The organism is Phenylobacterium ferrooxidans, from assembly GCF_042714595.1.
In the GTDB taxonomy this organism is placed as follows: domain Bacteria; phylum Pseudomonadota; class Alphaproteobacteria; order Caulobacterales; family Caulobacteraceae; genus Phenylobacterium; species Phenylobacterium ferrooxidans.
This window is the reverse complement of the sequence record NZ_JAOTJD010000043.1, coordinates 1-44,748: the sequence shown is the minus strand read 5'-3', so window position 1 is coordinate 44,748 and position 44,748 is coordinate 1. Positions and strand designations below refer to the sequence as shown.

Genomic DNA, 44,748 nt, shown 5'->3' with positions numbered 1-44,748 from the left:
GTCGAGTAGGCTCCAGCCTCTCAGCCAAGATCAGGGCCGTCCGGGGAAACCCGGGCGGCCCTTTTCTCTGCGCGGTTGTGGAATACACGTTCTTTACCGGTCACGCTTAACGTCTGCGCCGAATGGTGAGGATGAGTAGGGCGATGGTGCCGGACCTGAGCGTGCAGACCTGCCGGCCGGAGGACTTGAGCGTCCCTGCGCGCGACCTGTGGTCGCGGTTCCGCGCGGCCGATCCCGCCTTCCGCAGTCCCTATTTCGATTTCCGCTACGTCCTGGCGGCCGGTGAGGCCGCACCGGAATCCCAGGTGGCGGTGATCCGACGCCGTGGCGAGATCGTGGGCTTTCTTCCCTTTCAGCGCCGTGGCCGGCTGATCCAGCCGATCGCCGCGCCCCTCACCGACTATCACGGCCTGCTGTCGGCTCCGGGCGCCGCGGTGGACCTGGCCGCTGTCGTCGGGCTGCTGGGAGCCCGCAGATTCCGGTTCAGCGGCCTGGTGGGCGACGGCGGCGGCTCGCGACTCTCGTCACGCCCCGCCATGGTCGCCGATCTCTCTGACGGCTTTGAGGCCTATACCGCGCGCCGCCCGGCCGAGTTCTTCAAGGACAAGCGACGCCGGGGGCGGCGTCTGGCCGAGACCCTGGGCCCGCTCGACTTCACCTTCGACGCCGATGGGGAAGGGGTCCTGGACCTGATCTTCCGCCTCAAGCGCGCCCAGATGCGGCGCACGGGCCAGCACGACATCTTCGCCAGTCCCTGGACCATGCCCTTCCTGCGCCGGCTGTCGACCCTGGCCAGCGACGACTTCGGCCTGCGCTTCGCCACGCTGCGGGCCGGCTCCCGGATCGTGGCGGCCGAGGTGGGTTTGAGGTCAGGCAGCGCCTACCACCTCTGGTTCCCAGTCTATGATGCGGAATTCGCCCGCTATTCCCCCGGAGCCCTGATGACCCTGGAGACCCTGAGGGCGGCTCCGGACCAGGGTATCGCCACCGTCGATTTCGGACCCGCCGGAGAGGACTACAAGCGCGACTTCGCCGAACCTGGACAGCCGGTCTTCGAGGGGGACGCCACAGCCGGCGGATGGGTGGAAGCTGCGCGTGCGGCCGCCAATCTGGCCCTGGCGCATGCACCAGACCTCCGCGCGAGCATGAGCCGCGCCGGCCGACGGCTGGACAGGCGCTGGGACAGGATCACCGCCTGCGAGCCGCGGCTGGACGGACGCGCCCTCGCCGCGTCCCAGACGCTCGGCGATCTGGGCCGGCGTCACCCTAGGACCTCGATTGGCCTCGGGTTGGGACTGGGTCTCGGCCTGATGGGGCTGGTGGCGGACTAGGACGCCATGAGGGGTGGCCGACCGTCCCGCTTGGCGCCCTAGGTGGGGCTCGGCGCGCCAGGCTCGGGCTCTCCGGTGGACGGGTTGGTCAGGGTTTTGTCGTTGCGACTCGAATCCTTGCCGCCCGCGGGTTCGGTCGCGGGCCGGGGCGGGGAGGCGGGCTTCATGTCCTCGTCGCGGTTCCTGGCGGCGTTGGGGTCTACGTCTGGCATGGGATTTCCTGAGGTGGCGGCTTTCGTGGAAACGCGGGCCTGCCCCGCTTCGATCCGCGCCTGCGACTATTGCTTGGGAAGACGGCCACTGCTAAACGACCCGGCTCTAGCGATGAGCACGCGCCGGGAGCCTTTCCGGCGCGCTGTTCATTGTCCGGAGGCTGCCCTTGCCAGGGGGTGGTTCGTAGGAGTGTAGCTCAGCTGGTAGAGCATCGGTCTCCAAAACCGAGGGTCGTGGGTTCGAGTCCCTCCGCTCCTGCCAACCTATATGTGACGTCCAAGGGCGCGGAGGTCCGCCGCCCGTATGTAGAGAGTGTCGAGCGCCTAGATGGCCAGGAAACCGGGTTCCACGCCGCAAGCGATGAAGAACCGCGCCGCCAAGACGGCGGCGGCGATCGCGCCTGCCTCGGCCCTGGCGCAGGCCGCGCCGAAGAAGAAGACCAGCCCCGGCCAGTTCTTCCGGGAAGTCCGCGCCGAGGGGCGCAAGATCACCTGGACCACCCGCAAGGAGACCTGGATCACCTCGGTGATGGTCGGGATCATGGTGGTGCTCGCCGCGATCTTCTTCTCCCTGGTGGATGGGGCCCTGACCCTCGCCATGGCCTTCCTCCTCAAGCTCGCGAACGCGGGATAGTCGAAATGAACGCTGAAACCCCCGAAGTCGCCGTCGCCGCCAATCCCCACCACAAGTGGTATATTGTGCACGCCTATTCGAATTTCGAAGGCAAGGTGAAGGACTCGATCCTAGAGCAGGCCAAGTCCCAGGGACTGGCGGAGAACTTCTCCGAGGTCCTGGTCCCGACCGAAGCCGCCACCGAAATCCGCCGCGGCCGCAAGATCGACGTCCAGCGCAAGTTCTTCCCTGGCTACGTCCTGGTGAAGATGGAGCTGACCGACGAAGCCTACCACCTCATCAAGAACACTCCGAAGGTCACCGGTTTCCTGGGCAGCCAGAACAAGCCGATGCCCGTCTCGGAAAAGGAAGTCGCCCGGATCATCGGCGCCATTGAAGAAGGCGTCGAGCGGCCCAAGCCCACGATCCAGTTCGAGATCGGGGAACAGGTCCGCGTCACCGACGGTCCGTTCGCCAGCTTCAACGGCTCGGTCGAACAGGTGGACGAGGAACGCTCTCGCCTGCGCGTGACGGTGTCCATCTTCGGACGCGCCACGCCGGTCGAGCTCGAATACAGCCAGGTCGAAAAGACGACCTGACTGGCGCCGCCGCTTCCCGCATTCGCGGGGAGGGGCTTTTAAAACCGTGGGAGGCCCAGCCAGGGTCGGACCACGGCTCAACAGACCGGACGTCCGGTCAAAGAGGAGAACATGGCCAAGAAAATTCTGGGCTATATCAAGCTGCAGGTGCCCGCGGGCTCCGCAACGCCTTCGCCGCCCATCGGGCCGGCTCTGGGTCAGCGCGGCGTCAACATCATGGGCTTCTGCAAGGAGTTCAACGCCCGCACCGAGAAGGAAGTCAAAGGCACGCCCCTGCCGACGGTGATCACCGTCTATCAGGACAAGTCCTTCACCTTCATCACCAAGACCCCGCCCGCGACCCACTTCATCAAGGAAGCGCTCGGCCTGAAGTCCGGCTCCAAGGCGCCTGGCCGTGACACGGCCGGCTCGATCAGCCGCGCCCAGCTGCGCGACATCGCCGAGAAGAAGATGAAGGACCTCAACGCCAATGACGTTGAGTCCGCCGCCAAGATCATCGAGGGCTCCGCCCGCTCGATGGGTCTTTCGATCGTGGAGGCCTAAGACATGGCTAAGCAAGCCAAGCGCATCCAGGCCTGGACCGGCGACCGTCTCGCCAACCACGCTGTCACCGACGCCGTCAAACTGGTGAAGGCCAACGCCACCGCCAAGTTCGACGAAAGCATCGAGATCGCCGTCAACCTGGGCGTCGACCCGCGCCACGCCGACCAACAGGTCCGCGGCGTGGTCAACCTGCCCTCCGGCACCGGCCGCGACGTCCGCGTCGCCGTCATCGCCAAGGACGCCAAGGCTGCTGAAGCCACCGCGGCCGGCGCCGACATCGTCGGCGGCGAAGAGCTGGTGGAACGCATCCAGGGCGGCTTCATGGAGTTCGACCGCGTGATCGCCACGCCGGACATGATGGCCCTCGTCGGCCGTCTGGGTAAGGTGCTGGGCCCGCGCGGCCTGATGCCGAACCCGCGCGTCGGCACGGTGACCCCCAACGTCGGTCAAGCCGTGAAGGACGCCAAGGGCGGCGCCATCGAGTTCCGCACCGAGAAGACCGGGATCATCCACGCCGGCATCGGCAAGGCGAGCTTCACCGAAGACGCCCTGCTGGCCAACGTGCGCGCCCTGGTCGACGCCCTGAACAAGGCCAAGCCCTCGGGCGCCAAGGGCATCTACATCAAGCGCATCAGCCTCTCGTCCACCATGGGCCCGGGCTTCAAGGTCGACACCACCTCCGTCGGCGCCTGAGCCGGCCTGGCTGACTAAACGACGGCGGGCGGGTCCTCCACGGGGCCCGCCCGTTTTCGTTGGCGTTGGCATTCTGTCGTGATCGCCGCCTAGTCTCTCCCCCGAGTCACCGGGGAGGGCTGTGCATGAGCCTCTACATTCCATCCATCGCGCGCCGTCAGCTGCTGCGCGGGGCCGCCAGCCTGGCCGGTCTGGCCCTGGCGCCGGCCGCCATCGGCGGGGGGATGTTTGCCTCGCCGTCCCTGGCCGACAATCCCTTCAGCCTCGGTGTGGCTTCCGGGGAGCCCGAGGCTGACGGCGTCGTGCTCTGGACCCGGCTTGCGCCCAAGCCCTTCGAACCCGACGGCGGAATGCCGCCCGAGCCGGTGGCGGTGGCCTGGGAAGTGGCCGAGGACCAGTCCATGCGTAAGGTGGTGCGCTCCGGAAAGGCGCTGGCCAGGCCCAACGCCGGCCATTCGGTCCATGTCGAGGTTGGGGGTCTGAAGCCCGGGCGGGAGTACTGGTACCGTTTCACGGCCGTCGGCGCTCAGAGCCCGGTGGGCCGTACCCGCACGGCCCCGGCCAGGGGTGCGGTGGTCGATCGCCTGCGCCTCTGCTTCGCGTCCTGCCAGAAGTATGAGGCGGGGTTCTACTCCGCCTACGCTCACATGGTGGAGGAGGCGCCGGACCTGATCCTGTTCCTCGGCGACTACATCTACGAGGGCAATCCCGGCAGCAAGGGCGCGGTGCGGCTGCACGCCAACCCCGAGCCCAAGGACGTGGCCGGATATCGCGTCCGCTACGCCACCTATAAATCCGACCCCCTGCTGCAGGCCGCTCACGCCATCGCCCCCTGGATGGTGACCTGGGACGATCACGAGGTCGCCAACGACTACGGGGCCGATCGCGACCAGGACAGTTTTGACCCCGCCGGTTTCCTGCGCCGCCGGGCCGCGGCCTATCAGGTCTATTACGAGCACATGCCCCTGCGGCGCCGCGCGGCGCCCGTCGGTCCCGACATGCTGCTTTACCGCGCCCTGGACTGGGGAAGCCTCGCCCAGATCCAGATGGTGGACGACCGCCAGTATCGCGACGGCAAGCCCTGTCAGCCGGCCGGACCGCCCAAGCGCGGAAAGCTGATCGGCGACTGCGAGGAACGCCGCGACCCCACACGCTCGATCCTGGGCAAGCCGCAGGAAGCCTGGCTGCTCGACGCCCTGGCCAGCTCCAAGGCCCAGTGGAACCTGCTGGCCCAGCAGACCTTGATGGCCGAGCTGCAACTGGGCGACCCGGCCCAGCAGACGACGCGCTTCTATTCCAGCGACGGCTGGGACGGCTACCCTGCCAATCGCGCGCGTATCGTGGAGCGCTGGCGCGAGGCCAAGGTTTCCAACCCCATCGCACTTGGCGGCGACATCCACGCCTTCGCCGCCGCGAATCTCACCGAGACCCTGGATGGTCCGCCGGTCGCAGCCACCTTCGTCGGCGGCTCCATTTCCTCCCTCGGCGGAGAGAGCGACGTCTTCGCGGCGAAGAACCCGCATATCAAGCAATTCGACGGCAAGGTTCGCGGCTATGGCCGACTGGACCTGACCCCCAAGGACTCGCGGATGACCTTCCGGACGGTGGAGAACGCCCTTGTGGCCACTTCGCCGATCCGCGACCTGGCGAGCTTCGCCCTGGAGAATGGGCGGCCCGGCGTCCATCGGGCCTGACCCCAGGGTTTGACCTTCGGGCGCGGCTCGTGTAGAGCCCGCCCCTCTAAAGTTTCGCCTCTCCGCAAGGGGAGGTGGGCTCGAGGCCTTCGGGCCTCGATCCTGTCCATGAACTGCGGGGTCGCCGGGGTCACCGGTGACCGTAACGCGAGGAAGAGCCCTTCCTCAGCCGCGGGGAGACGGGAAGATGACGCCTCATCGACCATTCGTTTCGAATGGGCGCGCAGGCTGCGGCTTCTCTCGGACAGGCTGATCGGCCGCGTGGGTTTCCCTCGCAACGATCATCTATGCGGTCGCCGGAATCGTCTGGCGGCTGGACCTGAGTATGGAGACCGCAATGGACCGCGCTCAAAAGCAGGTGACGATCGAGACGCTCAAGGGCGTCTTCGCCGACGCCGGCGCCGTGGTCGTGACCCACAATCTGGGTCTGACCGTTGCGGAAATGACCGATCTGCGTGGCCGCCTCCGCAAGGAAGGCGCTCACCTGAGGGTGGTGAAGAACACCCTGGCTCAGAAGGCCCTGGACGGTTCGGTTGGCGAGGCGGGCGACGCCCTCTTCACCGGCCCTGTCGCCATCGCCTATGCGCCGGACCCTGTCTCCGCCGCCAAGGTCGCGACCCAGTACGCCAAGGAGAACGACAAGTTCACCATCATTGGCGGTTTCATGGGTCAAGAGGTGCTGGACAAGTCGGCGGTGGGCAATCTCGCCACCCTGCCGTCCCTCGACCAGCTCCGCGGCAAGATCATCGGCCTTCTGCAAGCCCCCGCGACCAAGGTCGCCGGCGTTCTGCAGGCCCCGGCCGCTCAGCTTGCCCGCGTCATGTCGGCCTACGCCGCCAAAGACGCCGCCTGATCGTCATTTTCCCCGACAAAACCCACTCTCTAAGGATCTGCCCAAATGTCGAAGCTTGAAAAACTGGTCGATGACCTGTCCGCCCTGACCGTCCTGGAAGCCTCCGAGCTGTCCAAGCTGCTGGAAGAAAAGTGGGGCGTCTCCGCCGCCGCTCCGGTGGCCATGGTCGCCGCCGGTGGCGCCGCCGCCGCTCCGGTTGAAGCCGCTGAAGAGCAAACCGAATTCACCGTTGTCCTGACCGCCGGTGGCGACAAGAAGATCAACGTGATCAAGGAAGTCCGCGGCGTCCGTCCGGACCTCGGCCTGAAGGAAGCCAAGGACCTGGTCGAAGGCGCTCCGCAGAACGTCGTCGAGAACGTGTCCAAGCAAGTCGCCGACGAAGTCGCCAAGAAGCTGACCGAAGCCGGCGCGACCGTCTCGGTGAAGTAAGACTGACGCGCGGTTCGCCGCGTATCTGCGACGGGCCCCGGAGAGCGATCTCCGGGGCCCGTTTGCGTTTGCAGTCCTGCCGGCGGGCAGGGGGCTCCGGAACTAATTTAGTCTGGGGGCTTCACATCCTTTGCGAGAAGGCCTATCTCGGCTCCTTCGCAAAATACGATTCGTGTCTCACGCGATTCCTTTACGCGCGCCTATGTTCCGAGGCATGGCCCTACGCCCTCCGGCCATGCGAGGGAACGCCCCTGGCGATACAGGGGCTCCAGCGTCCGGCGTCCGAAAGGACGTTCGAGGGTGGACGCGGGATTAAGACCTGACGCGGGGAAACCGTTCCGCGCGTCGCTCAAGGGAATAAAATGGCGCAATCCTTCACCGGTAAAAAGCGGATCCGACACTCTTTCGGACGCATCCCTGAAGCCGTGCAGATGCCGAACCTGATCGAGGTTCAGCGCTCCTCCTACGAACAGTTCCTGCAGCGCGAGACCCGCGCCGGTGAGCGTCGTGATGAGGGCGTGGAGGCGGTCTTCAAGTCCGTCTTCCCGATCAAGGACTTCAACGAACGCGCGGTGCTCGAATACGTCACCTACGAGTTCGAAGAGCCGAAGTACGACGTCGAAGAGTGCGTTCAGCGCGACATGACCTATGCGGCGCCGCTGAAGGTCAAGCTTCGCCTGATCGTCTTCGAAACCGACGAAGAGACCGGCGCTCGCTCCGTGAAGGACATCAAGGAGCAGGACGTCTACATGGGCGATATCCCGCTCATGACAGAGAAGGGCACCTTCATCGTCAACGGCACGCAGCGGGTCATCGTCTCGCAGATGCACCGTTCGCCGGGCGTGTTCTTCGACCACGACAAGGGCAAGACGCACTCCTCGGGCAAGCTGCTGTTCGCGGCCCGCGTGATCCCCTATCGCGGCTCGTGGCTCGACTTCGAGTTCGACGCCAAGGACGTGGTGTTCGTTCGCATCGACCGCCGCCGCAAGCTGCCGGCCACCACCTTCCTGATGGCGCTGGGCATGGATGGTGAGGAGATCCTCTCCACTTTCTACGACACCGTGCCCTACGAAAAGCGCCTGCAGTCCAAGAAGGGCGCCGCCGGCTGGGCCACCCCCTACAAGCCCGAGCGCTGGCGCGGGACCAAGCCGGAATATCCTCTGGTGGACGGCGAGACTGGCGAAGAGATCGCCCCCGCCGGCCAGAAGATCTCGGCCCGCAACGCCAAGAAGTTCGCTGATGCGGGTCTCACGACCCTGCTGCTGCCGCCCGAAGCACTGGTGGGCCGCTATCTGGCGCGCGACCTGGTCAACCACGAGACCGGTGAAATCTACGCCGAAGCCGGCGACGAGCTCGACCAACCGCTGATCACGGCGCTGGAAGAGCAGGGCTTCACCACCCTGGACACCCTCGACATCGACGAGGTGACCATGGGCGCTTACATGCGCAACACCCTGCGGGTGGACAAGAACTCGGCCCGTGAGGACGCCCTGTTCGACATCTACCGCGTGATGCGCCCCGGTGAGCCGCCGACGGTGGAAGCTGCCGAGGCCATGTTCAAGTCGCTGTTCTTCGACGGCGAGCGCTACGACCTTTCGTCGGTCGGCCGCGTGAAGATGAACATCCGCCTGGAACTGGACTGCCCCGACGACGTGCGCATCCTGCGCAAGGAAGACGTGCTGGCGGTCCTCAAGACCTTGGTGGGCCTGCGCGACGGCCGCGGCGAAATCGACGACATCGACAACCTGGGCAACCGCCGGGTGCGTTCGGTCGGCGAACTGCTGGAAAACCAGTACCGCGTCGGCCTGCTGCGCATGGAACGCGCGATCAAGGAGCGCATGTCCTCGGTCGATATCGACACGGTCATGCCCCACGACCTGATCAATGCGAAGCCCGCGGCCGCGGCCGTGCGCGAGTTCTTCGGTTCCTCGCAGCTCTCGCAGTTCATGGACCAGACCAACCCGCTGTCGGAAATCACCCACAAGCGCCGTCTGTCGGCGCTTGGCCCTGGTGGTCTGACCCGTGAGCGCGCCGGCTTCGAAGTGCGCGACGTGCACCCGACCCACTACGGCCGGATCTGCCCCATTGAGACGCCGGAAGGCCCGAACATCGGCCTGATCAACTCGCTCGCCACCCACGCGGTGGTGAACAAGTACGGCTTCATCGAGAGCCCCTACCGTCGCATCAAGGACGGCAAGACGACCGACGAGGTCGTCTACATGTCGGCGATGGAAGAGGCCAAGCACGTCATCGCCCAGGCCAACATCACCCTGAAGGACGGCGTGATCGTCGAGGAGCTGGTGGCCGGCCGGGTCAATGGCGAGCCGGGCCTGCTGCCCCGCGACACCGTCGACCTGATGGACGTGTCTCCCAAGCAGGTGGTCTCCGTGGCCGCCTCGCTGATCCCGTTCCTGGAAAACGATGACGCCAACCGCGCCCTGATGGGCTCGAACATGCAGAAGCAGGCCGTGCCGCTCATCCAGTCGGATGCGCCCCTGGTCGGCACCGGCATGGAAGCCATCGTGGCTGTCGACTCAGGCGCCGTCCTGGTCGCGCGCCGCGCCGGCGTGATCGAGCAGATGGACGGCACCCGGATCGTCATCCGCGCCACCGAAGAGAACGACCCGACCAAGGCCGGCGTCGACATCTACCGCCTGCAGAAGTTCCAGCGTTCCAACACCTCGACCTGCATCAACCAGCGTCCGCTGGTGCGCGTGGGCGACCGGGTCAACACCGGCGACGTCATCGCCGACGGCCCGTCGACGGACCTCGGCGAACTGGCCCTGGGCCGGAACACCCTCGTCGCCTTCATGCCCTGGAACGGCTACAACTTCGAAGACTCCATCCTGATCTCCGAGCGCATCGTGCGCGATGACGTCTTCACCTCGATCCACATCGAGGAATTCGAGGTCATGGCCCGCGACACCAAGCTGGGCCCGGAAGAGATCACCCGCGACATCCCCAACGTCGGCGAGGAAGCCCTGCGCAACCTCGACGAGGCGGGCATCGTGGCGATCGGCGCCGAGGTCCTGCCCGGCGACATCCTGGTGGGCAAGGTCACGCCGAAGGGCGAAAGTCCGATGACGCCGGAAGAAAAGCTCCTGCGCGCCATCTTCGGTGAAAAGGCCTCCGACGTCCGCGACACCTCCCTGCGCCTGCCCCCGGGCGTCGCCGGGACCATCGTGGAAGTCCGCGTGTTCAACCGACACGGCGTCGACAAGGACGAGCGCGCCATGGCCATCGAACGCGCCGAGATCGACCGCCTGGGCAAGGACCGCGACGATGAGTTCGCGATCCTGAACCGCAATATGACCTCGCGCCTCCGCGACCTGATCACCGGCAAGGTCGCCGTCTCGGGTCCCAAGGGCCTGGGCCGCGGTGAAGTCACCGCCGAGAAGCTGGGCGAGATCGCGCCGGGCCTCTGGTGGCAGATCGCTCTGGACGACGAGAAGGCCATGGGCGAGCTGGAGGCCATGCGCCGCCAGTTCGACGAGGCCCGCAAGCGTCTGGACCGTCGCTTCGAGGACAAGGTCGACAAGCTGCAGCGGGGCGACGAACTGCCCCCGGGCGTGATGAAGATGGTCAAGGTCTTCGTGGCCGTGAAGCGCAAGCTTCAACCCGGCGACAAGATGGCCGGCCGTCACGGCAACAAGGGGGTTATCTCCAAGATCCTGCCGATCGAGGACATGCCCCACCTGGCCAACGGCCAGAACGTCGACATCGTGCTGAACCCGCTGGGCGTGCCCTCGCGCATGAACGTCGGCCAGATCTTCGAGACCCACCTAGGGTGGGCGGCCGCCGGTCTCGGCCGTCAGATCTCCGAACTGTTGGAAGCTTGGCAGAACGGCGGCCAGAAGAAGGCCCTCGTCGACCACCTGGTGAGCATCTACGGCAAGGACCAGGAACTCCCCGACACCGAGGAGGAACTGATCGAGCTCTGTAAGAACCTGTCCAAGGGCGTTCCCTTCGCGACCCCGGTCTTCGACGGCGCCCACATCGACGACATCGAGAACCTTCTCGAAAAGGCGGGTCTGGCCCGTTCCGGTCAGTCCATCCTGTACGATGGTCAGACTGGCGAGCAGTTCAAGCGCCCGGTCACGGTCGGCTACATCTACATGCTGAAGCTGCACCACCTGGTGGACGACAAGATCCACGCCCGTTCCATCGGCCCGTACAGCCTGGTCACCCAGCAACCGCTGGGCGGCAAGGCCCAGTTCGGCGGCCAGCGGTTCGGGGAGATGGAGGTCTGGGCTCTGGAAGCCTACGGCGCGGCCTACACCCTGCAGGAAATGCTGACGGTGAAGTCCGACGACGTGGCCGGCCGGACCAAGGTCTACGAGTCCATCGTCCGCGGCGACGACACCTTCGAGGCCGGGATCCCGGAAAGCTTCAACGTGCTGGTCAAGGAAATGCGTTCCCTGGGCCTGAACGTCGAGCTCGAGAACGGCTAAGGCGCGCTTCCGCCGCCATCGTCTATGCGAGGGGAGGGGCCCGTCAGCTCCTCCCGCTTCGCCACTGAAACTGCTGACGAACTGGAATTCAAATGAACCAGGAAGTCCTGAATATCTTCAACCCGGTCCAGGCCGTTCCGACCTTCGACCGTATCCGCATCGCCCTGGCTTCGCCTGAGAAGATCCGCTCGTGGTCGTTCGGCGAGATCAAGAAGCCCGAGACCATCAACTACCGCACGTTCAAGCCGGAACGTGACGGCCTGTTCTGCGCGCGGATCTTCGGTCCCACCAAGGACTACGAGTGCCTGTGCGGCAAGTACAAGCGCATGAAGTACAAGGGCATCATCTGCGAGAAGTGCGGCGTGGAGGTCACCCTGGCCCGCGTCCGCCGCGAGCGGATGGGCCACATTGAACTGGCCAGCCCGGTCGCCCACATCTGGTTCCTGAAGTCCCTGCCCAGCCGCATCTCGATGATGCTGGACATGGCCCTGAAGGACATCGAGCGCGTCCTCTACTTCGAGCACTACATCGTCACCGAGCCGGGCCTGACCCCGCTCAAGCAGCACCAGCTGCTCTCGGAAGACGAGTACATGCGCTACCAGGAAGAGTTCGGGGACGACAGCTTCACCGCCGAGATCGGCGCCGAAGCCGTCCAGGGCCTGCTGCGCGCCATCGACCTGCCCAAGGAAGCCGACCGGCTGCGTGAGGACCTCCTCACCACCACCTCGGAAATGAAGCTGAAGAAGACGTCCAAGCGTCTGAAGCTGATCGAGAGCTTCATCGAAAGCGGCAACAAGCCGGAATGGATGATCCTGTCGGTGGTCCCCGTGATCCCGCCGGAACTGCGTCCACTGGTGCCGCTGGACGGCGGCCGCTTCGCTACCTCCGACCTGAACGACCTCTATCGCCGGGTCATCAACCGTAACAACCGCCTGAAGCGCCTGATCGAGCTGCGCGCGCCCGACATCATCATCCGCAACGAAAAGCGGATGCTGCAGGAAGCCGTCGACGCCCTGTTCGACAACGGCCGTCGTGGCCGGGTCATCACCGGCGCCAACAAGCGTCCGTTGAAGTCGCTCGCCGACATGCTGAAGGGCAAGCAGGGCCGGTTCCGTCAGAACCTGCTCGGCAAGCGCGTCGACTATTCCGGCCGTTCGGTCATCGTCGTGGGCCCGGAGCTGAAGCTGCACGAGTGCGGCCTGCCCAAGAAGATGGCGCTCGAACTCTTCAAGCCGTTCATCTACGCGCGTCTCGACGCCAAGGGCCTGTCGGGCACCGTCAAGCAGTCCAAGCGCATGGTGGAACGCGAACAACCCGCCGTCTGGGATATCCTTGATGAGGTGATCCGCGAGCACCCGGTTCTGCTGAACCGCGCGCCCACCCTGCACCGTCTGGGCATCCAGGCTTTCGAGCCCAAGCTGATCGAGGGCAAGGCCATCCAGCTTCACCCGCTGGTCTGCGCGGCCTTCAACGCTGACTTCGATGGCGACCAGATGGCCGTCCACGTCCCGCTCTCGCTGGAAGCCCAGCTGGAAGCGCGCGTGCTGATGATGAGCACGAACAACATCCTGTCGCCGGCCAACGGCCGTCCGATCATCGTGCCGTCGCAGGACATCGTCCTGGGGCTCTACTACCTGTCCCTGGCCCGTGAAGGCGAACCGGGCGAAGGCAAGATCTTCTCCGACCTGGGCGAGATCGAAGCCGCGCTCGACCACGGCGTCGTGTCGCTGCACTCCAAGATCAAGGCCCGCCACAGCGAGATGAACGCTGACGGTGTGCTGGAGCGTAAGCTGATCGATACGACGCCCGGCCGGATGAAGATCTCGGCTCTGTTCCCGCACCACCCGGCGGTCGGCCACCGGCTTCTTGAGAAGAACCTCACCAAGAAGGAAATCGGCAATCTGATCGACATCGTCTACCGCCACTGCGGTCAGAAGGCGACGGTGATCTTCGCCGACCAGATCATGGGGCTGGGCTTCAAGGAAGCGGCCAAGGCCGGCATCTCCTTCGGCAAGGATGACATCATCATCCCTGAGCGGAAGAAGCCGATCGTCTCCCAGACGCGCAAGCTGGTGGAAGAGTACGAGCAGCAGTACGCCGACGGCCTGATCACCAAGGGCGAGAAGTACAACAAGGTCGTCGACGCCTGGGCGAAAGCCACCGACCGCGTCGCCGATGAGATGATGGCCGAGATCTCGACCCAGCCGAAGGACGAGAACGGCCGCGAGCTGGAGATCAACTCGATCTTCATGATGGCCAACTCCGGCGCCCGCGGTTCGCAGGCCCAGATGAAGCAACTCGGCGGGATGCGCGGCCTGATGGCCAAGCCGTCCGGGGAGATCATCGAGACGCCGATCATCTCGAACTTCAAGGAAGGCCTGACCGTCCAGGAGTACTTCAACTCCACCCACGGCGCCCGTAAGGGCCTGGCCGACACCGCCCTGAAGACCGCCAACTCCGGCTACCTGACCCGCCGTCTGGTGGACGTGGCGCAGGACTGCATCATCAACGAGGAAGACTGCGGCACCACGCGGGGCATCACCCTGCGCGCCGTGATCGAGGGCGGTGACGTCCTGGTCTCGCTGGGTCTGCGCATCCTGGGCCGTTCCACCGCCGAGGACATCAAGGATCCGGCCACCGGTGAGGTCATCGTTCCGGCCGACACCTACATGGACGAGAACATCTGCGATCTGATCGACGCCGCCGGCGTTCCGTCGGTGAAGGTGCGCTCGGTCCTGACCTGTGAGGCCGGCAACGGCGTCTGCGCGACCTGCTACGGCCGCGACCTGGCCCGCGGCACCCCGGTGAACATCGGTGAAGCGGTCGGCGTCATCGCCGCCCAGTCCATCGGCGAGCCCGGCACCCAGCTGACGATGCGGACCTTCCACATCGGCGGCACCGCCCAGGTGGCTGAGCAGTCCTTCTACGAGAGCACCAACACCGGCACCGTGAAGCTGGCCGGGGGCAACACCGTCATCGCCCCCGACGGCGAGCTGATCTGTCTGTCGCGGAACTTGCAGATGAGCGTGCAGGTCGACGGCAAGGATCGTGAAACCTACAAGCCGCCTTACGGCGCGCGTCTGAAGGTCCGCGACGGCGAAAAGGTGAAGCGCGGCCAGCGCCTGGCCGAATGGGACCCCTATTCGGTTCCGATCATCACCGAGGTCGGCGGCAAGATCCGCTTCGAAGACCTGGTGGAGAACTTCTCCGTTCGCGAAGAAGCCGACGAAGCCACCGGCATTTCCAACCGCGTGGTCATCGACTGGCGCACCTCGACCAAGGGCTCGGACCTGCGTCCGGCCATGGCGGTCCTGGACGCCGACGGCGCCTACATGCGCATCTCCAACGGCGGCGAGGCCCGTTACCTCCTGCCCGTCGGCGCGATTCTCTCCGTCGGCGACGGCGACGAGATCAAGCCGGGTGAAGTGATCGCGCGTATGTCGACAGAAGGCGCCAAGACCCGGGACATCACCGGTGGTCTGCCGCGCGTCGCCGAACTCTTCGAGGCTCGCCGTCCCAAGGACTGCGCGGTGATCGCCGAGATGGACGGCCGCGTCGAATTCGGCCGCGACTACAAGAACAAGCGCCGCATCAAGATCACCCCGGAAGACGGTGGCGAGGCGGTCGAGTTCCTGATCCCGAAGGGCAAGCACATCGCCGTCCACGACGGTGACGTGATCCGCCGCGGTGAATATCTGATCGACGGCAACCCTGATCCGCACGACATCCTGCGCATCCTGGGCATCGAGGCCCTGGCCGAGTTCCTCGTGGACGAAATCCAGGAAGTCTACCGTCTGCAGGGCGTGCCGATTAACGACAAGCACATCGAGACCATCGTCCGTCAGATGCTGCAAAAGGGCGAGATCCTCGAGCCCGGAGACACCGGCCTGCTCAAGGGCGATCACCTCGATATGACGGACGTGAATGAGGAGAACGCCAAGGCGCAAGCCCGCGGCGGCCGTCCTGCAATCACCCAGCCGGTCCTGCTGGGCATCACCAAGGCGTCGCTGCAGACCCGCAGCTTCATCTCCGCCGCGTCTTTCCAGGAAACGACCCGGGTGCTGACCGAAGCCTCGGTGCAGGGCAAGACCGACACGCTCGAAGGTCTGAAGGAAAACGTGATCGTGGGCCGCCTGATCCCGGCGGGCACGGGCTCGTACCTGCGCAACCTGCAGCGCATCGCCACCAAGCGCGACGAGGCCCTCTCGGCCAGCCGCGAAGAGGCGATGGAGCCGCTGCCGGAAATCATCGCGGTGGACGCCGAGGCCGAGAAGGTCGAGGGCTAACCCGAAAACAGTCCAGTCTGTGTGCGTAAGCGCGGCCCGGGAGCGATCCCGGGCCGTTTGCTTTGGGGTCCATGTTGATCTGAATCAAAGATGACGCCGGCGTCATCTTTAGGCTGCCTCCTAGAGCTCGACGCAAGGCCGGGCGAAAAGGGAGTCAGTCATGCTGCATGTGACCGTCGTCGACGGACCGCCCACCGAGGTCCAGACCTTCGATTCCGAGGACCTCGCCGCCCGCCTGTCGGACCGAGACGTCGAGGTGATCCGCGAGATCTTCAACACCCCGCTAACCGGCTCCTACAACTGGGACTACGAGACGGCCAATTCCAAGATCCGCCGGCTCTACGAACTGGGCAAGCGGTTCAACTGGAACACCGAGTTGGACATCGACTGGACCCAGGCGCCGCCGCCGCGCCGCGAGGTCGTGGCCGGGGAGGGCCCCGAGGGCTTTGCTGGCCATCCCAAGTGGGAGGCCCTGACCCCTGAGCAGAAGCGCGAGTTCTCCCACCGCTCCAACGCCCAGACCCTGTCGCAATTCTTGCATGGTGAGCAGGGGGCCCTGATGGTGGCCTCCCAGTTGGTGAGCTGCGCGCCCACCCATGACGCCAAGCTCTACGCCGCGTCGCAGACCTTCGACGAGGCGCGGCACGTTGAGGTGTTCCACAAGTACCTGATGGAACGCTGCCGGATGATCTACCCCATCAACCCCAGCCTGAAATTCCTGCTGGACAAGGTGCTGACCGATCCGCGCTGGGACCTGAAGTTCATTGGCATGCAGATCCTCATCGAGGGCCTCGCGCTTGCGGCCTTCCAGACGATCCATCAGACGACCGATGACCCGCTGTTGCGCGATGTCGTTGGGCTGGTGATGCGTGACGAAGGCCGGCACGTGGCATTCGGCGTGAACTATCTGGAGGACTGGATTCGGGCCCTGCCTGAGGATCAGATCGAGGAGCGGGCTCAGTTCGCCTATGAGGCCTGCCTCGTCATGCGCGATCGCCTGGTGTCCACCAACGTGGCCCAGGAGTTCGGCTTCACCGAGGCCGAGGCCATCGAGATCAACAACGCCACCCAGGGCGGCCGGGCGTTCCGAACCTTCCTGTTCGAACGCATGATCCCGAACCTGAAGCGGATCGGCCTACTGACCGACAAGATTCGTCCCAAGTTCGAAGCGCTCGGCGTCCTGCAGTTCGAGAACCTAAAGCACGACGGCCAGATCGACTGGGCCACCCTGGAGGCCCCCCTGATGCGCGGTGACGAGGTGATCGCCGCCTAGGTTTCCATCCACATCACGCGCGGCCCGGGGCGATCCCGGGCCGTTGCGCGTCTAGCTAGAACGGAACGGTGGTCTTGTGGCCGGTTCCGCCTAGGCCGGTGAGGCCGCCGGCCGCGTCGGACCTCGAGAGGCCCGGCGGGATCGGCCCCTCGCGATAGTCGCGATAGGTCTTGCGCCGGGCGTCGGCGGCGTCCTGCAGCGCCTGCTTGCCCGCGCTGAGACCGGAGCGGAAAGGGGGGGCGTCCTTCGCGCCCTGGCCCAGACGCTCCAGGCAGGCATCCCGCTCAGCCTGGCTGAGGCCGGCGCTGGCGATGTTGGCGCAGCCCAGCCCGCGGCGCAGGGCGGCGCTGAGCTGGGGTGTGAGGCTGGGTGGCGTCGTCGCCGGCAGGGCGGGGGGCAGGGCCTGTGGAACCACCAGAGGCGCCACCGACAGGTCCTCGGGCCGTGAGCGGGACGGGCGGGGCCGGAGCTGCTGGCGGGGGCGCGTGACCTCCTGCGGCGTGGTGGTGATGCGTGGGGCCATGGTCATGTCGAAGACGGCGGGTCCCTCATAGAGACGCGGCTGGGGACGATTGGCCGTCAGGATGGCCAGGACGCCGGCGTGGGCCAGCACCGACCCGGCCACAAGGGCCCCTAACCGCCAACGCCTTGTCTCCGACATGCCGTGCCCCGCCCTCGCAACCTTGGCCATAGGGCGCGGGCGCGCGCGGCGGATTCATGGCCGAAAGCGGGCACGAGGCGGCGCGACGGCCCGCGCGCTCGCAAACGTTGACGGCGGGGGGCATGGCGAGTATGAACCGCGCTCCTTTCGAGGCCGGGGATTCGTCCCTCGCCCCGTTGAACGGCAAGTCCCGAAACGGACAGCCTAGCCCGCCGGAACGCGAACCACTGCGCGCCGGCGAGTTTTTGCGTTCAACGAGCCGGTTTCGAAACCTTGAACACGGACCCCAACTGAGGCGCCACGGCCCAACGGCACACGCCTCCAGAGCAGAGAATAGATGCCAACAGTCAATCAGCTCATCCGCAAGCCTCGGCAGAATAAGCCGGTGCGCAACAAGGTGCCGGCCCTCAAAGGCTGCCCTCAGCGCCGCGGCGTTTGCACCCGCGTCTATACGACGACCCCGAAGAAGCCGAACTCCGCGCTTCGTAAGGTCGCCAAGGTGCGTCTGACCACCGGCATCGAAGCGGTGTGCTATATCCCGGGCGAAGGCCACAATCTGCAGGAGCACTCGGTTGTGCTCATCCGCGGCGGCCGGGTTAAGGACCTTCCGGGCGTCCGCTACCACATCCTGCGCGGCGTGCTCGACACCCAAGGGGTCAAGGACCGCAAGCAGCGTCGTTCGCTCTACGGCGCCAAGCGTCCTAAGTAAGGAATAAGAAGAATGTCCCGCCGCCGTCGCGCCGAGAAACGTCAAGTTCTGCCGGACCCGAAGTTCGGAGACCTGACGGTCACCAAATTCATGAACTACGTCATGTACGAAGGCAAAAAAGCCGTCGCCGAGAATATCCTCTACGGCGCCTTCGACATCCTCGAAGCCAAGCGCAAGGACCAGGGTCCCCTGGAAACCTTCCACGCCGCATTGGAAAATGTGGCGCCTGGCATCGAAGTCCGCTCCCGCCGGGTCGGCGGCGCCACCTATCAGGTGCCTGTCGAAGTGCGTCCCGACCGTCGGAAGGCCCTGGCCATCCGTTGGCTGGTGACCGCCGCCCGCAAGCGCGGCGAGAACACCATGACCGAGAAGCTGGCCGGCGAACTGCTGGACGCCTCCTCGAACCGGGGTTCGGCCGTGAAGAAGCGCGAAGACACCCACAAGATGGCCGAAGCCAACCGGGCCTTCTCGCACTACCGCTGGTAAGACAGCACGAACCATCCCTTTTCGGCGCGGGCGGTTTGAGTTAAACCGCCCGCGCCGTTCGTTCAGCCTATCCCGAACGCTTATTCCAGCAGAGCTTCCGCTATGGCCCGCGCGCACAAAATCCAAGACTACCGTAATTTCGGCATCATGGCCCACATCGATGCGGGCAAGACGACGACCACGGAGCGGATTCTCTACTACACCGGCAAGAGCCATAAGATCGGTGAAGTCCACGATGGCGCCGCCACCATGGACTGGATGGAGCAGGAGCAAGAGCGCGGCATTACGATCACGTCGGCCGCGACGACCGCCATCTGGAATGATCACCGGCTGAACATCATCGACACCCCCGGCCACGTGGACTTCACCATCGAAGTCGAACGCTCGCTGCGCGTGCTCGACGGCGCCGTCGCGGTGCTGGACGGCAACCAGGGCGTGGAGCCCCAGACCGAGACCGTCTGGCGTCAGGCCGACCGCTACAACGTTCCGCGCATCGTGTTCGTCAACAAGATGGACAAGATCGGCGCCGACTTCGACATGTGCCTGAAGACCATCCGCGAGCGGCTGGGCGTCAAGGCGGTGCCGATCCAACTGCCGATCGGCTCGGAAGCCTCGCTCCGGGGCATTGTCGACCTGGTCCGCATGAAGGCCGTGGTCTGGGACAACGACGGCCTGGGCGCGACCTATCGCGACGAGGAAATCCCGGCCGACATGCAGGCCAAGGCTGAAGAAGCCCGCCACTACCTCATCGAAAACGCCGTCGAACTCGATGACGAGGCGATGGAGGCCTATCTGGGCGGCGAAGAGCCCTCGATCGAGGTCATCAAGAAGTGCCTGCGCAAGGCGGTTCTGACCGGCGCCTTCTATCCGATCCTTGCCGGCTCGGCCTTCAAGAACAAGGGCGTCCAGCCCCTGCTCGACGCCGTGGTCGACTACCTGCCGTCGCCGGTGGATATTCCCCCGACCCCGGGCATCGACTTCAAGACCGAAGAGCCGGTGGTCCGCAAGGCCTCGGATGAAGAGCCGCTGTCGGTCCTGGCCTTCAAGATCATGGACGACCCCTTCGTGGGTTCGCTGACCTTCTGCCGCATCTATTCGGGCAAGCTCGAGACCGGCATGGGTCTGCTGAACTCCTCGCGCGACAAGAAGGAGCGCGTCGGCCGCATGCTGCTGATGCACTCCAACAACCGCGAGGACATCAAGGAAGCCTTCGCCGGCGACATCGTCGCCCTGGCCGGCCTGAAGGACACCCGCACCGGGGACACCCTGTGCGATCCCCTGAAGTCGCCTGTCATTCTTGAGAAGATGGACTTCCCGGCGCCGGTCATCGAGATCGCCATCGAGCCGAAGTCCAAGGCCGACCAGGAAAAGCTGGGCGTCGCCCTGGCCAAGATGGTCGCCGAAGATCCGTCCTTCACCGTCTTCACCGACCAGGAGTCGGGCCAGACGGTCATGAAGGGCATGGGCGAGCTTCACCTCGACATCAAGGTCGATATCCTGAAGCGCACCTACAAGGTGGAAGCCAACATCGGCGCGCCGCAGGTGGCCTATCGCGAGAGCCTCGGCCGCAAGGCTGACATCGACTACACCCACAAGAAGCAGACCGGCGGTACGGGCCAGTTCGCCCGCGTGAAGATCGTGTTCGAGCCGGGCGAGCCGGGTTCGGGCTTCGTCTTCGAGAACACCATCGTCGGCGGCTCGATCCCCAAGGAATTCATCCCGGGCGTTCAGAAGGGTCTCGAGACCTCGAAGGAAAACGGCCTGCTGGCCGGCTTCCCGCTGATCGACTTCAAGGCCACCTTGTATGACGGCAACTACCATGACGTCGACAGTTCGGTCCTGGCTTTCGAAATCGCCGCCCGCGCCGCCTTCCGCGAACTTCGCGAGAAGGGTTCGCCCAAGCTGCTCGAGCCGGTGATGAAGGTCGAGGTGGTGACGCCTGATGAGTACATGGGCGACGTGATCGGCGACCTAAACAGCCGCCGTGGCCAGATCCAGGGCACGGAAACCCGCGGCAACGCCCAGGTGGTCACCGCCTTCGTGCCGCTGGCCAACATGTTCGGCTACATCAATACGCTGCGCTCGTTCTCACAAGGACGCGCGAACTTCTCCATGACTTACGACCACTACGAAACGGTGCCGCAAGCCGTCGCCGACGAAGTGATCAAGAAGTACGCCTAACCCCAACCCTAGTTTAGAGGACGAGCCCGGACAGGGCTGGAGCTTGAAATGGCTAAAGAAAAGTTCGAACGCAATAAGCCGCACTGCAACATCGGCACGATTGGTCACGTTGACCATGGCAAGACGACGCTGACGGCTGCGATCACGATGACGCTGGCGAAGGCCGGCGGTGCGAAGGCGATGGCCTATGCGGACATCGACGCGGCTCCTGAAGAGAAGGCGCGTGGGATCACGATCAACACGGCGCACGTGGAATATGAGACGGCTAACCGTCACTATGCCCACGTCGACTGCCCTGGCCACGCCGACTATGTGAAGAACATGATCACCGGCGCGGCGCAGATGGACGGCGCGATCCTGGTGGTGTCGGCCGCCGATGGTCCGATGCCGCAGACCCGCGAGCACATCCTGCTGGCCCGCCAGGTGGGCGTGCCTGCCCTGGTGGTCTACATGAACAAGGTCGACCTGGTGGACGACGCCGAGCTGCTGGAGCTGGTGGAGATGGAGGTGCGCGAGCTCCTTTCGTCGTACCAGTTCCCGGGCGACGACATCCCGATCACCATGGGTTCGGCCAAGGTGGCCATCGACGGCGGCGATCCGAAGATCGGTGAGCAGTCGATCCTGGCGCTGATGGAGACCGTCGACGCCTACATCCCGCAGCCGGAGCGTCCGGTGGACCTGCCGTTCCTGATGCCGGTGGAAGACGTCTTCTCGATCTCGGGCCGCGGCACGGTTGTGACCGGCCGGATCGAAAAGGGCATCGTGAAGGTTGGCGAGGAAGTCGAGATCGTCGGCATCCGCCCCGTCCAGAAGACCATCTGCACGGGCGTGGAAATGTTCCGCAAGCTGCTGGACCAGGGTCAAGCTGGCGACAACGTGGGCGTGCTGCTGCGCGGCACCAAGCGTGAAGACGTCGAGCGCGGCCAGGTTCTCTGCAAGCCGGGCTCGATCACCCCGCACACCAAGTTTGTGGCCGAGGCCTACATCCTGACCAAGGAAGAGGGCGGCCGTCACACTCCGTTCTTCACCAACTACCGTCCTCAGTTCTACTTCCGGACCACCGACGTGACCGGGATCATCAAGCTGAAGGAAGGCGTGGAAATGATCATGCCGGGCGACAACGCCGAACTGGACGTGGAACTGATCACCCCGATCGCCATGGACCAGGGCCTGCGTTTCGCCATCCGCGAAGGCGGCCGCACCGTCGGCGCCGGCGTCGTGGCCAAGATCGTCGAGTAGGCTCCAGCCTCTCAGCCAAGATCAGGGCCGTCCGGGGAAACCCGGGCGGCCCTTTTCTCTGCGCGGTTATCGAACCTGCCGCATGGAGGTGATGGCGTAGGCCATGCCCACTTGGTTCAGGTCCGACACGTCCCTGCGGAAGGTCTGGCAGCGACCGCCGAAGTCCTTGTCGGTGCAGACTTCCCACTCGCCGCGCTCGATCTTCAGGCTGAGGCCGCGGTCGTTGTACTGCTTGGGCAGGTTGGTGACCTCGCTGGTGGCGCGGTAGCCGGCGCCGGCGAAACCGATCCCGTCAAAGAGGGTGATGACGCCGCCCGTGGGCCTAGGGCGCTCATAGCCGCCGCCGTAGCCGCCGCCGTTGTTTCCGTAGCCGCCACCGTAGCCGCCGCCCGGGGGTCGGCCATCACCATAGCCACCACCTTGGTATCCGCCTTGGTAGCCTCCGCCTTGATACCCGCCGCCCTGATAGCCGCCGTTGCCGTAGCCGCCGCCCTGCCAGCCGCCGGGGCCGCGGCCGCCCCGCATGCAGGTGAGGGCGCCGTCCTGGTTGGTGATCTCGCTGCGGCACGCCTCGAACTGGAGTGAGGTGCTGCGATAACGGCCGTTGCGGTCACGGCACTCGGCGACCAGCAGCGGGTCGACCGTGCCCACCACCCGCACCCTCTGGCAGCTCTGCCAGTAGCTTCCGGGCGGCGGAGCGTTGTAGCCCTGGGCCTGGGCCCCGCCGAGCGCCGCAATTCCCAAGGCCGCCGCGCCAACACCGGCGGCTGAGCCCGCAATCCATGCCCCGATTTTCATCTCTACGCTCTCGATTGTGAAACGTCCCTGCCGCCACCCTAGGGCGGGGCACACGTTCGGAAAAGTGCAAGGTGGAGGTTGGATCGAGAGCGCCCTTGACTTGGGCCCGGGCCTCGGGCCGCTTGCGGCAAAGGGGAGGGGTGAATGATCGCGAGATACTGGGCTGCGGCGAGCCTCGCGTTCGCCCTTGTAGGCCAAGGCGCGCAGGCCGCGCCGGCCGTGGCCAGGATGACCGGTGGGGAACTGACCGCCTTCACTCGTGCGATGCCCAAGGGCGGCGAACTGCACAATCACATCTCCGGCGCGATTTTCGCCGAGACCCTGCTGGCCTGGGCCGTCGAGGATGGACTTTGCATCAATGCGAAGACCCTCGCGGTCACGCCCGCCTGCCAGCCGGGGGAGGACCTCAAGCCCGCCAGCACCATCAAGACCGACGAAGTCCTGAGGGCGGCGATGATCGACAGCTTCTCGGTGCGCAACCCGGGCTTCCTAGATCGCTCGGGGCACGACCAGTTCTTCGGATCGTTTGGGCGGTTCGGGGCGGCGGGCGCTAGGCGCGAGGGGGACATGCTGGCCCATGTGATGGACAATCTGGCGCGGCAGAATACCTACTATCTGGAGGCCATGGTGACGCCGCAGGGGGTAGCCAGCCGCGTCAGGGGCGCCCAGGTGGGCTGGAAAGGGGGCGACCTAGCCCTCCAGAAGACCGCCAACAGCGCCGCGGGCCTGGAGTCCCTGGTTGCAGCGGCCATCGCCGACACCGACGCGATGGAGGCCCGCGCCCGCAGCCTGATGAAGTGCGGCACACCGGTGGCCCAGCCGGGCTGCCAGGTGACCGTCCGCTACCTGGTGCAGACCAGCCGAGTCGCGCCGCCGGAGCAGACCTTCGCGCAGCTGCAGCTGGGGGTGGCGCTGGTGACCGCCGACAAGCGATGGGTGGGTCTGCAGATGGTGGCGCCCGAGGACCATCCCCTGTCGATCACCCACTACAGCCTGCACATGAGGATGGTGGACTTTCTGACCGACCACGGCCGGACCGCCAAGGCGGCCCTGCACGCCGGCGAGCTCTCCATGGACTACGCGACGCCGGAAGAGCTGCGCTATCACGTCGCCGAGGCTGTGCGTGTCGCGGGGGCGCGGCGCATCGGCCACGGGGTCGACCTGCCGCTGGAGACCGGAGCCGAGGCCCTGGCCGCCGAGATGGCCGCGAAGGGGGTCCTTGTGGAGGTCAACCTGTCCTCCAACGCGGCGATCCTCGGCGTGTCGGGCAAGGCCCACCCCTATGCGTGGCTGCGCCAGCGCGGGGTGCCGGTGAGCCTCTCAACCGACGACGCCGGCATCCTGCGGATCGACCTCTCCCACGAATATGCCCGCGCCGCGGACGACGGGGCGAGCTACGGAGACCTCAAGGCCTCGGCACGCAACGCCATCGCCTTCTCCTTCCTGACGGGGGAAGGGCTGTGGTCAGATCCCGGCGTCTATCGCCGCCCGGCCAAGGCCTGCGCGCGGCAGATCGGCAGGGCCGAGCCGAAGCCCGGCGCCTGCGCCGACCTCATCGCGGCGAGCGACAAAGCCCGCGAACAATGGCGCCATGAGCGGCTGCTTGCGGCCTTCGAAGCGGCCGCCAGATGACCCCCGTGTCATGACCTCGAATTAAGCTGATCAGGCCCGCGAGGCGCTCTAGGTTCCCCTCAAGACTGCTCAACAAGAGGAGGAGATCGCCATGCGTCTTCTGACCGTTCTGACCGCCGCATCCGCCCTGGGCCTGACCGCCGGCGTCGCCAACGCCGCCACCGTCGAGGTGAAGGACGCGGTGGCCCGCGTGGTGGTGATCCCTGAGGCCCGCCAGGATATCAAGGTCGAGTTCCTGACCACGAATCCGAGCCTGCCGCTGCAGGTGCGCAGCGCTGGCGGCAAGACCATCGTCGACGGCGATCTCGATCGGAAGATCAAGAGCTGCCGCAGCGAGGGCGGCAAGGCCCGGGTCTATGTCGCCGGCGTCGGCGACATCGCCTATGAGGACATGCCCCAGATCGTGGTCCGCATGCCCAAGGACGCCCGGATCGAGGCCGGCGGGGCGGTGTTCGGCTCGGTGGGCAAGACCAACAGCCTGGAGCTGTCCAACGCCGGCTGCGGCGACTGGACGGTTGGCAACGTGGCCGGAAAGCTGAGCATCAACATCGCGGGCTCCGGCGACACCCACGCCGGGTCCTCGGGCCAGGCGTTGCTGCGGGTGGCGGGGTCGGGGGATGTCCGCACCCAGGCGATCAATGGCGCGCTGGAGATCTCCGTGGCCGGCTCCGGCGATGTGAACGTGACCTCGATCGCCGGCCCACTGAGCGTGAAGATCGCCGGCTCCGGCGACGTCAACATCCGCGCCGGCAAGGCCAGCGAGATGGAGGCGTCCATCGCCGGCTCGGGGAGTGTCGACTTCGGCGGGGTGGCCGGGAGCCTCAACGCCAAGATCGCGGGCTCTGGCGATGTGCACGTGGAGTCCGTCACCGGCGAGGTCTCCAAGGCCATCGTCGGCTCGGGCAATGTCAGCGTCGGCTAGTTCTGGCGCCGCATGAAGTGGTTCTCCGAGGCGCGGGATTTACAGATGTAAACTTCTGTGGCCTGATCTGGCCATGAAGCTAATTTCCTGTCTCGCGCTCGCCCTGGCCGTCCCCAGCCTCGCTGCGGCGCGGCCGGTCCTGACCCTCGACGCTCCGGCGGCGAGGGTCATTGTGATTCCGGAGGCGCGGCAGGACTTCGCCGTCGTCGCCGACAGGAGCTTGGCCATTCACCCCATGGCCGGCGGCGGCGCCCGGATCAGCGGGGCGAGCTCCTGGCTGGAGCAGACCATCCCCTGGCTGTTCGGCTATTCCTGCAAGGCCACCGGTGTCAGCCGCTGGGGCCAGACGCGGCTGATCAGCGACCTTCCCACCGTGACGGTGCGGGTCCCCCTGGACGTCGAGATCGTCTCGAAGGGGGCGATCCATGGCCAGGTCGGCGGGGGCAGGGCGCTCAGGCTCTCGGCCGATGGCTGCGGGACCTGGCGCCTGGGCGCCTTCTCCAGCGGCGTGACCCTCAGCCAGTCGGGAGCCGGCCAGGTGATCGCCAGCCGTGTGGACGGCAAGCTGACCGCCACGGTGGACGACGCCGGATCCATCATCGTGAGGGATGGGGTGGTCTCCACCGCCAACCTGGTGATGAATGGGTCCGGCCGGATCGATCACCGGGGAACCGCCGGAATCCTGTACGCCAAGATGAACAGCTCGGGGCTCATCACCGTGCGGCTGCTGGCCGGCCAGGCCAACGTTTCATACGATGGGAACGGAAATGTCCGCTGGGGCCGGCCCAAGGGCAGGAAGTTCTGCAGCGGCCTGTCCTGCTACTGAACGGCTCCCTCAAAACTTCCTGAACCGGGGCGGTTGCTGGCCTTGACGAGGCCGAGTCGCACACGTATAGACGCGCCTCCTGTTGGATCGGCTGTGCGCTTCGAAGTGATTTGAAGCGCAGACGCGGTTCGCGGAACGACCCGAGGCCTCGAGAAATCAGGGCGTCGGGCGGGGCCCTCGCGGAAATCTTTCGCGCGGGCCTATGTCGTTTTTAGCGGACTTACGCGTACGAGCGTCTCTCTTGAGAGGCGTTTGGGTTGGTCTTTGAAATGGTCAAAGTCACGCGGACGGACGTCGTCTGTAGGGGAAATTGAAGAGCGATATGGATCGTCAGAACATCCGCATCCGGCTCAAGGCCTTCGATCACCGCGTGCTGGATCATTCCACGCGCGAGATCGTAAATACGGCTAAGCGCACCGGCGCGACCGTGCGGGGGCCTATCCCCCTGCCGACGCACATCGAAAAATTCACCGTCAACCGTTCGCCGCACATCGACAAGAAGTCGCGCGAGCAGTTCGAAATCCGCACGCATAAGCGCGTGCTCGATATCGTCGACCCCACTCCGCAGACCGTGGACGCGCTGATGAAGCTCGACCTGTCCGCCGGCGTGGACGTCGAGATCAAGCTCTAGAGGGGATCGGTCGATGCGTACCGGCGTGATCGCCAAGAAACTGGGCATGGCGCGCTTCTTCGATGAAGCGGGAACCCATGTGCCGGTGACCGTCCTCAGCCTCGAAGGCTGTCAGGTCACCGCTCATCGGACCCAGGATAAAGACGGCTATGTCGCCCTCCAACTCGGAGCCGGCGCCAAGAAGGCCAAGAACACCTCCAAGGCCATGCGTGGTCACTTCGCCAAGAGCGAAGTCGAGCCCAAGCATGAGCTGGCCGAGTTCCGCGTCACCGAGGACAACCTCATCGACGTGGGCGCGGAGTTCACCGCCGACCACTTCGTCCCCGGCCAGAAGGTCGATGTGACGGCCAAGACGGTCGGCAAGGGTTTCCAGGGCGCCATGAAGCGCTGGAACTTCGGCGGCATGCGCGCCACCCACGGGGTGTCGGTCTCTCACCGTGCGCACGGCTCCACCGGTCAACGTCAAGACCCGGGCAAGACCTTCAAGGGCAAGAAGATGGCTGGCCACCTTGGTCAGGAAACCGTCACCACCCTGAACGTCTCGGTCTGGCGCATCGACGTCGAGCGCGGCCTGATCCTGATCAAGGGCGCGGTCCCCGGCACCGAGGGCACCTACGTAAAGATCCGCGACGCCATCAAGTCGGCCCGTCCGGCTGAAGCCCCGGTCCCCGGCGGCTTCCGCAAGGCTGGCCAGGTCGCTCCCGCCGCTGACGCGGCGCCGGTGGAAGAGGCTTCGGCCGAAGCCCCCGCAGCCGAGGGCGCAGAATAATGAAACTCGACGTCATCAAACTTGACGGCGCCAAGGGCGGTTCGATCGAACTGTCCGACGCCGTGTTCGGCATCGACGAGATCCGTGGCGATATCCTCCAGCGCATGGTCACCTGGCAACTCGCCAAGCGCCGCGCCGGCACCCACAAGATCCAGGTCCGCAACGAGGTCTCTCGTACGGGCAAAAAGATGTACAAGCAGAAGGGCTCCGGCGGCGCTCGTCACGGTTCGCGCCGTGCGGCCCAGTTCGTCGGCGGCGCCAAGGCCCACGGTCCCGTGGTCCGCAGCCACGCCTTCGACCTGCCCAAGAAGTTCCGCGCCCTGGCCCTGCGCCATGCGCTGTCGTCCAAGGTGAAGACCGGCTCGCTGGTTGTCCTGGACGCCGCGGTGCTGACCGATCCGAAGACCGCCGCGCTTCGCGCCCAGTTCGACACCATGGGCCTGAAGAACGCGCTGATCATCGCCGGCGCCGAAGTGGACAACAACTTCGCCCTGGCCGCCCGCAACATTCCCAACGTGGATGTGCTGCCGAACGCCGGTCTGAATGTCTACGACGTGCTGCGTCGCCATACGCTGGTCCTGACCAAGGACGCGGTGGATGCGATCAACGCCCGCTTCGCCGAGAAGGAGGCCGCGTGATGGCTAATCCCGTCGCCCGCCACTACGACGCGATCCTGTCGCCCGTGATCACCGAGAAGGCCACCCTGCTCTCCGAGCAGAACAAGGTCGTCTTCCGCGTGGCCAAGGATACGACGAAGGACGAAATCGCCGCCGCTGTCGAAGCGCTGTTCAAAGTCACGGTCACCAAGGTCAACACCCTGGTGGTCAAGGGCAAGACCAAGCGCTTCCGTGGCCGTCCGGGCCGTCGCTCGGACGTCAAGAAAGCCATCGTGACCCTGGCCGAAGGCCAGTCGATCGACATCACCACGGGGCTCTAAGCAGATGGCTCTGAAACATTACAATCCGACTTCGCCGGGCCGTCGTAGCCTGGTGCTGGTCGACAAGTCCGAGCTCCACAAGGGCGGCCCGGTCAAGTCCCTGGTTCAGGGCCTGACCAAGTCCGGCGGTCGTGGCGGCGGTGGCCGTATCGCTGTCCGCTTCCGCGGCGGCGGCGCCAAGCGCCTGTATCGGACCATCGATTTCAAGCGCCGCAAGTGGGACATGCCCGCGACCGTCGAGCGCCTGGAGTACGACCCCAACCGCACCGCCTGGATCGCGCTGATCAAGTATGAGGACGGCGAGCTGTCCTACATCCTGGCTCCGCAGCGCCTGAAGGTGGGCGACCAGGTGATCGCCTCCGAAAAGGCCGACGTGAAGCCGGGCAACGCCATGCCGCTTCGTGGCATGCCCATCGGCACGATCATCCACAACATCGAGCTGAAGCCCCTCAAGGGCGGCCAGGTCGCCCGGTCCGCCGGCGCCTACGCCCAGCTGGTCGGCCGCGACGCCGGCTACGCCCAGGTCCGCCTGGGTTCGGGCGAGCTTCGGATGGTCCAGGACACCTGCATGGCCACGGTCGGCGCGGTGTCCAACCAGGATCACATGAACCAGGTGTTGGGTAAGGCCGGTCGCACGCGTCACATGGGCTTCCGCCCGCACGTCCGCGGCGTCGTCATGAACCCCGTCGATCACCCCCACGGCGGCGGCGAAGGCCGCACCTCGGGCGGTCGTCACCCGGTTACCCCGTGGGGCAAGCCGACCAAGGGCTCCAAGACCCGCACCAACAAGACGACGGATAAGTACATCATCCGTTCGCGCCACGCTCGGAAGGCTCGTTAATCCATGACCCGTTCCGTCTGGAAAGGTCCGTTCGTCGACGGATACCTGATCAAGAAGGCCGAAACCGCTCAGGGTTCGGGCCGCAAGGACGTGATCAAGACCTGGTCGCGCCGCTCCACCATCATGCCGCAGTTCGTTGGTCTGACGTTCGGCGTGCACAACGGCCAGAAGCACGTCCCCGTGCTGATCAGCGAAGACATGGTTGGCATGAAGCTCGGTGAGTTCGCGCCTACCCGGTACTTCCCCGGCCACGCCGCCGACAAGAAGGCGAAGAGGAAGTAGCATGTCCAAGCAAGCGAAACCCCGCCGCCTCCAAGGCATCGAGGCGATGGCCAAGGTCCGCACCCTGCGCACCTCGGCCCAGAAGCTGAACCTGGTCGCTCAGTCGATCCGCGGCCTCAAGGTGCAGCGGGCCCTGAACGAACTCGAGTTCAGCCCCAAGCGCATCGCCCAAGATGTCCGCAAGGCGCTCGCCTCGGCCATCTCGAACGCCGAGAACAACCACAACCTCGACATCGACTCCCTGGTCGTCGCCGAGGCCTTCGTGGGCAAGAACCTGGTCATGAAGCGTTTCGCCGCCCGCGCCCGCGGTCGTGCGTCGCGCATTGAGAAGCCGTTCAGCGAGATCACCATCGTGGTCCGCGAACTGGGTGAGGCTGCCTGATGGGTCAGAAAGTAAATCCGGTCGGGCTTCGCCTCGGCATCAACCGTACCTGGGACAGCCGCTGGTTCGCCGACGGCCCGGAATACGGCAAGCTGCTGCACGAAGACATCAAGGTCCGTAAGATGCTGAAGAAGCGTCTCTATCAGGCCGGCGTCTCGCGCATCATCATCGAGCGTCCCCACAAGAAGTGCCGCATCACCATCTATGCCGCGCGCCCTGGCGTGATCATCGGCAAGAAGGGTGCGGACATCGACAAGCTCCGCAAGGACGTCAACACGATCACCGACGGCGAGGTTCACCTGAACATCGTCGAGATCCGCAAGCCCGAGACCGACGCGCAACTGGTGGCCGAGAACATCGCCCAGCAGCTGGAACGCCGGATCGCCTTCCGCCGCGCCATGAAGCGTTCGCTGCAAAGCGCGCTGCGTCTGGGCGCCAAGGGGATGCGGGTTGAAGTGGCCGGCCGCCTCGGCGGCGCGGAAATCGCGCGGACCGAGAGCTATCACGAAGGCCGCGTGCCGCGTCACACCCTGCGTGCGGACATCGACTACGGCGTCACCGAAGCCAAGACCACCTACGGCATTATCGGCGTGAAGGTCTGGGTCTTCAAAGGTGAAGTCCTCGATCATGACCCGATGGCCCTGGACAAGCGCCTGGCCACTGAATCCGGCCCGGCCGGCGAAGGTGGCGGACGTGACCGTTCGGGCGACCGTCCTGACCGTGGCCCGCGCCGTGACCGTCGCGACCAGGCCGGAGCGTAGGATCCAGAGCTATGCTGTCACCCAAGAAAACCAAGTACCGCAAGCAGTTCAAGGGCAAGATCCACGGGAACTCGAAGGGCGGCTTCACGCTGAACTTCGGCTCCTACGGCCTCAAGACCATTGAGCCCGAGCGGATCACCGCGCGTCAGATCGAGGCGGCCCGCCGCGCGATCACCCGTCAGATGAAGCGTCAGGGCCGGGTCTGGATCCGGATCTTCCCGGACGTTCCCGTCACCGACAAGCCCGCCGAAGTCCGGATGGGTAAGGGCAAGGGCGCCGTTGAGTACTGGGCCGCGCGCGTTGCGCCGGGCCGGATCATGTTCGAAATCGACGGCGTGCCGGACGATGTGGCCCGTGAAGCCCTGCGCCTCGGCGCGGCCAAGCTTCCCGTGAAGACCCGCATCGTGACGCGGATCGACGCCCCTGTGGCGGAGGCCGCGTGATGAAGATTGATGACGTCCGGGGCATGACGCCCGACCAACTGGCCGAGTCCCTGCTGAACCTGAAGAAAGAGCAGTTCAACCTGCGCTTCCAGGCCGCCACGGGCCAGGTCGAGAAGACCCACCGCTCGAACGAAGTCCGCAAGGACATCGCGCGGATCAAGACCATCCTGCGCGCCAAGCAGGCTGCGGCTTAAGGAGAACGACACATGCCCAAGCGAATTCTCGAAGGCGTCGTCGTCTCCGACAAGGGTGACAAGACGCTCGTGGTGAAGGTCGAACGGACCTTCCTGCATCCGGTGCTGAAGAAGACCGTCCGTCGGTCCAAGAAGTACCACGCCCATGACGAGGCCAACGTCTACAAGGCCGGCGAAATCGTCCGCATCATCGAATGCGCGCCGAAATCGAAAACCAAGACCTGGGAAGCGCTGCCTAAGGCCGCCGCTGTCCAGGGCTCGTAAGGAAAGTCTGATCCCATGATCCAGATGCAGACTAACCTCGAAGTCGCCGACAACTCCGGCGCGCGTCGTGTGATGTGCATCAAGGTGCTCGGCGGCGCTGGCCGTCGTTACGCCGGCGTGGGCGACAAGATCGTCGTCTCCGTCAAGGAAGCCATTCCGCGCGGCCGGGTGAAGAAGGGCGATGTGCTGCAAGCCATCGTCGTGCGCACGTCCTCGGCCATCAAGCGCAAGGACGGCTCGGTGATCCGGTTCGACAAGAACGCGGCCGTGATCGTGAACAAGCAAAGCGAGCCGATCGGCACGCGGATCTTCGGCCCGGTTCCCCGTGAACTGCGCGCCAAGAACCACATGAAGATCATCTCCCTCGCGCCTGAGGTGCTGTAATGGCCGCGAAGATCAAGAAGGGGGATCGCGTCGTGATCCTCGCCGGGAAGGACAAGGGCCGCCAAGGCGCCGTCCTGAAGGTGATGCCCAAGGAAGAGCGTGTCGTCGTGGAAGGCCTGAACCTGGTTCAGCGTCACACCCGTGCGACCCAGGCGGATCCCCAGGGCGGTATCAAGAGCAAGGAAGCCGCGCTGCACGTCTCGAACGTCGCCATCGTGGACTCCAAGGGCAAGCCGACCCGCGTCGGTTTCCGTGTCGATGGCGACAAGAAGGTCCGCGTCGCCAAGACGACCGGTGAGGTGATCAATGGCTGAGCAAGCTTACGAGCCGCGGCTGAAAACCGAATATCGCCAGCGCATCCGCGCGGCGATGAAGGAACAGTTCGCCTATACCAATGAGATGCAGATCCCCAAGCTGGACAAGATCGTCCTGAACATGGGTATCGGCGAGGCCGTGGCCGACTCCAAGAAGGTCAACTCGGCCATCGCGGACCTGGCGGCGATCGCCGGCCAGAAGCCGCTGCCGACCAAGGCCCGCAACTCCATCGCCGGCTTCAAGCTGCGCGAAGGCATGGTGGTCGGTGCGAAGGTCACCCTTCGCGCGGATCGCATGTACGAGTTCCTGGACCGTCTGATCACCATCGCTTTGCCGCGGGTGAAGGACTTCCGGGGCCTGAAGCCGACGTCGTTCGATGGTCGTGGCAACTACGCCATGGGTCTGAAGGAGCACATCGTGTTCCCGGAGATCAACTACGACCAGATCGACCAGATGTGGGGCATGGACATCATCGTCGCCACGACAGCGAAGACCGACGACGAAGCGCGCGCGCTTCTCAAGGAATTCCAATTCCCGTTCGTTCAAGCGTAACCGGCGGGAAGGAAAGAACAGATGGCTAAGAAAAGCGCCGTAAACCGCAACGAGATGGTCAAGAAGCTGGTGAAGCAATTCGCCGGCAAGCGCGAGGCGCTGAAGGCGATCGCGAACAATGAGAGCCTGCCCCTCGAAGAACGCTTCGAAGCTCGCCTCAAGCTTGCCGAACTGCCGCGCAACTCGTCCAAGACCCGCATCCGTAACCGGTGCGAGATCACGGGGCGTCCGCGGGCCTATTACCGCAAGCTGCGTATGAGCCGGATCGCCCTGCGCGATCTGGGATCGAATGGCCAGATTCCTGGCCTCGTGAAGTCGAGCTGGTGAGGAGGGTCTCATGGTGAACGACCCCGTTGGCGATATGATCGCCCGCATCAAGAACGCCGCGACCCGCGGCCGTTCGAAAGTCCTGTGCCCGGCCTCGAAGATGCGCGCGCGCGTCCTCGATGTGCTGGCCGACGAAGGCTACATCCGCGGCTACCACCTGGTTCAGGTGCCCGGCGCCTTCCCGGAATTCGAAATCGAGCTGAAGTACTTCGACGGCCAGCCGGTCATCGTGGAAATCCGCCGCGTTTCGAAGCCTGGCCGTCGCGTCTATTCGTCGATCTCGGATCTGAAGCCCGTGAAGAACGGTCTTGGGATCTCGATCCTGTCGACGCCGAAGGGCGTCATGTCCGACACGGCCGCGCGTGACGCGAACGTGGGCGGCGAAGTCCTCTGCAGGGTCTACTAGAATGTCCCGTATCGGAAAGAAGGCGGTCGCCGTCCCCTCAGGGGTGACGGTCACCATCTCCGGTCAGACCATCGAGGTGAAGGGGCCCAAGGGCCAACTCTCCTGGACGCTGCCGGAAGAAATCATCGTGAAGCAGGAGGGCGCTGAGCTGCTCCTGAGCAAGAGCGTCGAGAACACCCGGGCGCAAGCCATGTGGGGTCTCTCGCGCACCCTGGTGAGCAACATGGTCGAGGGGACGACCGCCGGTTTCGAGAAGACCCTCGAACTGGTGGGCGTCGGTTACCGCGCCGCGATGAAGGGCGACGCGCTCTCCATGCAGCTCGGCTTCAGCCATGACGTGGATGTGCCCCCGCCCAGCGGGATCACCTTCGCGGTGCCCAAGCAAACCGAAATCAAGATCAGCGGCATCGACAAGCAGGTCGTTGGCGAGATCGCCTCGAAGATCCGCGGGCTCCGGCCCCCCGAGCCCTACAAGGGCAAGGGCGTCCGCTATGCGGGCGAAGTGGTCCGTCGCAAGGAAGGCAAGAAGAAGTAGGTCATGGCTCTTTCTCCTCGTGACACCGCCAAGCGCCGCGCCGAGCGCACGCGTATCCGCCTGCGGTCGCTGGCCAATGGTCGCCCGCGTCTGTCGGTCTTCCGCTCGTCCAAGCAGATCTACGCCCAGATCATCGATGATGCTCGTGGCGTGACCCTGGCCGCCGCGTCCTCGCTGGAAGGCGACGACAAGAAGGTCAAGGGCTCGGACAAGGACGCCGCCGCCCGCGTCGGCGCCCTGGTCGCCCAGCGCGCCATCGAAAAGGGCGTCAAGGACGTCGTCTTCGATCGCGGCGGCTACATTTACCACGGCCGGGTCAAGGCCCTCGCCGACGCCGCGCGCGAAGCCGGCCTGAACTTCTAGGGGTACGCAGATGGCTCGTGGAAACTCACAAGGCGGCGGCGACGGTAACCGTCGCGATCGCAACCGCGGCAACCCCGCTGAAGAACGCGCCGATTCCGACATCGTCGAGAAGCTGGTGCACATCAACCGCGTCGCCGCGACCGTTAAGGGGGGGCGTCGTTTCTCGTTCGCCGCCCTGATGATCGTCGGCGACCAGAAGGGCCGCGTCGGCTTCGGTCACGGTAAGGCCCGTGAAGTGCCGGAAGCGATCCGCAAGGCGACGGAAGAAGCCAAGAAGACGATGATCCGTGTGCCGCTCCGCGAGAGCCGCACCCTGCACCACGACGGCAACGGCCGTTGGGGCGCCGGCAAGGTGATGGTCCGCTCGGCGCCTCCCGGCACCGGCGTCATCGCCGGCGGTCCGATGCGCGCCGTGCTCGAAACCCTGGGCGTCCAGGACGTGGTCGGCAAGTCGGTCGGTTCGTCCAACCCCTACAACATGGTGCGCGCGACCTTCGAGGCGCTGAAGGCTCAGTCTTCGCCCCGCCAGGTCGCCGCCAAGCGCGGCAAGAAGGTCGCTGACGTGATCGGCCGCCGCGCCGACGGCGCCAGCGCCGCCGGCGACGGAGAATAAGAACCATGGCTACTGTCACTGTTCGTCAGACCGGCAGCCCGCTCCGCCGCACCAAGGACCAGCGCGCCACCCTGGTGGGCCTGGGCCTCAACAAGATGGGCCGTGTCTCCACCCTGGAAGACACCCCTTCGGTGCGCGGGATGATCGCCAAGGTCGCCCACATGCTTGAAGTGGTCGAGACCAAGGCCTAAAGGCTTCGGTAGCAAGACTTCGAAGGGCGGCGCTTGCGCCGCCCTTCTGACATTTCCATCAGCCGAGTCGGGCGTGAGCCCGGCGATTGATCTCCAAGGAGAGGCGTCACATGACCAAACTCAATGAACTGAAGCCGCGCGAAGGCTCCACCAAGAACCGCATGCGCGTTGGCCGCGGTGAAGGTTCCGGCAAGGGCAAGACCGGCGGCCGCGGCGTCAAGGGCCAGAAGGCGCGCTCCGGCGTCGCCATCGCCGGCTTCGAAGGCGGCCAGATGCCGCTGCACATGCGCATGCCCAAGCGCGGGTTCAACAATCCCAACGCCTTGAAGTTCGCCGAGGTGAACTTCTGGCGTCTCGAGCAGGCGATCGCCGCCGGCAAGCTCGACGCCGGCAAGCCCATCGACGCGGCCGTGCTGATCGCCTCGGGCGTCGTGCGCCGTGAACTGGATGGCGTCCGCCTGCTGGGCAAGGGCGCCCTGACCTCCAAGCTCGACATCACCGTCCACTCGGCGTCCGCCGCGGCCAAGGCCGCGGTCGAAAAGGCCGGCGGCAAGATCACGACGACGGCCCCGGCCGCCGCCGAATCGGCCGAAGCCTAAGTCCGCGAGCCCTTTCCCCCAGAGCGATCTGGGGGGATGAAAAGGGCTCGTTTCTGTGTGAGAGCGTGACGGGCGCCTGAACCGGCATCCACTTCAGGCTGTCACGCTCTGGGTCCGTCCCTCCCCGATGAGGGGAGGGGACGGCCACGCCAGATGACACCGCCGGTCGGACGCCCTATGTACGACCGGTCTTAAAGCTTCGGGGTACCCTATGGCTTCGGCCGCCGAACAGCTCGCCGCCAATATGAACTTCGGCGCCTTCGCCAAGGCGACGGAGCTCCACAAGCGTATCGGCTTCACCATCATGGCGATGGTGGTCTACCGGCTCGGGACCTACATCCCGATCCCTGGCATCGACATCAACGCCTTCTCCAACGCCTTCCAGGGCCAGTCCCAGGGCATCCTGGGCATGTTCAACATGTTCTCCGGCGGCGCCGTGGAGCGGATGGCGATCTTCGCCCTGAACGTCGGCCCCTACATCTCGGCCTCGATCATCGTGCAGCTGCTGGGGACGGTTTATCCGCCCTGGGAAAAGCTGCGCAAGGAAGGCGGGGAGGCGGGCCGCAAGACCCTGAACCAGTACACCCGCTACCTGACCGTGCTGCTGGCGCTGCTGCAGTCCTTCGGGATCGCGGTGGGGCTGCAGAACAGCCCCGGCCTGGTGAACAATCCCGGCGTCTTCTTCCTGGTCTCCACGGTCGTGACCCTGACGGGCGGCACGCTGTTCCTGATGTGGCTGGGCGAGCAGATCACCAGCCGCGGGGTCGGCAACGGCGTCTCGCTGATCATCTTCGCCGGCATCGTGGCCGTGCTGCCGCGTGGCATCTTCCAGATGTTCTCCATGACCCAGACCGGCGCCCTGCCAGGCGTTGCGCTCTTCCTGATCGCGGCGCTCGCCATCGCCGTGGTGCTGGTCATCGTCTTCATGGAACGCTCGCAGCGCCGGCTGCTGGTCCAGTATCCAAAGCGCCAGCAGGGCAATCGCATGTTCGGCGGCGACACGTCGTTCCTGCCGCTGAAGATCAATACCGCGGGCGTGATCCCGCCGATCTTCGCCTCGTCCCTGCTGCTGCTGCCGGCGACGGCCATGAGCTTCCTGGCCAGCGCCGACCTGCCGGCCTACCTGCAGTGGATGCCGGGCGTGGTGGGCGAACTCCAGCACGGCCGCCCGGCCTTCATGGTGCTGTACGGCGCCTTGATCGTGTTCTTCTGCTTCTTCTACACCTCGGTCGTGTTCAATCCGGAAGACACCGCGGAGAATCTGCGCAAGTACGGCGGCTTCCTGCCCGGCATCCGGCCCGGCAAGCGAACGGCGGAGTATCTGGACTTTGTCCTGACCCGCCTGACCGTGATCGGCGCGGCCTATATCACCGTCGTCTGCCTGCTGCCGGAGGCGTTGATCGCCTTCTACAACGCGCCCTTCTATCTGGGCGGCACCTCGCTCCTCATCGTGGTGAGCGTGACGATGGACACCGTGACCCAGATTCAGTCGCATCTTCTGGCCCACCAGTATGAAGGCCTGATCAAGAAGTCGAAGCTGCGCGGCGGACGCGGGCGCTAAAGCCCGCGCCGTCAATTGCGCCGGCCATGGGGATGGCCGGCGGGAGGGGACATTTAAGCTATGAATTTGATCCTGTTCGGACCGCCGGCCGCCGGCAAGGGCACCCAGGCCAAGCGCCTGGTTGATGGCCGCAATATGGTCCAGCTATCCACCGGCGACATGCTGCGCGCCGCAATCGCCTCGGGCACCGAGCTCGGCAAGAAGGTGGCGGGCGTGATGGAGCGCGGGGAACTGGTGACCGACGAGATCGTCATCGCCCTCATCGAGGAACGCCTGCCCGAGACCGAGGCGGCCGGCGGGGCGATCTTCGACGGCTTCCCGCGAACCATCCCCCAGGCCAAGGCCCTGGACGACATGCTGGCCAAGCGCGGCAAGAAGATCGACCTGGTGATCCGCCTGAAGGTGGATGACGCGGCCCTGACGCAACGGATCGCCGGCCGCTTCGCCGAGTCCGGCCGTCCCGACGACAATCCGGAAAGCTTCAAGGTCCGCCTGGCGGCCTACAACGCCAACACTGCGCCGCTGCTGCCCTACTACGAGGAGCAGAAGAATCTCGTGGAAGTGGACGGCATGGGGGCCATCGAGACGGTCGCCAAGGCCATCGACAAGGCCCTCGACGCCCCCCGGTAGGGCGTTCGCGTCCCAAGGCGCTCTTCGCCACTCTCGGGCCTGTCCCGAGCAACCAGACGCCGCCTCGCCAGCCATGGCGGGCGGCGTTTTGCGTTCTGCTCCTCCGCATGCGGAGATCTTCGGGTGAGCCCCCGTTGAGGGAAGGGCAGGCGATTCTCGGTGATTTCGCCGGGGAATCGATTCGAAATCCCGCTTTCCCCGCCCAAGCCAGCCCGCGCCGACTTGTTTTCGCCGCGAAAAGCGGGTGATCCTGGGGGCATTCTTCCATTGCGGCCTTGGGGGAGGGGTGCGGCGGCGCGCAACACCCGAAAGAAGGGCATTTTCCCGCGCTTCCGGCATTGACGGAAACGCAACTGTCCCTATAACGGGCCGCTTCCGCGAAACGCGCGAGGGACGTGCCGTATCCCATCTTGGGTCGGGGCGTTGTTCGCGCTTCTCTGCGTGACCAGGAGAATACCCCAAGTGGCCCGCATCGCCGGCGTAAACATCCCGACTAACAAGCGCGTCATCATCGCGCTTCAGTACATCCATGGCATCGGCCAGGCGAAAGCCGCCGAGATCGTCCAGAAGGTTGGCATCGAAGACGCTCGTCGCGTCAACCAGCTGACGGACGCCGAGGTGCTGCAGATCCGTGAAGCCATCGACCGTGACTACACGGTGGAGGGCGACCTGCGTCGCGAGACGGCGGTCAACATCAAGCGTCTGATGGACCTGGCCTGCTATCGCGGCCTGCGTCACCGCAAGGGCCTGCCGGTCCGCGGCCAGCGCACCCACACGAACGCTCGGACCCGCAAGGGCCCGGCCAAGCCGATCGCCGGCAAGAAGAAGTAAGAAAGCTAGTCGATGGCCAAGGAACCGGCGCGCGTTAAACGTCGCGAACGCAAGAACATCACCTCGGGCGTGGCGCACGTGAACGCCTCGTTCAACAACACCATGATCACCATCACCGACGCCCAGGGGAACACCATCTCGTGGTCCTCCGCCGGCACGATGGGGTTCAAGGGCTCCCGGAAGTCCACCCCCTATGCGGCCCAGATGGCTGCCGAGGACGCGGGCAAGAAGGCCGCCGAACACGGCGTGAAGACACTTGAAGTGAACGTTTCCGGTCCGGGTTCCGGCCGTGAATCGGCGCTTCGCGCGCTGCAGTCGGTGGGTATGACCATCACGACCATCCGCGACGTGACCCCGATTCCGCACAACGGTTGCCGCCCGCCCAAGCGTCGGCGCGTCTGAGTACCGAAGTACTGCTATCCCCCTTCGCCGGACCGCGTAAGCCGCGTCCGGCGATCCTGCGTTCGAGGGACACCTATCCGTGATCGAAAGAAACTGGAACGAGCTCATCCGTCCCGAGAAGCCGCTGATCGAGACCGGCGCCGACGCGAACCGCAAGGCGCGTCTGGTGGCCGAACCTCTCGAGCGCGGCTTTGGCGTGACCCTGGGCAACAGCCTGCGCCGCGTTCTTCTATCCTCGCTGCAAGGCGCCGCTGTGACGGCCGTGCAGATCGACGGCGTCGTGCATGAATTCTCCTCGCTGGAAGGCGTGCGGGAAGACGTGGTCGACATCGTGCTGAACATCAAGCAACTGGCCCTGCGCATGCACGCCGAGGGCCCCAAGCGCATGACCCTGCGCGCCACCGGCCCGGGCGTCGTGACCGCCGGCCAGATCGAGGCCGGGTCCGACATCGAGATCCTGAACCCCGACCACGTCCTGTGCACCCTGGACGACGGCGCCCAGGTGCGCATGGAGTTCACCGTGCATAACGGCAAGGGTTACGTCCCGGCCGACCAGAACCGTCCGGAAGACGCCCCCATCGGCCTGATCGCCGTGGACAGCCTCTATTCCCCGGTCAAGCGCGTCGCCTATCGCGTCGAGCCGACCCGTCAGGGCCAGAGCCTCGACTACGACAAGCTGATCATGGAAGTCGAAACCAACGGCGCCATCTCGCCGGTGGACGCGGTGGCCTACGCCGCCCGCATCCTGCAAGACCAGCTGCAGATCTTCATCACCTTCGAAGAGCCGAAGAAGAAGGTCGAAGGCGAGGCCAAGCCGGAACTGCCGTTCAACCCGGCGCTGCTGAAGAAGGTCGACGAGCTGGAGCTCTCGGTCCGTTCGGCCAACTGCCTGAAGAACGACAACATCGTCTATATCGGCGACCTGATCCAGAAGACCGAGGCGGAGATGCTCCGCACGCCGAACTTCGGGCGCAAGTCGCTGAACGAGATCAAGGAAGTGCTCGCGGGCATGAACCTGCATCTCGGCATGGACGTGCCGAACTGGCCGCCGGAAAACATCGAAGAGCTGGCCAAGAAGTTCGAAGACCAGATGTAGGAAGACGTGCGGTCGGGCCCTTCGCCCGCCGCACATCGCGCTGACTTCAGGCCGCTTTAAGCGGTACGGGCCTGATGAAACCGCAACCGCGGTGGAAGGCTCCGGCGCTTCGTGTTGACCCAGGCGGGAGTAGGCTGGGATTTGATCAGACAAGGGCGACCTTCCGGAACCCGGGGGCGTCCAGCGGGCCAGACGGTCCAGGAGATACGAGATGCGCCACGGTAACGCCCACCGCAAACTGGGTCGGACTTCCGCCCACCGCACCGCGATGTTCGCCAACATGGCGGCGAGCCTGATCAAACACGAGCAGATCGTGACCACCCTGCCGAAGGCCAAGGAGCTCCGCCCCGTGGTCGAGAAGCTGGTGACGCTCGCCAAGCGCGGCGACCTGCACGCGCGCCGTCAGGCGATCAGCAAGGTCCGCGACGTCGAACAGGTCGGCAAGCTCTTCGCCGTCATCGGCCCGCGCTACAAGGCCCGTAACGGCGGCTATATCCGCGTCCTGAAGGCCGGCTTCCGCTACGGCGACAACGCGCCCCTGGCGGTGATCGAGTTCGTCGACCGCGATCCGTCCGAAAAGGGCAAGGACTCCGGCCCGGTGCAGGAAAATTCCTTCACCGAGGACTGAGCTCTAATACAAAAAAGTTAGAGCATTTTTCGATCCGATAACCGTTCACACTTATCGGAAAATGCTCTAGCGGCCATCCAGATTACAGAAGCCCCGGACAGCGATGTCCGGGGCTTTTGCGTTTCAGGGCTGTCGCACGCCTCGGCTAAGGAGGTGGCATGCGTCTGATCCACTTCATGCTGGCCGTCTGCCGTCTGCCGTCTGCCGTCTGCCGTCTGCCGTCTGCCTGCTGCTGACCGCCACGCCCAGCCTCGCGGCCGGGAAGCCCCTGGTGATCCTGATCTCCATGGACGGGTTCAGGGCCGACTACCTGGATCGGGGGATCACGCCGAACCTGTCGCGGTTGGCGGCGGAGGGCGCGCGGGGCGCGGTGCGGCCCTCCTTTCCGTCCAAGACCTATCCCAACCACTTGACCCTGGTCACGGGGCTGCGCCCCGACCGCCATGGCCTCGTGGACAATGTGATGGTCGACCCGCTGATCCCCGGCGTCACCTTCACCCTCGGCGACCGGGCGACGGTTAGGGACCCGCGCTGGTGGAATGACGCCACGCCGCTGTGGGTGACCGCCGAGCGCCAGGGGGTGATCTCGGCCAGCGTCTATTGGCCCGGATCGGAGACAATGATCCAGGGTGCGCAGCCCACCTACTGGCTGACCTACGACCAGACCGTGGCCGCTGAGGCTCGGGTGGATCGGGTGCTGGCCTGGCTGGACCTCCCAGCTGACAAACGGCCCGGCTTCATCAGCCTCTACTTCGACGAGACCGACACGGCGGGACACCATGACGGACCCGACAGCGAGGGTCTCAATGCCGCCGTCGCCCGAACCGACGCGGCCATCGGGCGGCTGACCCATGGACTCGCCGTGAGAGGCCTGGCCGCCGACCTGGTGATCACCGCTGACCACGGTATGGCCGCGGTCTCGGCGGAGCGGGCCATCTATATCGAGGACATCCTGCCAGACGCCGCGGCGCGGCGGGTGGCCATGGGGGCCTTCATGACCGTGATCCCGGCGCTTGGCCGCGAGGCGGAGGTGGAACGGGCGCTACTGACCCGGCACGCGCACATGACCTGCTGGCGCAAGGGCCAGATTCCAGCTCGCTATCACTTCGGGACCCACCGCCGGATCCCGCCGATCTTCTGCCTGCCGCGGACGGGGTGGGTGATCACCACCCGGGTGGCGGTCGCCAAGGCGCCGATCAAGGGCGGCGCCCACGGCTTCGATCCCTACGCGCCCGAGATGGCCGCCGTGCTCGTGGCCCAGGGGCCGCATATCCGTCGCGGCGTGAAACTGCGCACCGCGGACAACGTGGACGTCTATCCCCTCGTGGCGCGACTGCTCGGGGTCACGCCGGAGAAGAGTGACGGGAAGCTGTCGGGGCTGAAGCGGGCGCTTGACAGATAATTGCGTAAATGTAGAAATATTTAGGATATGAGAATATAAATCCGGGAGGCCATCATGGGTCAAGCCGTCTTCAGTCCCACGGTCGTCTATCGTGATCCCAAGGCGGCCCTCGACTGGCTGGCCAAGGCTTTCGGCTTTGAGGTCAGCCTGCTCCTTACCGACGCCGAGGGGAATGTCGCCCATGCGGAGATGAGCTTCCACGACTGCCCCATCGGGGTGGCCGGGGAGTGGGCCGGGCCGCAACTGGGCGGGGCGCGCATGCGCAGCCCGGCGTCGCTGGAGGGGCAGGGGACGCAGTTCATCTGGGTGGTGTTGGAGAGTGGGCTGGACCAGCACTGCGAAACCGCCCGGGCCGCCGGCGCAAGGATCACCGAGGAGCCCGCCGACCAGTTCTATGGCGCCCGGTCCTACCGGGCCATGGACCCCGAGGGGCACGTCTGGAGCTTCCGCCAGGACCTGGAGAAGGTCCCGACGGCGCAGATGGAGGCCGCCACCGGCCTGACCTTCAAGGTGGGAGGCTGACATGCGTCCCGCCATCAGCCCGGTCATCTGGTATCGCGAACCCCGGGCGGCCCTCGCCTGGCTGGAAAAGGCCTTCGGTTTCGAGACCACCCTGGTGGTGGACGACGGGCAAGGCGGGGTGGTGCATTCCGAGACCAGCCTCGAGGGCGGGTTGGTGATGGTGGTCGGTCCGCCGCGCGACAAGGCCACAACCCCGATCGCCTTCGGCGGCCGCGCCACCCAGTCGGTCCACGTGCAACTTGGCCAGGGGCTCGATGCCCATTGCGCGCGAGCGCGGGCGGCCGGCGCGCGTATCGAGCGCGAACCGGAAACCCAGCCCTACGGCGACCGGGTCTACACCTGCCTCGATCTCGAGGACCATCCCTGGTCCTTCGGCCAGACCGTGGCGGCGCCCACCCGCGACGAGGTGGCCAAGGCCACCGGCCACGACATCAGCACTTCGCTCTAGAGGAGACGCGCATGGCCCGGATGAGTTCGGCCCTGTTCTACCAGGACCCCAGGGCGGCCATCGACTGGCTGCAGAAGGCCTTCGGCTTCGAGCTGACCATGCTGCTGGAGGATGCCGACGGCGGCGTCGCCCACTCGCAGCTGAGTTTCGGCGACAGCATGGTGATGATCGGCACGGAATGGACGGAGGATCACAAGAGCCCCAAGTCCATCGGCGGCAAGAACACCCAGACGGTCAGCATCCAGATCGATGACGATATCGACGCCCATTACGCGCGGGCTCGGGCCGCCGGCGCCGAGATCCATGCGGAGCCCGCGACCCAGTTCTATGGCGACCGCACCTATCGCTGCCGCGATCCGGAAGGGCACATCTGGAACGTGTCGCAGACCGTCCAGGTGGTGAGCCGTGAGGAGGCCGAGGCGACCAGCGGGCTGAAGATCACGGGCTGGGTCTGACTTGGCCGCCACAGCCGCCCTCGACCGGACGCTTGCGGCCCTGGCCGATCCCCACCGCCGCCAGGTGGTGGACCTGCTGAGCCAGCGGCCGCGCCAGGCCGGGGAACTGGCGCGCGAGGTCGGCCTGCCGGGTCCCGCCATGAGCCGCCACCTGCGCACATTGCGCGAGAGCGGCCTGGTGGAGGAGTCCCATCCCCCCTTCGATGCGCGGGTGCGCATCTATGCCCTGAGGCCCGAACCCATGGTGCATCTGCTGCGCTGGCTGGAGGAGAGCGAGAGGCTGTGGAGCGAACAGCTGATCGCCTTCAAGGCCCATGTCGAGAAAGCGCCGTGAGCTCTCCGCTTCCCTTCCTCCCCTGTGACCATCGGGAACGGGGGAGGGGGACCGCCCGCAGGGTGGTGGAGGGGGCGAGCCTCAAGCTCAGCGCCCGGTCGCGCCCCCTCCACCGGCTGCGCCGGTCCCCCTCCCCCGCAAGGGCAGGGCTATCGCATATGACCGAGCATTGAGAAGAGGAAGGCGTCATCCCATCCGGCCCGCTTGATTTTGGTCTTG

53 protein-coding genes and 1 tRNA gene are annotated in these 44,748 nt (G+C 65.6%); 51 read left to right on the top strand and 3 right to left on the bottom strand.

The features are described from left to right. Positions 1-131 precede the first annotated feature (131 nt). The gene (locus tag OCL97_RS18730; RefSeq protein WP_377371299.1) at positions 132-1,331 is read left to right on the top strand and encodes a GNAT family N-acetyltransferase; all 1,200 of its coding nucleotides are present in this window, start codon (positions 132-134) and stop codon (positions 1,329-1,331) included. Between the two features lie 38 nt (positions 1,332-1,369). Here OCL97_RS18730 and OCL97_RS18725 read toward each other — a convergent pair whose 3' ends face one another. Continuing rightward, positions 1,370-1,543 (bottom strand): hypothetical protein, encoded by a 174-nt coding sequence (locus tag OCL97_RS18725; RefSeq protein ID WP_304775603.1) that lies wholly within the window; start codon positions 1,541-1,543, stop codon positions 1,370-1,372. Positions 1,544-1,729: 186 nt separating this feature from the next. Between OCL97_RS18725 and OCL97_RS18720 the strand changes: the two genes are divergently transcribed. The 11 genes from OCL97_RS18720 (at position 1,730) to OCL97_RS18670 (ending at position 16,977) form a co-directional block, all read left to right on the top strand. Further along, positions 1,730-1,805, top strand: a tRNA-Trp gene (locus tag OCL97_RS18720). 66 nt (positions 1,806-1,871) lie between these two features. Further along, the gene (gene secE, locus OCL97_RS18715) at positions 1,872-2,177 is read left to right on the top strand and encodes a preprotein translocase subunit SecE (RefSeq protein ID WP_304775601.1); all 306 of its coding nucleotides are present in this window, start codon (positions 1,872-1,874) and stop codon (positions 2,175-2,177) included. A gap of 5 nt (positions 2,178-2,182) precedes the next feature. After that, a complete protein-coding gene (gene nusG / locus OCL97_RS18710) occupies positions 2,183-2,755 on the top strand; it encodes a transcription termination/antitermination protein NusG (RefSeq protein WP_304775598.1) in 573 nt (190 codons plus the stop codon). Positions 2,756-2,866: 111 nt separating this feature from the next. After that, on the top strand, positions 2,867-3,298 hold the full coding sequence (gene rplK / locus OCL97_RS18705; RefSeq protein ID WP_304775596.1) for a 50S ribosomal protein L11: 432 nt from the start codon (positions 2,867-2,869) through the stop codon (positions 3,296-3,298). Positions 3,299-3,301: 3 nt separating this feature from the next. Next, positions 3,302-3,991: a 50S ribosomal protein L1 gene (rplA, locus tag OCL97_RS18700; RefSeq protein WP_377371298.1), complete on the top strand. Its 690-nt coding sequence runs from the start codon at positions 3,302-3,304 to the stop codon at positions 3,989-3,991. Positions 3,992-4,116: 125 nt separating this feature from the next. After that, positions 4,117-5,685 carry an alkaline phosphatase D family protein gene (locus tag OCL97_RS18695; RefSeq protein ID WP_377371297.1) on the top strand — a complete coding sequence of 523 codons (1,569 nt, stop codon included), beginning with the start codon at positions 4,117-4,119 and terminating at the stop codon, positions 5,683-5,685. A 337-nt stretch (positions 5,686-6,022) separates the two neighbouring features. After that, positions 6,023-6,538 (top strand): 50S ribosomal protein L10, encoded by a 516-nt coding sequence (gene rplJ / locus OCL97_RS18690; RefSeq protein ID WP_304775590.1) that lies wholly within the window; start codon positions 6,023-6,025, stop codon positions 6,536-6,538. Positions 6,539-6,583: 45 nt separating this feature from the next. Further along, complete coding sequence (gene rplL, locus OCL97_RS18685; RefSeq protein WP_305336695.1) at positions 6,584-6,967, top strand: 50S ribosomal protein L7/L12; 384 nt, start codon at positions 6,584-6,586, stop codon at positions 6,965-6,967. Between the two features lie 362 nt (positions 6,968-7,329). Beyond that, positions 7,330-11,418 (top strand): DNA-directed RNA polymerase subunit beta, encoded by a 4,089-nt coding sequence (gene rpoB / locus OCL97_RS18680; RefSeq protein WP_305663855.1) that lies wholly within the window; start codon positions 7,330-7,332, stop codon positions 11,416-11,418. Between the two features lie 92 nt (positions 11,419-11,510). Next, complete coding sequence (gene rpoC / locus OCL97_RS18675; RefSeq protein WP_377371296.1) at positions 11,511-15,704, top strand: DNA-directed RNA polymerase subunit beta'; 4,194 nt, start codon at positions 11,511-11,513, stop codon at positions 15,702-15,704. A 160-nt stretch (positions 15,705-15,864) separates the two neighbouring features. Continuing rightward, positions 15,865-16,977 carry a ferritin-like domain-containing protein gene (locus tag OCL97_RS18670; RefSeq protein WP_377371295.1) on the top strand — a complete coding sequence of 371 codons (1,113 nt, stop codon included), beginning with the start codon at positions 15,865-15,867 and terminating at the stop codon, positions 16,975-16,977. Between the two features lie 55 nt (positions 16,978-17,032). On the opposite strand, the gene OCL97_RS18665 is transcribed toward OCL97_RS18670, so the two are convergent. Next, positions 17,033-17,638, bottom strand: a complete 606-nt coding sequence (locus OCL97_RS18665; RefSeq protein ID WP_377371294.1) for a hypothetical protein — start codon at positions 17,636-17,638, stop codon at positions 17,033-17,035. 337 nt (positions 17,639-17,975) lie between these two features. Here OCL97_RS18665 and rpsL point away from each other — a divergent pair, with 337 nt between their 5' ends. The 4 genes from rpsL to tuf all read left to right on the top strand — a co-directional run bounded on the left by rpsL (position 17,976) and on the right by tuf (position 22,253). Then, complete coding sequence (gene rpsL / locus OCL97_RS18660) at positions 17,976-18,347, top strand: 30S ribosomal protein S12 (RefSeq protein ID WP_111278705.1); 372 nt, start codon at positions 17,976-17,978, stop codon at positions 18,345-18,347. 12 nt (positions 18,348-18,359) lie between these two features. Then, a complete protein-coding gene (rpsG, locus tag OCL97_RS18655) occupies positions 18,360-18,833 on the top strand; it encodes a 30S ribosomal protein S7 (RefSeq protein WP_293492233.1) in 474 nt (157 codons plus the stop codon). A 102-nt stretch (positions 18,834-18,935) separates the two neighbouring features. Beyond that, the gene (gene fusA / locus OCL97_RS18650) at positions 18,936-21,014 is read left to right on the top strand and encodes an elongation factor G (RefSeq protein WP_305663852.1); all 2,079 of its coding nucleotides are present in this window, start codon (positions 18,936-18,938) and stop codon (positions 21,012-21,014) included. A gap of 48 nt (positions 21,015-21,062) precedes the next feature. Further along, on the top strand, positions 21,063-22,253 hold the full coding sequence (gene tuf / locus OCL97_RS18645; protein WP_377371293.1) for an elongation factor Tu: 1,191 nt from the start codon (positions 21,063-21,065) through the stop codon (positions 22,251-22,253). Between the two features lie 66 nt (positions 22,254-22,319). On the opposite strand, the gene OCL97_RS18640 is transcribed toward tuf, so the two are convergent. Beyond that, entirely contained in the window at positions 22,320-23,051 is a 732-nt protein-coding gene (locus tag OCL97_RS18640; RefSeq protein WP_377371291.1) for a beta/gamma crystallin-related protein, read from the bottom strand. Between the two features lie 144 nt (positions 23,052-23,195). Between OCL97_RS18640 and OCL97_RS18635 the strand changes: the two genes are divergently transcribed. The 35 genes from OCL97_RS18635 (at position 23,196) to OCL97_RS18465 (ending at position 44,529) form a co-directional block, all read left to right on the top strand. Further along, positions 23,196-24,683, top strand: a complete 1,488-nt coding sequence (locus OCL97_RS18635; protein ID WP_377371290.1) for an adenosine deaminase — start codon at positions 23,196-23,198, stop codon at positions 24,681-24,683. A 91-nt stretch (positions 24,684-24,774) separates the two neighbouring features. Then, complete coding sequence (locus OCL97_RS18630) at positions 24,775-25,605, top strand: GIN domain-containing protein (protein ID WP_304774858.1); 831 nt, start codon at positions 24,775-24,777, stop codon at positions 25,603-25,605. A gap of 73 nt (positions 25,606-25,678) precedes the next feature. Next, positions 25,679-26,431, top strand: a complete 753-nt coding sequence (locus OCL97_RS18625; protein WP_377371288.1) for a hypothetical protein — start codon at positions 25,679-25,681, stop codon at positions 26,429-26,431. A gap of 322 nt (positions 26,432-26,753) precedes the next feature. After that, a complete protein-coding gene (gene rpsJ / locus OCL97_RS18620) occupies positions 26,754-27,062 on the top strand; it encodes a 30S ribosomal protein S10 (protein ID WP_056730043.1) in 309 nt (102 codons plus the stop codon). A 13-nt stretch (positions 27,063-27,075) separates the two neighbouring features. Then, complete coding sequence (gene rplC / locus OCL97_RS18615; RefSeq protein WP_304774853.1) at positions 27,076-27,831, top strand: 50S ribosomal protein L3; 756 nt, start codon at positions 27,076-27,078, stop codon at positions 27,829-27,831. Continuing rightward, the gene (rplD, locus tag OCL97_RS18610; protein WP_215340968.1) at positions 27,831-28,469 is read left to right on the top strand and encodes a 50S ribosomal protein L4; all 639 of its coding nucleotides are present in this window, start codon (positions 27,831-27,833) and stop codon (positions 28,467-28,469) included. Before rplC ends, rplD begins: the two co-directional genes overlap by 1 nt. Next, positions 28,469-28,768: a 50S ribosomal protein L23 gene (locus OCL97_RS18605; RefSeq protein ID WP_293492217.1), complete on the top strand. Its 300-nt coding sequence runs from the start codon at positions 28,469-28,471 to the stop codon at positions 28,766-28,768. The genes rplD and OCL97_RS18605 overlap by 1 nt, the downstream gene beginning before the upstream one ends. 4 nt (positions 28,769-28,772) lie before the next feature. After that, the gene (rplB, locus tag OCL97_RS18600; RefSeq protein ID WP_304774850.1) at positions 28,773-29,609 is read left to right on the top strand and encodes a 50S ribosomal protein L2; all 837 of its coding nucleotides are present in this window, start codon (positions 28,773-28,775) and stop codon (positions 29,607-29,609) included. A gap of 3 nt (positions 29,610-29,612) precedes the next feature. Next, entirely contained in the window at positions 29,613-29,891 is a 279-nt protein-coding gene (rpsS, locus tag OCL97_RS18595) for a 30S ribosomal protein S19 (RefSeq protein WP_215340965.1), read from the top strand. A gap of 1 nt (position 29,892) precedes the next feature. Then, entirely contained in the window at positions 29,893-30,273 is a 381-nt protein-coding gene (gene rplV, locus OCL97_RS18590) for a 50S ribosomal protein L22 (RefSeq protein ID WP_304774847.1), read from the top strand. Beyond that, positions 30,273-31,034 (top strand): 30S ribosomal protein S3, encoded by a 762-nt coding sequence (gene rpsC / locus OCL97_RS18585; protein WP_215340963.1) that lies wholly within the window; start codon positions 30,273-30,275, stop codon positions 31,032-31,034. The genes rplV and rpsC overlap by 1 nt, the downstream gene beginning before the upstream one ends. A gap of 11 nt (positions 31,035-31,045) precedes the next feature. Then, entirely contained in the window at positions 31,046-31,477 is a 432-nt protein-coding gene (gene rplP, locus OCL97_RS18580) for a 50S ribosomal protein L16 (RefSeq protein WP_304774844.1), read from the top strand. Beyond that, entirely contained in the window at positions 31,477-31,671 is a 195-nt protein-coding gene (gene rpmC / locus OCL97_RS18575; RefSeq protein ID WP_215340961.1) for a 50S ribosomal protein L29, read from the top strand. Before rplP ends, rpmC begins: the two co-directional genes overlap by 1 nt. 12 nt (positions 31,672-31,683) lie before the next feature. Then, positions 31,684-31,935: a 30S ribosomal protein S17 gene (gene rpsQ, locus OCL97_RS18570; RefSeq protein ID WP_215340960.1), complete on the top strand. Its 252-nt coding sequence runs from the start codon at positions 31,684-31,686 to the stop codon at positions 31,933-31,935. Positions 31,936-31,950: 15 nt separating this feature from the next. Further along, the gene (gene rplN / locus OCL97_RS18565; RefSeq protein WP_056018090.1) at positions 31,951-32,319 is read left to right on the top strand and encodes a 50S ribosomal protein L14; all 369 of its coding nucleotides are present in this window, start codon (positions 31,951-31,953) and stop codon (positions 32,317-32,319) included. Continuing rightward, positions 32,319-32,633 carry a 50S ribosomal protein L24 gene (gene rplX, locus OCL97_RS18560; RefSeq protein ID WP_304774840.1) on the top strand — a complete coding sequence of 105 codons (315 nt, stop codon included), beginning with the start codon at positions 32,319-32,321 and terminating at the stop codon, positions 32,631-32,633. Before rplN ends, rplX begins: the two co-directional genes overlap by 1 nt. Continuing rightward, a complete protein-coding gene (gene rplE, locus OCL97_RS18555; protein ID WP_305338392.1) occupies positions 32,626-33,186 on the top strand; it encodes a 50S ribosomal protein L5 in 561 nt (186 codons plus the stop codon). Before rplX ends, rplE begins: the two co-directional genes overlap by 8 nt. 21 nt (positions 33,187-33,207) lie before the next feature. Continuing rightward, positions 33,208-33,513: a 30S ribosomal protein S14 gene (rpsN, locus tag OCL97_RS18550; protein WP_293492206.1), complete on the top strand. Its 306-nt coding sequence runs from the start codon at positions 33,208-33,210 to the stop codon at positions 33,511-33,513. Between the two features lie 10 nt (positions 33,514-33,523). After that, positions 33,524-33,919, top strand: a complete 396-nt coding sequence (gene rpsH, locus OCL97_RS18545) for a 30S ribosomal protein S8 (protein WP_304774835.1) — start codon at positions 33,524-33,526, stop codon at positions 33,917-33,919. A 1-nt stretch (position 33,920) separates the two neighbouring features. Continuing rightward, on the top strand, positions 33,921-34,454 hold the full coding sequence (rplF, locus tag OCL97_RS18540; RefSeq protein WP_305703207.1) for a 50S ribosomal protein L6: 534 nt from the start codon (positions 33,921-33,923) through the stop codon (positions 34,452-34,454). Positions 34,455-34,457: 3 nt separating this feature from the next. Then, positions 34,458-34,817 carry a 50S ribosomal protein L18 gene (gene rplR, locus OCL97_RS18535; protein ID WP_304774831.1) on the top strand — a complete coding sequence of 120 codons (360 nt, stop codon included), beginning with the start codon at positions 34,458-34,460 and terminating at the stop codon, positions 34,815-34,817. Between the two features lie 10 nt (positions 34,818-34,827). After that, on the top strand, positions 34,828-35,430 hold the full coding sequence (rpsE, locus tag OCL97_RS18530) for a 30S ribosomal protein S5 (RefSeq protein WP_215340953.1): 603 nt from the start codon (positions 34,828-34,830) through the stop codon (positions 35,428-35,430). A gap of 5 nt (positions 35,431-35,435) precedes the next feature. Further along, positions 35,436-35,621, top strand: a complete 186-nt coding sequence (rpmD, locus tag OCL97_RS18525; protein ID WP_215340952.1) for a 50S ribosomal protein L30 — start codon at positions 35,436-35,438, stop codon at positions 35,619-35,621. 110 nt (positions 35,622-35,731) lie between these two features. Further along, the gene (gene rplO / locus OCL97_RS18520) at positions 35,732-36,220 is read left to right on the top strand and encodes a 50S ribosomal protein L15 (RefSeq protein ID WP_304774829.1); all 489 of its coding nucleotides are present in this window, start codon (positions 35,732-35,734) and stop codon (positions 36,218-36,220) included. A gap of 211 nt (positions 36,221-36,431) precedes the next feature. After that, positions 36,432-37,781 carry a preprotein translocase subunit SecY gene (gene secY, locus OCL97_RS18515; protein ID WP_304774826.1) on the top strand — a complete coding sequence of 450 codons (1,350 nt, stop codon included), beginning with the start codon at positions 36,432-36,434 and terminating at the stop codon, positions 37,779-37,781. Between the two features lie 60 nt (positions 37,782-37,841). Beyond that, the gene (locus OCL97_RS18510) at positions 37,842-38,411 is read left to right on the top strand and encodes an adenylate kinase (RefSeq protein WP_305704050.1); all 570 of its coding nucleotides are present in this window, start codon (positions 37,842-37,844) and stop codon (positions 38,409-38,411) included. A gap of 462 nt (positions 38,412-38,873) precedes the next feature. Beyond that, positions 38,874-39,242, top strand: coding sequence for a 30S ribosomal protein S13 (rpsM, locus tag OCL97_RS18505; protein ID WP_293492198.1), 369 nt, complete (start codon positions 38,874-38,876; stop codon positions 39,240-39,242). Positions 39,243-39,254: 12 nt separating this feature from the next. Continuing rightward, positions 39,255-39,644 carry a 30S ribosomal protein S11 gene (rpsK, locus tag OCL97_RS18500; RefSeq protein ID WP_215340947.1) on the top strand — a complete coding sequence of 130 codons (390 nt, stop codon included), beginning with the start codon at positions 39,255-39,257 and terminating at the stop codon, positions 39,642-39,644. 79 nt (positions 39,645-39,723) lie between these two features. After that, positions 39,724-40,740: a DNA-directed RNA polymerase subunit alpha gene (locus OCL97_RS18495; protein WP_304774819.1), complete on the top strand. Its 1,017-nt coding sequence runs from the start codon at positions 39,724-39,726 to the stop codon at positions 40,738-40,740. 211 nt (positions 40,741-40,951) lie between these two features. Next, positions 40,952-41,368 carry a 50S ribosomal protein L17 gene (gene rplQ, locus OCL97_RS18490; RefSeq protein ID WP_304774817.1) on the top strand — a complete coding sequence of 139 codons (417 nt, stop codon included), beginning with the start codon at positions 40,952-40,954 and terminating at the stop codon, positions 41,366-41,368. 271 nt (positions 41,369-41,639) lie between these two features. After that, positions 41,640-42,770 carry an alkaline phosphatase family protein gene (locus tag OCL97_RS18485; protein WP_377371286.1) on the top strand — a complete coding sequence of 377 codons (1,131 nt, stop codon included), beginning with the start codon at positions 41,640-41,642 and terminating at the stop codon, positions 42,768-42,770. A 54-nt stretch (positions 42,771-42,824) separates the two neighbouring features. Next, positions 42,825-43,292 (top strand): VOC family protein, encoded by a 468-nt coding sequence (locus OCL97_RS18480; RefSeq protein ID WP_377371285.1) that lies wholly within the window; start codon positions 42,825-42,827, stop codon positions 43,290-43,292. A gap of 1 nt (position 43,293) precedes the next feature. Further along, complete coding sequence (locus OCL97_RS18475) at positions 43,294-43,740, top strand: VOC family protein (RefSeq protein WP_377371284.1); 447 nt, start codon at positions 43,294-43,296, stop codon at positions 43,738-43,740. An 11-nt stretch (positions 43,741-43,751) separates the two neighbouring features. Then, on the top strand, positions 43,752-44,195 hold the full coding sequence (locus tag OCL97_RS18470) for a VOC family protein (RefSeq protein WP_377371283.1): 444 nt from the start codon (positions 43,752-43,754) through the stop codon (positions 44,193-44,195). A 1-nt stretch (position 44,196) separates the two neighbouring features. After that, positions 44,197-44,529, top strand: coding sequence for an ArsR/SmtB family transcription factor (locus OCL97_RS18465; RefSeq protein ID WP_377371282.1), 333 nt, complete (start codon positions 44,197-44,199; stop codon positions 44,527-44,529). Positions 44,530-44,748: the final 219 nt, after the last annotated feature.

Bases quoted from the DNA above. Each gene is read 5' to 3' on its own strand.
- OCL97_RS18730 (WP_377371299.1), top strand. From the start codon at position 132: ATGAGTAGGGCGATGGTGCCGGACCTGAGCGTGCAGACCTGCCGGCCG.
- OCL97_RS18725 (WP_304775603.1), bottom strand. From the start codon at position 1,543: ATGCCAGACGTAGACCCCAACGCCGCCAGGAACCGCGACGAGGACATG.
- secE (WP_304775601.1), top strand. From the start codon at position 1,872: ATGGCCAGGAAACCGGGTTCCACGCCGCAAGCGATGAAGAACCGCGCC.
- nusG (WP_304775598.1), top strand. From the start codon at position 2,183: ATGAACGCTGAAACCCCCGAAGTCGCCGTCGCCGCCAATCCCCACCAC.
- rplK (WP_304775596.1), top strand. From the start codon at position 2,867: ATGGCCAAGAAAATTCTGGGCTATATCAAGCTGCAGGTGCCCGCGGGC.
- rplA (WP_377371298.1), top strand. From the start codon at position 3,302: ATGGCTAAGCAAGCCAAGCGCATCCAGGCCTGGACCGGCGACCGTCTC.
- OCL97_RS18695 (WP_377371297.1), top strand. From the start codon at position 4,117: ATGAGCCTCTACATTCCATCCATCGCGCGCCGTCAGCTGCTGCGCGGG.
- rplJ (WP_304775590.1), top strand. From the start codon at position 6,023: ATGGACCGCGCTCAAAAGCAGGTGACGATCGAGACGCTCAAGGGCGTC.
- rplL (WP_305336695.1), top strand. From the start codon at position 6,584: ATGTCGAAGCTTGAAAAACTGGTCGATGACCTGTCCGCCCTGACCGTC.
- rpoB (WP_305663855.1), top strand. From the start codon at position 7,330: ATGGCGCAATCCTTCACCGGTAAAAAGCGGATCCGACACTCTTTCGGA.
- rpoC (WP_377371296.1), top strand. From the start codon at position 11,511: ATGAACCAGGAAGTCCTGAATATCTTCAACCCGGTCCAGGCCGTTCCG.
- OCL97_RS18670 (WP_377371295.1), top strand. From the start codon at position 15,865: ATGCTGCATGTGACCGTCGTCGACGGACCGCCCACCGAGGTCCAGACC.
- OCL97_RS18665 (WP_377371294.1), bottom strand. From the start codon at position 17,638: ATGTCGGAGACAAGGCGTTGGCGGTTAGGGGCCCTTGTGGCCGGGTCG.
- rpsL (WP_111278705.1), top strand. From the start codon at position 17,976: ATGCCAACAGTCAATCAGCTCATCCGCAAGCCTCGGCAGAATAAGCCG.
- rpsG (WP_293492233.1), top strand. From the start codon at position 18,360: ATGTCCCGCCGCCGTCGCGCCGAGAAACGTCAAGTTCTGCCGGACCCG.
- fusA (WP_305663852.1), top strand. From the start codon at position 18,936: ATGGCCCGCGCGCACAAAATCCAAGACTACCGTAATTTCGGCATCATG.
- tuf (WP_377371293.1), top strand. From the start codon at position 21,063: ATGGCTAAAGAAAAGTTCGAACGCAATAAGCCGCACTGCAACATCGGC.
- OCL97_RS18640 (WP_377371291.1), bottom strand. From the start codon at position 23,051: ATGAAAATCGGGGCATGGATTGCGGGCTCAGCCGCCGGTGTTGGCGCG.
- OCL97_RS18635 (WP_377371290.1), top strand. From the start codon at position 23,196: ATGATCGCGAGATACTGGGCTGCGGCGAGCCTCGCGTTCGCCCTTGTA.
- OCL97_RS18630 (WP_304774858.1), top strand. From the start codon at position 24,775: ATGCGTCTTCTGACCGTTCTGACCGCCGCATCCGCCCTGGGCCTGACC.
- OCL97_RS18625 (WP_377371288.1), top strand. From the start codon at position 25,679: ATGAAGCTAATTTCCTGTCTCGCGCTCGCCCTGGCCGTCCCCAGCCTC.
- rpsJ (WP_056730043.1), top strand. From the start codon at position 26,754: ATGGATCGTCAGAACATCCGCATCCGGCTCAAGGCCTTCGATCACCGC.
- rplC (WP_304774853.1), top strand. From the start codon at position 27,076: ATGCGTACCGGCGTGATCGCCAAGAAACTGGGCATGGCGCGCTTCTTC.
- rplD (WP_215340968.1), top strand. From the start codon at position 27,831: ATGAAACTCGACGTCATCAAACTTGACGGCGCCAAGGGCGGTTCGATC.
- OCL97_RS18605 (WP_293492217.1), top strand. From the start codon at position 28,469: ATGGCTAATCCCGTCGCCCGCCACTACGACGCGATCCTGTCGCCCGTG.
- rplB (WP_304774850.1), top strand. From the start codon at position 28,773: ATGGCTCTGAAACATTACAATCCGACTTCGCCGGGCCGTCGTAGCCTG.
- rpsS (WP_215340965.1), top strand. From the start codon at position 29,613: ATGACCCGTTCCGTCTGGAAAGGTCCGTTCGTCGACGGATACCTGATC.
- rplV (WP_304774847.1), top strand. From the start codon at position 29,893: ATGTCCAAGCAAGCGAAACCCCGCCGCCTCCAAGGCATCGAGGCGATG.
- rpsC (WP_215340963.1), top strand. From the start codon at position 30,273: ATGGGTCAGAAAGTAAATCCGGTCGGGCTTCGCCTCGGCATCAACCGT.
- rplP (WP_304774844.1), top strand. From the start codon at position 31,046: ATGCTGTCACCCAAGAAAACCAAGTACCGCAAGCAGTTCAAGGGCAAG.
- rpmC (WP_215340961.1), top strand. From the start codon at position 31,477: ATGAAGATTGATGACGTCCGGGGCATGACGCCCGACCAACTGGCCGAG.
- rpsQ (WP_215340960.1), top strand. From the start codon at position 31,684: ATGCCCAAGCGAATTCTCGAAGGCGTCGTCGTCTCCGACAAGGGTGAC.
- rplN (WP_056018090.1), top strand. From the start codon at position 31,951: ATGATCCAGATGCAGACTAACCTCGAAGTCGCCGACAACTCCGGCGCG.
- rplX (WP_304774840.1), top strand. From the start codon at position 32,319: ATGGCCGCGAAGATCAAGAAGGGGGATCGCGTCGTGATCCTCGCCGGG.
- rplE (WP_305338392.1), top strand. From the start codon at position 32,626: ATGGCTGAGCAAGCTTACGAGCCGCGGCTGAAAACCGAATATCGCCAG.
- rpsN (WP_293492206.1), top strand. From the start codon at position 33,208: ATGGCTAAGAAAAGCGCCGTAAACCGCAACGAGATGGTCAAGAAGCTG.
- rpsH (WP_304774835.1), top strand. From the start codon at position 33,524: ATGGTGAACGACCCCGTTGGCGATATGATCGCCCGCATCAAGAACGCC.
- rplF (WP_305703207.1), top strand. From the start codon at position 33,921: ATGTCCCGTATCGGAAAGAAGGCGGTCGCCGTCCCCTCAGGGGTGACG.
- rplR (WP_304774831.1), top strand. From the start codon at position 34,458: ATGGCTCTTTCTCCTCGTGACACCGCCAAGCGCCGCGCCGAGCGCACG.
- rpsE (WP_215340953.1), top strand. From the start codon at position 34,828: ATGGCTCGTGGAAACTCACAAGGCGGCGGCGACGGTAACCGTCGCGAT.
- rpmD (WP_215340952.1), top strand. From the start codon at position 35,436: ATGGCTACTGTCACTGTTCGTCAGACCGGCAGCCCGCTCCGCCGCACC.
- rplO (WP_304774829.1), top strand. From the start codon at position 35,732: ATGACCAAACTCAATGAACTGAAGCCGCGCGAAGGCTCCACCAAGAAC.
- secY (WP_304774826.1), top strand. From the start codon at position 36,432: ATGGCTTCGGCCGCCGAACAGCTCGCCGCCAATATGAACTTCGGCGCC.
- OCL97_RS18510 (WP_305704050.1), top strand. From the start codon at position 37,842: ATGAATTTGATCCTGTTCGGACCGCCGGCCGCCGGCAAGGGCACCCAG.
- rpsK (WP_215340947.1), top strand. From the start codon at position 39,255: ATGGCCAAGGAACCGGCGCGCGTTAAACGTCGCGAACGCAAGAACATC.
- rplQ (WP_304774817.1), top strand. From the start codon at position 40,952: ATGCGCCACGGTAACGCCCACCGCAAACTGGGTCGGACTTCCGCCCAC.
- OCL97_RS18480 (WP_377371285.1), top strand. From the start codon at position 42,825: ATGGGTCAAGCCGTCTTCAGTCCCACGGTCGTCTATCGTGATCCCAAG.
- OCL97_RS18475 (WP_377371284.1), top strand. From the start codon at position 43,294: ATGCGTCCCGCCATCAGCCCGGTCATCTGGTATCGCGAACCCCGGGCG.
- OCL97_RS18470 (WP_377371283.1), top strand. From the start codon at position 43,752: ATGGCCCGGATGAGTTCGGCCCTGTTCTACCAGGACCCCAGGGCGGCC.